Here is a 53,797-nt window from a genome sequence, read left to right on the forward strand (position 1 = left end):
CGGCGTCCATGATCGCGTTCACGGCGTCCTCGGCGAGGCGCCTTACGAGCTCCCTCAGGTTCACCGACCCGTCCTCGAACCTCGGCATCGCCGGCTGCTCCCGCACGCTTTCTGCTAGACTCTCCATTGCGGTCTTCGTCCTTTCCAAGAATCCGTTATGTCGCAATTCCGGATTCTAGGGCGAAGGCCGTTTCCCTTCAAAGCCATCTCGATCCGCTTCGCTTACACCAACTTTTCCGACACGATCGTCACTTCGCATCGTAAAAAATCGATATCGCCATAAAGATGCGTCTTCGATGCGATTAATCATGAGATTCCAAAAACCATCATTCATAGCAAACGAAAAGCACCCGGATGGGTGCTTTTCGTTTTAGCGTCTAGTTTGCGCGGGTCGGTCCACGCTACTCAGTTTTCTTGGCCGCAGCCTTCTTCGCGGTCGTCTTCTTCGCCGCAGGCTTCTTGGCAGCCGTCTTCTTCGCCGGAGCCTTCTTGCCGGCCGCCTTGGCTTCCTTGGCCGCGGCCTTCTTCTCGGCTTCGATCTCCTTGCCCGGGCAGCTGAAGTTCGGGCACAGCTTCCATGGGCCGCGCGCGGTCGTGACGATGACCATGGACGCGCCGCAGTGCTCGCAAACCTCGTCGGTGGCCGTGATGGCGCCGTACTGCGGAAGCGGGTAACCCACGCCGCACTCGTCATAGTTCTCGCAGCGGATGAAGCGCTTCAGGGTACGCGGGTTCTTCTGCGCAATGAGCTTGGCCGTCTTGCCGGCCTCGGCGCACTTCGGGCACTCGCCCACCACCACGTCGGGTTCCTTGTTCGTCTCGCAGTTAGGATCGATGCACAGCGTGCGCGGTTTGGAACGGAACGCCGTCACCTTCACCTGGGGCATGCCGCACGTCGGGCACGGGTCGGGCAGAGACTCCACCTTGCCCTTCGGCAGCGGATAGGTGACGTCGCAATCCGGCCAGCCGGCGCAGCCGATGAACATGCCGCGCGTCTTCTGCGAAACGCGGATCTGCAGGTCCTTGCCGCATTTGGGGCATTTACCCACATAGGCGTCGGCCGCCACGGCATCGGCCAGAGCGTCTTTGACCTCTTCGGAATGCGGCAGCAGGTTGGCAAGCTGCTCGGAGAGCAGATTGCGGCTGTTGGTGACCACCGCGTCTTTGGTGTTGCGGCCCTCGGCGATGTTGTCCATCTCCTCTTCCAGCTCTGCCGTCATCTGCGGATGCGTGATGTGCGGGGCGAACTTGTCAAGGGCGTCGCAAACCGCCATGCCCAGCTGGCTGGGCTCGATGGGGTCGTTCTGGATGTACTTCACCGTGTACAGGCGCTCGATGATGCTGTGGCGCGTGGACTTCGTGCCCAGGCCCAGCTTCTCCATCTCCTGGATCAGCTTGCCCTGGCTGTAGCGCGCCGGCGGCTCGGTCTGCTTCTTCGTGCACTCGGCGCCGTTGAAGGCGATCTTCTGGCCCTCGGTCATAGCGGGCAGCTGCTCGTCCTTCTTCATGCCGTACGGGTAGATGGCGCGATAGCCCGGCGTCACCAGCACGTCGCCCTTAGCCGCAAAATGCTCGCCGCCTACTTCGAGCGTGACCTTCGTGCCCTCCACCACGGCCGCATCCGACAGCGTTGCCAGGAATCGGCGCGCGATGAGGTTGTACAGCTTGTAATCGGCCGGAGCCAGGTCGTCGGGCGTGGCCTTGGCCGTGGGATAGATAGGCGGATGGTCGGTGGTCTCCTTCTTGCCGCGCGTGGCGTGCAGCTCGCCAGCGGAGAGCAGCTGCTGGCAATACGGGGCGTACGCCGGGTTGCCCGAGATGGTCTTCACCACTTCAGCCAGGTCGAGCGAGCTGGGATACACCGTGTTATCGACACGCGGGTAGGAAATGTAGCCGTCCATGTACAAGCTCTCGGCAATGCGCATGGTGCGCGCAGGCGAAAGACCTTCTGCCGATGCCGCGGCCATGAGGCTGGTGGTATTGAACGGCACGGGCGGTTGCTGCTTGCGCGTGCGCTTCTCCACCGCCGCCACCGTGGCGCTTGCCGCGCCGGTCACAGCGGCCATAACCGCCTTCGCCGCCGCCTCGTCCTTGAAGCGGGCCGTGGAATGCGACGCCGTGAAGGCAAATTCGCCGTCGCCGGCAGTGGAGCCGGAGGTCGCACCGGCGTCGAAGGCGCCCTTGATCACCCAATAGTCCTCGGGGATGAACGCCAGGCGCTCGCGTTCGCGCGCCACGATCAGCGCCAGCGTGGGCGTCTGCACGCGGCCGGAGCTGCGCACGTTGCCATAGCCGGCGAACTTCACGAGCGTAAGGTAGCGCGTGAGCACCGCGCCCCAGATCAAGTCGATGTCCTGACGGGATGCGCCAGCCGATGCTAGGTTCGTGTCAAGCTCCACCAGGTTGGAGAACGCGTGCGTGATCTCCTCTTTCGTGAAGGCGCTGTAACGGGCGCGGGAAACCGGTGCCGTGGGATTGACCTCCTGGATGCACGACAGCGCATCCGAGCCGATCAGCTCGCCCTCACGGTCGAAGTCGGTCGCGATGACGATGGAGTCCGCCTTCTTCGCCAGGTTCTTCAGGCTGCGGATGATCTCCTTCTCCTTCGGGAGCTTCTCGATAGGCGCGTAAATCAGATACGGCAAGGCGTCCATCTTCCACGCCTTCAGCTCAACGCCGTCCTCGATGAAGGGCTTTTTCTTTTTGAACGGCGGGCGCGCCAAACTTGCGGGCAGCTGCGCCGGGATGGCCTCGCCCTCCGCGGTGACGCCTCGCCAGCCGCCGCGCTTCTTATATATAAGAGTAGGCGTGAAATCGGGCTCTAAGATATGGCCGCGCAGGCCGATAGTCACCCATTCCTCGCCGTCCACCTCGAACCGGTACACCGGCGTGGAATACACCTTGTCAGCCTTGGGCTTTTTCACGCCCAGCAACGCCGCGATCTTCGTCGCCGCGTCGTTCTTCTCGGTCACCACCAGCTTCATGCGGCACCCTCCTTGCCTGCTCCGGCCGCCCTTGCAGCCTTATCGTTCACACGGTTGCCCCATTCGTAGTTTTACGTGTGCGGGGATAATAGCGCCGCGCGGCGGAACGTCGCGGGCGGCGCAGGGGGTACTATACACGATTGACGGCGAGGATGAGCTTGCGATTCTGCGCGAGCCGCCCGCAGGCGCCCCGAACGACGCAAAACAGGCCGCCTTATACACGACGATACCGCGAAATTGCAGAATGCGTGTTGATTTCGTCGGCGGAGCGCGAAGGAACCGCGATGGTTTCGAGAACCTTGGTCCCCGCTGCCCGCCTTCGCGTAACCTTAGCATCAAGGAGCCGTCGAACCGCCGCATCTTCGCAGCGCAATCGCCGTATCACAGCATCACCGACGGCATCCTGCCCGTACGTAGCAACATGGAGGCCGCCCATCGGACGGAAAGGGAGCGTCGCATGGTACGAAAAGCACTGGGAGTTTGCCTTGGGAGCATTCTGGTCGTTTGCGTGGGCATAGGCTGCGCAAGCGCGTTATTGCCCGCCACGTCCACCGCAGCCCCGGTTGCAAACGCCGCAAGCAGCGTGAAAACCACCGCCATGAACTCCGCTATCGACGCATCGGGCGTCAAAGACGCCGTTTCCGATGCGCTTCTGGCCCACACCTGGGACATCGCCAACGCCACGGGCATCTCATCCTCTCAGGTGCAAACCTGCATCGAGAACCTCGACATCAAGGATTGGCAGGTGGCAGACCTTCCCGCCAACGCCGTGCCCGCCAACACCGTATCCGGTTCCGCCGCGGGCGTCCTCGCCACGCTCACCACCTACAACACCCCCGGTTACGTCACGGTAAGCGCTTACGGCCAAAGCATCGACCTTGCCGTCCCGGCCGCCGCACAGCAATACCTCCCACTCATCGCCTGCGCGAACCGATAAGCGCAACGCAAATGGCGCAAAGCCCTTTCCAACCGAAAGCTCGAAAGCCTGCCCAAGCATCGCCTTGGGCAGGCTTTCTCTTTGCACGCATCGCGATCCCGTTCAGACTCCGAAGCCTAGGCTTCTAGGGCAAGCCCATGTCCCGATACGGTGCATTAACGCAGCGAAAAGGGAGGGCGGCTTGCAATCCCCTCGCAAGCCGCCCTCCCTTTTGCTTATAAAAACCTGTCCCGCCTACGCCTGAGCGCCCCTAGCAGCGGCAGCGGCTTTCGCCGCTTCAAGCTCCTCGCGCTCAAGCACCTGCTGCATTGCGGCGATGGCGCACTCGAGCATGCCGTCGTCGGGCTCGTTGGTGGTCAGATACTGCATCTGCATGCCCGGCCACAGCACCACCTTCACCAGCGGGTTTTCCGGATGGCTGCCCGCCCAGCGCACGGTGATCTCGTAGCTGATGCCCGCGATAACCGGCATCAGCGCTATACGCGCCGCAATGACGAGCGCCAGCTTCGGGGCGCCGTCGGGCACGCCCCACGCCGAGATGAGCGCGTTGAGCGGCGTGACGGTGTACACCAAAATGGCGATGATCATCACCATGATCAGAAACGCCGTGCCGCAGCGCACGTGCAGCCGCGGGAACTGCCGCGCGTTTTCCGGGGTGAGCGGCAGCCCATGCTCGTAGCAGTGGATGGTCTTATGCTCGGCGCCGTGATAGCCGAACATGCGCTTGATGTCGCTCATGCGCCCGATCAGCCAAATGTAGAACACGAACACGGCCACGCGCAAAAGGCCGTCCACGATGTTCCAGGCCAACGTGTGCGCATCGTACTCGCCCACCAGCAGGTTCGTGATGAACGCCGGCGCCACGATGAACAGCACCACGCCCATCAGCAGGCCCAGCACCATGGAGAATGCCATTTCCTTCTTGCCGAATACCGCATCTCCGTCGGACTTCGCCGCAGGCTCGCTTGCGGCCGCGGCGGAAGCAACAGGCGCGGGGACCGGCTTGGAAACCACCTCTAGCGAACGCTGCGCGCCCAGGGCGTCGATCATGGTGTCGGGGCGGCCGAAATCGTCCTTCCAGGAGAACGCTGCGTCGGCAGGCCCGGGCACGGGCGCTTCGCCGTCAGGATCGCAAGCGTTCGGGTGCACGGCCGAACAGGCATCGGCATCGCCAGCAAGCGGATGCAGCGAAGCGGCGCCCACGCCCGCCATGGCGCCCTCGGCTCCCGAAGGCTCGCAAGCCGCAGCCTTCGCAGCCATTCGGTCAGAGCCGGTCGCCTTCGCTCGCTGCGTAGAAGTTGAATCGGCATCGCGTTCCTCGTCCTCGTTGAACGCATGGAGCGCGGCGATCTCAAGCGCCTTGTAGCCCAGCACCAGCGATTCCACCATGGCACGGCAGCCGCAAACGCATGGCCAATACATCCAGCCGTTCTTCTCTTGGCCGCTGGCAAGATCATGAGACTCCTCGTACACGCCGCCATCCGGCTCGCGCACCCCTACGGCCCAGTTGTACTTGCCACGCATCATCACGCCTTCGAGCAGCGCCTGACCGCCCACGTGCGTCTTGCGCGCGCCATCCTCGGAAAACGCTCGGGAAAGATCGCTCTTAGATTTCGCCACGTTACTCACGCGTGACTTTCGGATACGGGTTCCCGCAGGTCATCTTGCCCTCCGGGCACGTACCGCGCACGCACGGCGCGCCGGCGTCGGCGAAGATGAACGGAGCTGTGGGGCGCGCCAGCTCCAGCATGCGATGCGCCATGTCGCGGATCTCCCATTGAGCGCGGTTGCAGCATCGCAGGCTGAAGAAGTGCAGCAGCTCGCGAACGTTCATGGTAATGACGATCTTGCTCTCCGCGGCGTTGGGCAGCAGATAGCGCGCGTCTTCGGCGGGCACGCCCGCCTCGAGCAGCGCATGGTAGGCGTCCACCGCAGCCTGGATTGCCTTGTCGAACGCCTCGGATGCCTCGGCATTGCTCGCGATGCTCTCAGGCTTGACCACCGCCACATCGCCCGTGAACTTCACATAACGCTGGCTTTGCTGGTTGAAGCTGGCGATGCGATGGCGCACGAGCTGATGCGTGAGCGCTCGCGACACGCCGTCGACGGCGAACGTGTAGCTTGCATGCTCAAGGGTGCTGAAATGCCCCGAGGACATGATGGTGGTAAGCACGCTCTTGATACGCTCGGGCGGCATGGTCTCCATCAGCTCGGCAGCGCCCACGGGCGCATAACACAGGCGCGCGGCCGTGGCGATGGCGCGCTCCGGATCAGGGGTGTGGTAGAGCAGCTCTACGTGCATGGTATGCTCCTTATCTGAGAACGATTGCCCGGCCCTCGCATAGCAAGCCCCGCAATCGGATACTATGGAAATACACGCTAACGAATATATCGGCCGCCAGGCCGTTTCATGAAGGGGATGCTCAAAATGGCTGGAAAGAACACGTCCGAACCCGCCTCTTCCTTCGAGCAGGCGGAGCGCTCCCACCGCGACCTCACGGGCACATCCGCCGACCAAACGGGCAGCAGCCGGCTCGACCAGGCCCCGGCATCCACCGGGCCATTCGGCGAGAGCGATCCAGCCAATGAAATCGGCACCGAACCCGCCATCAACGTGCAGCCGTTTAACCCGAAGCTCACCACCACCGATTGGAACGCGGAATGGATGGCTCTGCAACAGGCGCGCCGCAAGGCTGACGACCCCTCCTACTGGGATTCCCGTTCCCATACCTTCCCCACCAGCACCGAGCCCAGCGCTTATGCACGACGTTTCATCGAGCTGGCGGATATCCACCCTAGGGAAACCGTGTTCGACATGGGATGCGGCACCGGAGCCCTTGCCGTGCCGCTCGGGCTGGCCGGCCACAAAGTGGTCGCTGCCGATTTTTCGCGCGGCATGCTCGACCGTATGTCGGAAGCGCTTAAGCAGACCGAAGTCCACACGGTCTTCCCCATGCAGCTGAGCTGGGAGGAAGATTGGGCGGCTAAAGGCGTGCGCCCGGGCATGGTGGATGTATGCACCGCATCCCGCAGCATCGCCACCGCCAACCTGCGCGACAGTCTGCTGCGCCTCACCGACATCGCGCGCCGGCGCGTGTGCATCACGCTGGCCACCGGTTCGAGCCCCCGCACCGACGAGCGCATCATGGCAGACCTCGGGCTCAAGGACGCGCTGTGCCCCGATTACCTGTACGCCATCAACATCTTGGCCGCAGAAGGAATCCTCCCCCAGGTCGACTTCATCCGCTCCGAGCGCAACGACTCCTTCGACACCCCCGAGCAGGCTGCGGAAAGCCTGCGCCGCATGATCGACGGGGCAGCCGGCGCCGTCGTCGGCGAGCAGCAGCGCCAAGCCGCCTACGCGCGCTTGCACGCCTGGCTCAACGATAACCTCGTGCCCAACGAGCACGCCGGATCGCCAGACGGCCACGGCGGCGTGCAAAAGGCGCTGCGTCTGCGCAACCCCCGCGTGATCACCTGGGCCTTCATCGCCTGGGACAAGTAGCCCTTCTCAAACGTGCGCCGGCCTCTAAGCAATGTGGTGCGACCCTCGCAGCAACGCACGAATCGCGCTTTCGCGTTCGACCAACCTCAACCGACTCATGCAAAACAAACGGCCGCGGAAATATCAGCGGCCGTTTCTCGTTTCGCTATGCAAAGGCAAATGCGCTCACGCAAATCCATCATGCCATGTCGGACGCATTAGGGACGTAACGCTATCTGTCCGCTCCCAACAGCGAACCCACACGTCCTCGCGCCAGCATGCTCGCGCCCAAGCCCGTTTACGCCACTTGCGTCTTCGGAGCGTACTGCTTCGACGTCTCGCCGAAGAACACCTCGTACCAGCACAGGAAGCAGTACACGTTCCAGATGCGCATCATCTTGAGCTTGGAACGGCCCTCCTGCGTGCTGAAATCGGCGCTGCGATGGTCGTCGAGCATCTTCATCAGGTAGTCAACGTTGAAGAACTCGTGCGCAGCGGGGCTGGTGAACGCCTCTTTGATGCGCTCGTAATACAGGTCGGTCTGCAGCCACACGGTCAGCGGCGTGATGAACGGCTGCTTGGGCATGTCCGCCACCTTCTGCGGGAAGCCCAGATGGGCTGCCGCACGGCGCAGCGCGTACTTCGAATGCTCATCGGTGACACGGCAGTCGGTGGGCAGCTGCAGCGCCACATCGAGCACCTTCTTGTCCAGGAAGGGAACGCGCAGCTCAAGGGAGTGCGCCATGGACATGCGGTCGGCCTTCAGGCAGATGTCATAGGGCATGTAGGAGACCATGTCCACGTACTGCGTCTGCGTGATGACGTCGCCGCCGCCCGTCTGCACCGCAGCCTCGTCGAAGTGCGGCTTGCACCATTCCCACGGCTTGCACGGGCCGTTGTAACCCTTCAGCACGTTGGGGATCTCGTCCCACATGTAGTTCATGCACGCGCGCTGATAGCTTTTCTCCGGGCCGCCCGAACCGCGCATGGCGAAGTGACGCCCGTGGAACGGCGGCAGCTTCTGAGCAACCGCGCCGCCGGCCGCGCGCAGCGCACGGGGCACCTTGAAGTACTTGGAGAACTCGTACTGGTCGTGGTAGATCCAGTAGCCGCCGAACAGCTCGTCGGCGCCCTCGCCGGACTGCACCACCTTCACCTCTTTGGAGGCAAGCTGGCTGACGAAGTACAGCGGGATAGCCGACGGCGCACCGAGCGGCTCGTCCATGTGGTACTGCTCGGTGGGAACGATATCCAAGAACTCCTTGGCCGTGACCTGCACGTCCTTGTTGGAAAGCCCCGCCCACTCGGCGAACTCGCGCGCATCTTTCAGCTCGTCCAGCTTGATCTTGAAGCCGGCGTTCTCGGCCTTGTCGCGCTGCTCCTCGCTGCCGGTGATGTCGTAGCCCACGGAGAACGTCTTCACGCCCTCGTCGTGATGCTGGCCCATGCAGTACGCAGCCAGCGAGCTGTCGATGCCGCCGGACAGGAAGCTGCCGATCTCCACGTCGGCGATCTCGTGGGCACGCACGCTCTCGTCGAACGTGTCCTTGATGATGTCGGCCCATTCCTCAAGGCCCTTGGAACGATCGATCTTGTAGGTGATCTTGTAGAAGCACTCGATAGTGGCCTTGCCGTCCTTGAGCACCATGAAATGACCGGGCGTCATTTTATGGACATCCTTGAACATGGTCTGCGAGTCGTTCATATACTCGAAGCACAGGTACTGCGGCAGGGCCTCGCGGTTGAGCTCCTTCTTGAAGCGCGGGTGCGCCAGGAAGGACTTGATCTCGCTACCCCAGATCAGACGACGGCCCTCATGCTGGTAGTACAGCGGCTTGATTCCGAAGATATCGCGCGCAAGCACCAGCTGCTTTTCCTTAGCGTCCCAAATGGCGATGGCGAACATGCCGCGCAGGCGCTCGAACACGCCCGTGCCCCAAGCCTCGTAGCCGTGCACGATGGTCTCGGTGTCGCCGTTGGTCTTGAACTGATAGCCCATGCCCTCAAGCTCGGCGCGCAGCTCCTGGAAGTTGTAGATCTCGCCGTTGAACGTGACGGTCACGCTACCATCGGCGTTCTGCATGGGCTGGTGGCTGCCCTCAAGGTCGATGATGGACAGACGGCGAAAGCCCATAGCCACATCATCGTTTACGAAAAAGCCCTCATCATCAGGGCCGCGATGGATAATGCGATCCGCCATGTCCTTGACGATGGCGCGATTGACGCTCTCGTCGAAATCAACGGCGGTGAATCCCACGAATCCGCACATGCTTTGGAAAGCTCCTTCTCTTACAGGTTCGCCGACCGGCGTTTATGCATTCGCTCATCATACGCCACCGACCCGCCCTATGGGCACTTTCCACGAAACGCGCGTCACGCCTACGCGCAATTGCCGGCGTGTGCGATAATGCAAGGCTGCATACGTTATCGGGTCTCAAAGGAGATTTCATGACCGCAAACGTCGATTCCGCACCTATCACCTGCACCGAGGATGTGGCGCGCTTGCTGCAACCGGTGGTGGTAGGCGGCGATATCCTTGCATACAGCTACGTGCGCGAGCTGCATCGTGCCTTCGGTATCGAACGCACCATCGTGCTCGCCACGCAAAACATCAAGATGCTCTCCGAAAGCCGCTTCACCGACTATCGCCTGGAGCCGCACATCCACGAGCAGGAAGGCCTGTACAACGCGCTTGAGCGTATCGCCCGGGAAGTTCATGGGGCGCACCCGGAGAAGACGCTGCTCATCTTGGGCTGCGACGACTGCCACGCCCGCATGCTCTCGCAGGGCAAGCAACGCCTGCAGGACCTTGGCTACGTGGTCCCGTACATCGATTTCCCCCTGCTCGACAACATCACGCAGAAGCGCCGCTTCTACGAAATTTGCGAGGAGCTCGACATCCCGTTCCCGAAAACCTGGTACTTCGACTGCGGCAACGGCCCCGATGAGCTGCCCGTTGACGAGTTCCCTTACCCGCTTATCGCCAAACCTTCCAACTCGGCCCAGTTCCAAGACGCCGAGCCCACTATCGAAGGCTGGCGAAAGATCTACGAAATCGAAAGCCCCGAAGAACTTGCGCAGGTTTGGCGCAGCATCCGCACGTCGGATTACAACAACTTGCTGGTGCTGCAGGACTTCATTCCTGGCGGAGACGACGCCATCCGCACGCTCACCACGTTCTCGGATGCCTCCGGCGACATGCGCGTGGTCGCAGGCGGCGTGGTATGCCTGCAGGACCACGATCCCACCGCGCTCGGCAATCCGCTGTGCATCATGGGCGAACGCGAGGAGGCCATTATCTCCTGCGCCAAGCGCTTCCTGTCGCATGTGGGCTATCGCGGCTTTGCCAACTTCGACATCAAGTACGACAGCCGCGATGGCAGTTTCCGCTTCTTCGAGGTGAACACGCGCTGCGGGCGCAACACCTACTACATGAGCCTTGGCGGGCAGAACTTCGTCGAGCTGATCGTGCGTGAGTTCGTGATGGGCCAGCCGGTAGAGTATCACGAGGCCTATAACCCGTTCTTGTACTGCTGCGTGCCCGCCTATGTGCTCAAGCGCAGTATGGACAACCAGGAGCGCCTTGCTCAGGCCCTGAAGGCGTTGAAGGCAACCGACGAGCCTTACCCACTGCATTACGCACCCGATTCCTTCAAGCACAACATGTGGGCGAAGATCATGCACCTGAACCAGATTCGCAAGTTCAAGCGGTTCTACTGGGACACGAACGGAAAGCAGCTGAAGTAGAAGGCCTTGCCAATTCTCTTCCCGTAAAGCTAAGGGGTGCAGCGCATATGCACGCTCACCCCTTTACTATGCATACCTTGGGCACTTGCTACAGAGGACGCCTATGGTCTGGTTCGGTGGTGAGAATCACAGGTCCGTCTTCGGTAATGGCGACCATCTTCTCGAAGTGCGCGCTGGGCTTACCATCGCGCGTGCTGACCAGCCACCCATCCTTGCCCTGAAGTACTTTTCTTGTTCCCATATTGATCATAGGCTCGATAGCCAGCACCATGCCAACTTGAAGCTTCATTCCCAAGTGCCTATGTCCATAGTTTGGGACGTTCGGCTCTTCATGCATGTTTCTGCCAACGCCATGGCCAACATACTCACGAACTACGCCGAACCCGGCATTCTCGGCAATTGATTGCACAGCGTGCCCGATATCGCCTAAATGGTTGCCAGCGACAGCGCAATCCAAACCTGCCCACATGCATTCCTCGGTAACCTTGAGGAGCTTTCGTTTTTGCTCGGAGATCTTCCCAACCGCGAACGTCCAGGCGTTATCCCCCACCCAGCCATCAACCGTTGCACCGGTATCGATACTGAGAATATCGCCATCTCGGAGCACAACGCTCTTCGAGGGTATGCCATGAACGATCTGCTCGTTTACCGATGCGCAGATCGTTCCCGGAAATCCACCGTAGCCTTTGAAAGCCGGGATTCCCCCGTGTTCGCGGATATAGGTTTCGGCGAACTCATCAAGCTCCAAAGTAGAAGCACCGGGCTTTACCAACTCCCCTACCTTGCGCAACACTTCGGCGGAAAGCTGCCCTGCAGCCTTCATAGCCTCAATCTCACCCGGAGACTTCAAGATAACCGACATAGCCCATGCTCCTAACCCTGTAGCTTCAAGAACTGCAATCCGCAATCCGCAATCAAGCCAATGGTATCAAACCCATTTGTTATCTAAAGCGCTATGAACCCGCAATCTAGTTTCCGAAAGCCAATTCGCAGCTCCTAAGACAATGTTGGCTCCATCCGCGCACCTTAGGCCCTTCAATGAACCGCAAAGGCTTACTCAAGTCAACACTCTACCGCTCCCCGCTTGCCGTACGCGAATGATAAAGACGTCCTTTAGTCCCACCAGCTCGTAGCCCAAGCATTCAATACATATATGGATTCCTGAAACAGATATCCAATATGACACTCAACCAGCACGATGGATGCTAATGGGCAGCTTTAAACACTGCACATGCGCTAGCCTCATCATTGCTCGAATACTTGCATTTGTCATTTGCGAATCGAAGAACGCATATGCCGCTCTGAAGTATTCGCAGTATATGAAAAGAGCGGCCCCGAAGGACCGCTCTTTATAAGCTGAAATGGCTGAGATGCTTATTCAGCAGCAACCGTGTAGTTCTTGTTCACGGAAGAATCAACAGCAACACCCGGGGTCATGGTGCCGGAAACGCTGACGGACTTGACGTACTTTCCCTTAGCAGCAGCAGGCTTCATGCGCAAGATCTCATCGTAAACAGCACCGTAGTTCTCAGCGAGCTGCTCGGGGGTGAAGCTGGCCTTGCCGATGATGACATGAGCAATACCGTAACGGTCAGCGCGATACTCCACACGGCCGCCCTTGAGCTCCTTGATAGCCTGAGCAACGTTCGGGGTGACGGTGCCGAGCTTCGGGTTCGGCATCAGACCGCGGGGGCCGAGAATCTTGCCCAGACGACCGACCTTGCCCATCTGGTCAGGAGTAGCAACAGCAGCGTCGAAGTTGAACTCACCAGCCTGGATCTGAGCAGTCAGCTCGTCGGTACCGACGATGTCAGCACCAGCCTCACGAGCAGCGTCAGCTGCAGCGCCCTCGGCGAAAACAGCAACACGGACGGTCTTACCAGAGCCGTTCGGCAGGGAGACCGTGCCACGCAGCTGCTGATCAGCCTGACGGGTGTCGATACCCAGGCGGAAGTGAGCCTCGATGGTCTGATCGAACTTGGTAGTGGCGACTTCCTTCACCATTGCAAACGCCTCAAGCGGAGCGTAGATGGCATCGCCGATCTTCTCGACGGCAGCGCGGTAAGCCTTGGAATGCTTTGCCATGATAGTTCCTTTCGTGGTTCGTAGCGAGCTTATGCGGCTTCTAACGCAAAGCCCTTCCACTGTCCAAAATCAAATGCATCAAACGATGCGAAATTCTTAAGCCTCGCCCCTGAGGACAGCGGCCAGCTTCTTAGAAGGCACGTAGGTCTTCTTCATCTCAACGCCCTCGACGCGCACGCCCATGGAACGAGCGGTACCGGCAACGATGCGCATAGCAGCATCGATGTCATTAGCGTTCAGGTCGGGCAGCTTGATCTCAGCGATCTCGCGGAGCTGATCCTGGGTAAGGGTACCCACGAACTTCAGCTGCGGGATGCCGGAAGCAGACTTCAGACCCAGCTTCTCCTTGATCAGCACGGCCGCCGGCGGGGTCTTGCAGACGAAGGTGAAGGACTTGTCCTCGTACACCGTGATCTCAACAGGGATGATGGTGCCCTTCTGCTCCTGCGTCTGAGCATTGAACGCCTGGCAGAACTGCATGATGTTGACACCCTGAGCACCCAGAGCCGGGCCGACGGGCGGGGCCGGATTCGCAGCGCCAGCAGGAATCTGCAGCTTAACGAAGCCGGTAACTTTCTTCTCAGCCATTCTAATTACCTTTCAAAATGCTTTTGCACTATATATCTTCACAGCCTAAGGAATGAGAAGCCCCGGTCCACGCGGGCACGCCTTAAAACTGCAGAGACCATTCTATATGCAGGAAACCTGATCGAACGAAAGCTCCACCGGGGTTTCACGACCGAAGATCGAAACCATAACCTTCACCTTACCGGCATCAGGCATAACCTCTGAAACAACGCCATCAAACTCGGCCAGAGGACCGGAGACGACCTTGACGGCCTGCCCTGTCTCAAGATTAGTAGAGGTCTTCTTCGGGGCTTCGTGACTAGTACGCCTCATAATCTTGTTGTACTCGTCACGAGTAAGCGGCGCGGGCTTGCTATCAGCGCCGACAAAACCGGTAACACCGGGAGTATTGCGAACGGCAGCCCAGCTACGATCATCGAGTTCCATGCGAACCAGCACGTAACCGGGAAATACCTTCTTTTCGCTTTCCTTCCGACGACCGCCCTCTTTAATCTCGGTAACGGTCTCAGTAGGAATCTCAATAGCGAAGACATTGTTCTCAAGACCCATGGTTTCGATGCGGGTTTCAAGGTTCGTCTTCACCTTGTTCTCATAGCCGGAGTAGGTGTGAAGCACATACCACTTCTTCGACATGCCTTAAGCCCCCAATCCGGAAATCAAAAACAACAGCGGCGTGATAATGCCATTGTCAAGAACAGCAACGTAAATACCGAAGAAGAGAAGGGCTGCAACCACCACAACACTCCAGCGAAGAACGTCCTGACGGCTAGGCCAAGTAACGCGCTTCATCTCAGCCTTGACATCCCTGAGGAACTGAAAACGCTTCTTCTTGGGCTTAGCAGCTTTCTTCTCGGCTTTCTTTTCAACAGCCTTGCTCTGCTTAGCGTCTTTTGCGGAATCAGCAGTCTGGGAAGATTTACCGAAAAGCTTCTTCTTAGGAGCTTCGGTATCAGCGCTTTCGCCCTGGGCCTGCTTCAATGCCTCGGCTGCTGCTTCGGCCTGACGAGCTTCCTTACGAGCGGCACGAGCGGCAGACGCCTTCGCACGCTGAGTTTTTGATTTCTTAGCCATCTGATTCCTTTAGGTATCGTTTTACCTCTAAACGCCAAACAAGCAGCCTGGCATCAAGCTGCTGATGAATTTAGCAACCTGACTACAAGCTGCTCGCTATTCGAGCTGGCAGGCCAGGAGGGACTCGAACCCCCAACATGCGGTTTTGGAGACCGCCGCTCTACCAATTGGAGCTACTGGCCTATGCCCGTGCTAACCTCTGAAAACTATCGGGTTTCCTTATGCAGCGTGTGCTTCTGACACCACTTGCAGTACTTCTTCAACTCGATACGATCAGGGTTGTTCTGCTTGTTCTTCTTGGTCGTGTAGTTACGGCGCTTGCACTCCGTACACGCCAAGGTAACCATCGTGCGCATGAACTCTCCTTATAAGCCGTATTCAAACAAGCTTGAACGCATACACATGAATCTTAAGAAAGGGCCCGCCCGAAAGCGGGCCCTTTAAAAGCTGCAGCTTAAACTAAGCGATGATCTTGGTCACTCGACCAGAACCAACGGTGCGGCCACCCTCACGGATAGCGAAGCGGAGGCCTTCCTCCATTGCAACCGGGTGAATCAGCTCAGCGGTGATGGTCACGTTGTCGCCAGGCATAACCATCTCGGTGCCCTCGGGCAGGTGAGCAACACCAGTGATGTCGGTGGTGCGGAAGTAGAACTGCGGACGATAGCCATCGAAGAACGGGGTGTGACGGCCGCCCTCTTCCTTGGTCAGGATGTAGACCTGGCCCTCGAACTTCTGGTGCGGGGTAACGCTACCAGGCTTGCAGAGAACCTGGCCGCGCTCGATGTCCTCGCGCTTGATGCCGCGGAGCAGGCAGCCGATGTTGTCGCCAGCCTGAGCCTCGTCGAGCAGCTTACGGAACATCTCGATGCCGGTGCAGACCGTGTTCTGGGTCTCCTTGATACCGACGATCTCCAGCGGGTCGTTCACATGCAGAACGCCACGCTCGACACGACCGGTAGCAACGGTACCACGGCCGGTGATGGTCATGGTGTCCTCGACAGCCATCAGGAACGGCTTGTCAACGTCGCGCTCCGGCGTGGGGATGTAGGAGTCAACAGCGTCCATGAGCTCCCAAACCTTGTCCTGCCACTCCTTGTCGCCCTCCAGGGCCTTCAGAGCAGAACCACGGATGACCGGGATGTCGTCTCCGGGGAACTCGTACTCGGACAGGAGTTCGCGGGTCTCCATCTCGACGAGCTCGATGAGCTCCTCGTCGTCGACCATATCGCACTTGTTCAGGAACACGACGATGTAGGGAACGCCGACCTGACGGGCGAGCAGGATGTGCTCACGGGTCTGAGCCATGGGGCCGTCGGTAGCAGCGATAACCAGGATAGCGCCGTCCATCTGGGCAGCACCGGTGATCATGTTCTTGACGTAGTCAGCGTGACCAGGGCAGTCAACGTGAGCATAGTGGCGAGCATCGGTCTCGTACTCGATGTGAGCAATGGAGATCGTGATGCCACGCTCGCGCTCCTCGGGAGCCTTGTCGATGTTCTCGAAGGCGGTGAAGTCAGCGTGAGCGGTGCCATGGGAGCCGTCGTTCTCGGACAGCGTCTTGGAAATAGCAGCAGTCAGCGTCGTCTTACCGTGGTCAACGTGACCGATGGTGCCGATGTTAACATGCGGCTTGGAACGCTCGAACTTCTCCTTAGCCATGTTTCATCCTCCTTATAAGGATCGCTTTCGCGAAACGAATCTAAAATAAAGCGCCCGATAAATCGGGCGCAGTGTAAGTATTGGTAGCGGTGACTGGATTCGAACCAGTGACGCCACGGGTATGAACCGTGTGCTCTAACCAACTGAGCTACACCGCCAAAAAGCTGGAGCCTGCGATCGGACTTGAACCGACGACCTCTTCCTTACCAAGGAAGTGCTCTACCGACTGAGCTACACAGGCGAAAGATGGTGGGCGCGCTAGGATTCGAACCTAGGTAGACAGAGTCAACGGGTTTACAGCCCGTCCCCTTTAACCACTCGGGCACACGCCCATGTTTCGCTGCTTAATTCATGTGCATTTATCAAGCTGCCTGCTTGCGGATCGGTGAGAACCCGAACGCGCGAGCAGTGGAATCATACGCTAGCTGAGAAACCGTGTCAACCCTTTACACGGCCCCGGGTGTATCCTCTTCAAAGCTTCACAAACTTTGAATCCTTATCACCCGTTGCTGTAAGCTGTTCGGCTTTCCAGCAGGCGTTCCACTTCGAAGCTCGCTGTCGTGAGCTCCGCAAGCGAAGTAGTATATTACGGGATAGTAGACGTTGTGGCAACCCCTTTTTTCAACTTTTTTTGAAAGATGGGGCCTCTTTGCACGTGCAGGGCTCCTCCATTCGTAAGGCAAGTATTGTTTTCCCTGTTCAGCTTTATGCTAGCACCATTTTGCCGTCAATTGAGCGAATCTCATCCTGTGCCCTGCCCTCCATTACGTTATCGGCAATGAAGCCTCCGCAGCCATTGGACCCATCACTTCCCTCCTACGGTATTGCACGTTGCCTATCGATCACATGCCCAAAAACAAATCGGGGGAAGCCCCATATGCCTCCCCCCGATTACATGCTAATCAGACTATGCTCTCTAGAATCTATTCCGTCTAGAACTGCAGTGCGTTCGTAAAGTTTGACCACGAAAGCGAGTCGGTATTGCGGACGCATGCGCCGAACGTGGGAGCATGCACATAGGGAGTTCCGCCGTAGCCGCCGGCGATTCCCACGTGACCGTAACGCCACAGAACGTCGCCAGGACGTGCCTCGCTGACGGATACCACTCGGGTAGCGCGAGCCATCTGAGACTCGCTTTGGTGCGGCAGCTCGATGCCAAGCTGACGATACGCCCACGTGACCAGACCGGAGCAATCGAAAGCATCAGGCCCCTCGGCACCCCATTCATAGGGACAGCCGATACGTGAACAGGCGTAGGAATATGCGGCGCTGTTGTCGCCGGCAGAGCCGCCGCCGCTGGGATAAACGATGGTGCTGCCGCCGCCCCAGCTGCCGCCACCGCCGCCGTTGCCGCCGCCTTGGTTATCGCTGTAGCCGCCATCATTGCCGCCATCATTGCCACCGCCGTTGTCACCACCGCCGTTACCGCCGGCAGCCGCAGCTGCAGCCTCCGCCTCTGCCTGCGCCTGGGCAGCCGCTGCGGCAGCGGCCGCAGCCTGCTCCTGCTCAAGCAGGGCACGCGCCTCTTCGTCGAGGGAGTTCATAAGGTCGGTGGCGTTTTGCACCTTGACCTGAACCTCGTCGTGAATCTGTTTGCATTCCGCGGCCTTCTGGGCAGCGATCTGCTCTTGGCGGGCAAATTCGTCTTTGGCGGCCTGAAGCTGCTCACGAGCCGATTTGGTCTGGTCAACCAAATCGGCGTCGTTGGCGTTGATCTGGTTCAGCAGCTCCCAGTTCTGCGTGAACTCGGCAAAAGAGGATGCGCCGAGCAGAAAGTCGATGAACGTGGTGGAGCCGGAACGGTACATGCTGCGGGCACGCGTGCTCAGGCGATCTTGCAGTCCCTCGATTTCCTGCGTGGTCTCGTCGATCTTGACCTGCTGCTCATCCATGGAGCGCTGAGCGCGCTCTTGCTCGTCAAGAGCTGCATAGTAATTTTCGCCGGCAGTTTCAAGATCGGCCTGCAAGCCGACAAGCTGGTTGCGAACGGCATCCGCCTCGGCCTGCTTTTCAGCGGCCGTTTCAGCAAACGCGAACTCGGGGATGATAAGCGACGTGGCGCCAAGCGCCGCTGCGCCGCCGATAAATGCTCGCCTGCTGAGATCGATTATAGATTGGCTCATCCAAGAACCTCCTAGATTGAGCTTAGGTACTGTGATTACGGGCAATAGCATCGCATATGATAGCACGGAGAACGGTTGCAGGAAAAACGCTTGTGTGCTTGCGTTCATAAAACCAGTTCACGTGTATGCTTTTACGCAAACCCCCGAAACGCAAAACGGGAAAGGGAGCCCAAGGCCCCTTCCCCGTCGAAATACCTACATATGTATCGCAGTTGCTACGCAGCCGCAGGATTCACATCCTCGTCCATACGCGCCTCAGTGTAGTGGTCGAACTCATCGTAAATCTCCTGCGAGGGCTCTGCCGTGAGCTTCGACACCACGAAGATGCACGCGAGCGAGATGATGAAGGCGGGCAGAAGCTCGTAGATGCCGAACACGCCGCCGAGCGGCTTGATGAGGTTGTGCCAAACCACTACCGTGATAGCTCCGCCGAGCATGCCCGCAAGGGCGCCGGGAAGGTTCGTGCGACGCCAATACAGGCTGCACAACACGAGCGGACCGAACGAAGCGCCGAGGCCGGCCCATGCGTAGGAGACGACGCGGAAGATGACGGAATTCTCGTCGAAGGCGATAAGGATGCCGATGATCATGACCACAGCCAGCGTGATGCGGGAGACGATCATGACCTGACGATCGGTGGCGTCGCGCTTGATGATGCCGCGGAAGATGTTCTCGGCAACCGAGGAGCCGGTGATGAGCAGATACGACGAAGCAGAGGACATGGACGCCGCCAGGATGCCGGACACCACCACGCCGCACATGAAGGCGGGCAGAATCATCTGGGCGATGACGATGAAGATGTTCTCAGCAGCCGCATTGGTGCCGAAATAGGTGGGCAGCATGGCGCGACCGATGAAGCCGATGCACAGGGCGCACACCATGGAGATGACGACCCACACCACGGCGATGATGCGCGATTGACGAACCTCTTCAGCTGAGCGGATGCCCAAGAAGCGCACGAGCACCTGCGGCATACCGAAGTAGCCAAGGCCCCAAGCCAAGGTGGAGATGATGGTGAGGATGCCGAAATCGGTAGGCTCGCCGAACAGCGGCTGATCGCCCTGGACCGCCTGCAAGCCCGTAGCAGCATCCATGATGGGCGTGGTGAGCTGCCCGCCGTTCAAGAAGCCGGGGATGTTCTGCAGGAAGGCCACCGTCACATCGACGCCGCCGACGGAGGCGATAGAGCCGATGAGCACCACGGCAAGCGCGAAGAACATGAGACAGCCCTGGATGAAGTCGGTTGCCACAACCGAAAGATAACCGCCCACCAGCGTGTATGCGAACACCACCACGGCGCCGAAGATCATCATGGCCGCATAGTCGATGCCGAACAGCGTGTGGAACAGCTTGCCGCAGGTGACGAAGCAGCTGCCCGTATATACGCAGAAGAACAGCAAGATGATGACCGCCGCCACCGTGGACAGGATGTTCTTCTTGTCATGGAAGCGGTTGGAGAAGAAGGCCGGAATGGTGATGGCATGCACGCGCTCGGAGTACTGGCGCAGGCGCTTGGCCACGAACAGCCAGTTCAAATACGTGCCGATAGCAAGGCCGATGCAGGTCCACATGGCCTCGGAGGCGCCGAAGAAGTAAGCAAGACCGGGGATGCCCATGAGCAGGTAGCCCGACATATCGGAGGCCTCGGCGGAAAGCGCAGTGAACCACGGGCCCACCTTACGACCGCCGATGAAGTACTCATCGGTAGAGGAGTTCGAGCGCTTGGCGTAGGAGAAGCCCACCGCCAGCACCACGACGAAGTAGATAACCATGGCCAAAACGACCAGCAAATCATTCGATTCCATGTTCTGTGCCCGCCCCTTATGCCGTTTTCAAGCCCATCCCCCAGGCAAACCGCACGGCCCTCCAGCCGGCATCGCCGAAATCCGGGAAACGGACGCATTTAACGACCGGTCGATTGTTTACATTGACGCTGGGATTATACTTGACTTTGCCTACCTCAGGTAGGTGTTTTCGATTGTTCTCACCCCGCAAACGGCGAAAGGATGCACCACGATGCCAGCTTACGCAGAGCTTGCCCACGAAGCGTTGGAATCAACGCGCGATGCGCTCACCCGCGAATACGAGTCTTTCAAGGCGAAGGGGCTGGCTCTGAACATGGCGCGCGGCAAGCCCTCCCGCGCACAGCTTGACCTGAGCATGCCCATGCTCACGTGCATCGTCGATGTCGACGACTGCACCGCCGAAGATGGCACGGACTGCCGAAACTACGGCGTGCTCGATGGCATTCCCGAGGCGAAGCGCCTTATGGCCGCCATGCTCGACGATGACGCCGAGCATGTGATGGTGTTCGGCAACTCCAGCCTGAACATCATGTACGACACCATGGCTCGTTGTTGGATGTTCGGCACGCTGGGCCATACGCCTTGGTGCAAGCTTGACGAGGTGAAATGGCTGTGCCCCTGTCCGGGTTACGATAGGCACTTCGGCGTGACCGAGGCCTTTGGCATCAAGATGATCCCCGTTGCCATGAACGAGGACGGCCCGGATATGAACGAGGTAGAGCGCCTGGTTGCCGAAGATGCTTCGATCAAGGGCATCTGGTGCGTGCCGAAGTATTCCAACCCCAGCGGCGCAACCTATTCCGACAAGGTGGTACGCCGCTTGGCCGGCATGCCTTGCGCGGCCGACGACTTCCGTATCTTCTGGGATAACGCGTACGGCATCCATCACCTGAGCGACGACGCAGCGCAGCAGGACCAGCTGCTCGATATCCGCCGCGCCTGCGATGATGCCGGAAACCCCGACCGCTGCTTCAAGTTCGCCTCAACCAGCAAGGTCACCTTCCCTGGCGCAGGCATCTCGGCCATGGCGGCAAGCAGCGCCAACATCGCGGACATGAAGGCGCATATGAGCCCGCAGATCATCGGCCACGACAAGCTCAATCAGCTGCGTCACGTGAAGTTCCTGCACGATGGGAAGGGCTTGGCGGAGCACATGGCCAAGCACGCCGCCATCCTGCGCCCCAAGTTCGAGCTGGTGGACCGCAAGCTGTCCGAGGGCCTGAGCGAAATCGGCGGCTGCACCTGGAGCAAGCCGCGCGGCGGGTACTTCGTCTCGTTCAACGCCCCCGCCGGATGCGCGAAGCGAATCGTGGAGCTTGCCAAAGACGCCGGCGTCACCATGACAGGCGCAGGCGCCACCTGGCCGTACAAGCAGGACCCGGCGGACAGCAACATCCGCATCGCCCCCAGCCTGCCGCCCGTCGAGGAGCTGGATGCGGCGCTCGACGTGTTCGTTTGCTGCGTGAAGCTGGCGTACGCGGAGAAGCTGCTGCAGGATTAAGCCGAACGCCCTGAGCAGACGGTCGCTTTCGATGGGAGACCCGCCATCGCACCAAGGCAACAGGTTCACTGGCTTTCATGCCTGAACCCGCACGCCCCGCTAACGCGATAAGAGGCATTTCGTTCGCAAGGGGCGCACCGCTCGCCAACATATATATAGGTAAGGCCCGCTCGATTGAGCGGGCCTTCATTGCGTTTGCTTCAGTTCGCGTTAGTTAGCTTGCTTCGCTGCATTCCATTCTTGCACGAGTTCTTGAGCAGCTGCATGCGGGTCGGGCGCGGCGCATACCGCGGATACCACGAAGAAGCCGTCGACGCCGGTTTGCGCAACGGCTGGGATGTCCGCTACCTTCACTCCCCCGCCAACCACGATGGGAACGGGGCTTGCCTGATGAAGCGCCGCCAAGTCTTCGAGGCTTTTCGTGATAATGGTGCCGTCCGCCGCCAAGCCGCAGTCGGTTTTCGTCGGCGTCTCATGCAGCGGGCCGACACCCAGATAATCGACCAACGACATATCGGCGGTTTTCACGTACTCGAGCATCTCGTCCGCGCGAGCGGAAAGACCGACCACCGCATCAGAACCGAGCAGGGCGCGGCACGCCTCGACGGGGATATCGGTCTGGCCAACATGCACGCCATCAACCTTTATTCCCTGCTGACGAGCAGCATATACCGCATCCAGGCGATCATCGATGAGCAGCGCCACGCGGTCTTGCGCACCGGCCTGCCGTATGACCTCGGATGCCTGGGCCGTGTAGGAGATCAGTTCACGAGCCGAGCACTCCTTCGAGCGGACTTGCACGCAGGTGAACCCTGCCGCGATGGCCTGAGCCACCACATCGGCAACGGGTCGGCCCAAGGTGTTTTCCGGACCCAGGACCAGATATGCGGAAATATCCAGATTATCTCGCATGCTCATGCTATTCCCCCTTTTCGGCATCTCCGTCGGCGACGTCGCTTTCAAGGATTGTGTCGACGCTTCGAACCTTCTGCTCCATCATGTTCTCGAACCCAGGGCGCACATCGGCCTTCAGGATAACCTCGGTGCGGATACCCTTCTGAGCCAAGACGAACGTAGCGTTGCGAACCACGGCCATGACCTCGTCCCATTCGCCTTCGATCTCGGTGAACATCGAATAGGTCTTGTTGGGCAGACCCGATTCACGGATGACGCGAACCACCTCTGCCACCTCGGGTGCAAGCTCATCGCCCACGCCGAACGGGGCGATGGCCACGGCAACCAGCGTGTTCACGATGCTATGCCTCCTGGATCTCGATGGAGTTGCCGGCAACCGCCTCGGGAGTTGCACGGAACAGCTCGTCGATGAAGGCCACCTTGAAGCTTGCCGGAGCATCGGCGGCGGCTGCAGCCGCAACACCCGCCAGATTGTAGTGGTTCACCGCGGCAACAGCGGCCGTGAACGGATCGGTTTGCGTAGCGTATACGGCAAGCACGCCGCCCTGCGAACAGCCGAAGCCGGTGACCTTGCCCATAAGCGCGCTGCCGCCATGGCTGATGACGACCGAATGCCCATCGGTGACCAGGTCGGACTCGCCGGAGATGACGACGGCGCCTTCCGTATAGCGAGCCAGCGCGATAGCCGCCGCACGTGCAGCCTCCACCGTATCGGCGGTATCGACGCCGCGGGCGCGCGAAACATCGTCGGCCGTGCCCTCGAGACCCCACAGGCCGGCGAGCGCGATGATCTCGGAGGCGTTGCCGCGCACGATGGCGGGCTTATGCTGCTTGAGCTCGGACAGCAGCTTAGTGCGCAGGCTGCCGATGCCGATTCCCACCGGATCGAGCACCCACGGCTTGCCGGCGGCCTGCGCCGCTGCCGCCGTACGCGGGATAGTTTCCTCGTAAATGGGGAACAACGTGCCCATGTTCAGGTACACGGCGCCGCCTGCGGCAACCAGGGTTTCACCCTCGTCTGGCAGATAAACCATGGCAGCCGAGCCACCGACGGCGAGCTGGGCGTTAGCCACGAAATCGATGGTGACGGTGTTGGTGATGGATCCGGCCAGAGGATTGTTGGCGCGCACGTCGGCGACAGCTTTCGCGATAGATGCTTCGAGCTGTTTCTGTTCGATCATATTCTCTCCTTTGCAACGAAAAACGAGGACGCTACCGTAGAAGATGGCGCCCTCGTCCGTGCACGAGAGATGCTCCCTACGCCAGCGTTACCTGGACAGGTTCAAAGGGTTAGGCTTGCGCCCTCTCAGCGCCGACGTTGCCGCCGGGCACCCCTGCATCGAATCTGTTGTGCATATATTACACCGGCGCGTAAACCGCTCGCCTGTTAAACCGCCGAACGGACAAAGGAATCGCACGAGCCAAGCGACCGGCTTTACCGCGCACGCCCTTTGCACGCTAAACAGCCGAACGGATGCGGAAAACCGAAAACAGCGGAACCTTTCGCCTTACCGTGCGCGGCGGGGCTTGCGGGACAGACGCAACGCCGCGATTTCGGCAGCCACCGCGCAAGCGGTGAAAGCAGCGGAGACGAACGGCATCGCCAGAAGCGGCATGCAGGTGATGAACATGCCCGCGGCGAACGACCCGAGCGCGCTGCCGAGCTGCAACGACGAGTTCGACAAGCTGACGGCAAACGCCGCCTCATCCCCGGCGTTGAGCATGATGAACGAATTCTGCGCCGGCAAGAATCCCCAGGATATGCCCGTCCACATACACGCCGCCGCCAGCGCCGCAAGCCACGATCCCGTGCCAAGCCCCAGCCCCACCAGCGTTATCGCTTGAAGCGCAACGCAGCCGATGACCGCCGAAGCCGAGCCGAAGCGATCGGCTGCCCAGCCGCTTGCCTTCGAGCCGATCATGCTCATGAGCCCGAAGGCGAACAGGGAGCCGCTCACCCACTCCGGCTGGGGAAGCACGCTTTCCATGAACGGCGTGATGTAGGTGTTCATGGAGGCGTACCCCACGAACATGAGCATAGTGCAGATCAGGGGCAACACCACGCAAGGATTGCGGAACACGCGCAGCGCATCGGCGCTGCGACGGCCCTGCGCCGCCGGCGAGCTTGGCGCTTCAGGCACGCGCACGATAAGCGCTATGACCGCGAACGCGACGCATGCCGCAATGACGAGCACCCAATACGCCTGCTGCCAGGTGATGACGTTGCGCAGCATGCGCGCGGCGGGAAGCGCGAAGACGAACGAAGCGCTGAAACCCAGCGCCACATTCGACATGGCCGAGGCGGCGCGCGAAGGGCCGGCGATGCGGCTTGCCGCGATGTAGGCGGTTGCCGCGAAGGTGCCGTTGCCCACGCCCATGACGGCACGGCCCGTCAAAATGACGGGATAGATGGGGGTGGCGGCGCAAATGGCCATACCCACTGCCATAAGCGCGAGGCTGACCAGCAGCAATGTTTTCGGGCCGCGCGAGGTGAGCGCCATAACCAGAAGCGGTGTGCCGACGGCGTTGCACACGCCGTAGACGCCCATCATGAGGCTAACCTGGGAAAGGTCGATGCCCGCGATTTGCGCAACCTGATCGGGCACGCCCAAGATGTACTGGTAGGCGCATCCGAACACGAAGCAGCTGAGCGCCAGCACCAAGATCATGAGGTTGCCGCGAGCGCGGCTGGGAGCCTCCACCGCGGATGCCGTCACCGTCTCGGAACCTCTCATGCCCTCACTTCCTGCGCCCCTTGAGGAGCAGAATCCACGCGAATGCGCAGCAGATCGCCCGGCTGCAATGCGATATCGCTGGTGAACGCATAGGTTTCCATGGTGCGATTCGCCACCGGCACGGGCTCGGGGGACGGGTTGGGACGATCTTCGCTTGGCTGCACCAGCCAGGTGAGGCCCCTCACCTTCGCCGTTTCAATGGCCTTGCGCGGAGAAAGCGCCTCGAGTTCGTCGCCTTCACGGAAGCGGTTATGACACGTGGCCTCGATGCGCCACCCGCCCTCCCCTTCCGGGCTGCATGCGGTGACCGTGGCGGCATGCAGGTAATCCTTGTCGTAGCCGTCGCGCTCCTGGCGTTGGCTTGGCTGGCCGAAATAGAAGCCGGTGCCATAGGGGCGATGCGAAATGGCATGCAGATCGGACATGACCGTGGACGGGTTGGCGCCATCCATGACCGCCCGATAGGCATGCACCGCAGTTGCCACGTAGAACGCGCGCTTGTTGCGGCCTTCAATCTTAAACGAACTGACGCCAGCTTGCGCCAACTCATCGAGATGCTCGATCATGCACAGGTCGTGCGCATTCATGACATAGGTGCCGCGCACATCCTCCTCAATGGGGTAATAGGCACCGGGACGCTTCTCCTCCACCAGCGCATAGCTCCATCGGCACGGCTGCGCGCAATAGCCCTTGTTGCCCGAACGCCCCGTCATAGCGGCAGACAGCATGCAGCGCCCCGAAAAGGCCATGCACATGGCGCCATGTACGAACGCCTCGATCTCAAGATCGCGCGGCGCCTGTGCGCGCAGCTCGGCGATATCCTCCATGCTCATCTCACGCGCGACCACCACGCGCGATGCGCCCAGGTCGTGCCAGGCGCGCGCAGCTTCGGCGTTCATCACGGAAGCCTGCGTACTCACATGCAGCTCCATATGCTGGGCATAGCGTTTCGCCAGGGAAAACGCACCAAGGTCGCTGACGATGAGCGCGTCGGCGCCCGAGGCGTCAAGGGCCTCCAGATATGGCGGCAAGGCGGCGATATCGGCTTGGCTCATAAGCGTGTTCACCGTCACGTACACCTTTACGCCCGCCGCGTGCGCAAAGGCGACGGCGGATGGGATATCGTCAAGCGTGAAGTTCTCGGCACGTTGGCGCATACCGAACCTGTCGGCGGCCAAATATACCGCATCCGCCCCGAAACGAACGGCGGCCTCCAGCTGGCTGCGGCCGCCCGCAGGCGCAAGAAGCTCGATTGTTGAAAAGTCAGTCATCGGCAGCAATCTTCGTAGAAATCAATCCAGCACAAACACGAAAGCCGCCGCGCGGCCTCGAGCCCATCCAACCGGACGCCGCACGGCAAGTCCGGCGCCTTTTGCCCTAGGCCCGGCAAAACGTATCTTGCGCCAGGCCAGACCGGGCGCGGCGTTTCAGCCACGCCCGCAAGGTTGAGAATGGGAACGAAGCGGCGCAGCGGCCCGCAACGTCGGTTTCAGCCTACTTGCCCTCGGAGGGGTCGTAGCTAACGCGAGCGCCCTGAGGGGTGTCCTCGATGGTGAAGCCTAGCCCCGTAAGGCCATCGCGCACGGCATCGGCCACAGCCCAGTTCTTCTCGGCACGCGCGGTGGCACGGGCATCGAGCAGGGCGTCAACAGCCTCATGAGCATCCGAGCCCTCGTAGCCGGCAACCTGTTTCGCCAGGTCGACGACCTCGGCCGGATACGCATCACCCTGCGCGTCCTCCCAATCCTGGGGAGCAACCTCCACGCCGAACACGCGTATGAGCGTGGTGATGGTCTCGCGCAGATCGCGCACGGCGGGAACATCGGAGAGCGAAAGCGTCTTGCCGGCGACCTGGGTGTTCGCGAAACCGACCAGATCGAACACCTCGCCCAGTGCGCGCGGGGCGTTGAAGTCGTCGTCCATGGCCAGGACGAACTCGACGCGCGTGGACTTCGCCTGTTTCAGGATGGCCTGGGTATCAAGCGGGCTAGGCACATCCTGGGCGTTCTTCATCTGCCAATCAAGGTTGCGCACGGCGTTCTCGATGCGGGAAAGCGCGGATGCGGCCTCATCAAGACGCTCGTCGGAGAAATCCAGCGGGCTGCGGTAATGCGTTTGCAGCATAAGGAAGCGCAGCACATCGGGGGACGTGGTCTTGAGGATGTCGCGCAGCAGCAGGAAGTTGCCCAGCGACTTGCTCATCTTCTCGTGGTTGATCTGCAGCATGCCGCTGTGCATCCAGTGATTGGCGAAGGTGCAGCCGCATGCGGCCTCGGACTGGGCGCGCTCGTTCTCGTGATGCGGGAACACCAGGTCGGCGCCGCCGCCGTGGATATCGAAAGGCAGGCCCAGGTACTTGCGCGACATAGCCGAGCACTCGATGTGCCAGCCAGGACGGCCCTGGCCCCACGGGCTTTCCCAAGAAGGCTCGCCGGGTTTGGCGGCCTTCCACAGCGCGAAGTCGAGATGGTCGCGCTTGCGATCTTCCAGGCCCTGGCCGTCGGCGCGCAGCTCGCGATGACCGCCTTCCATCTCGTCGATGTTGCGACCGGACAGCGCACCGTAATCAGCATAGCTGCGCACGCTGAAGTAGACATCGCCCTCGACCTCGTACGCGTGGCCGCCATCGATGAGCTCCTGGATGAGCTGGATCATCTCGGGGATCTCCTCGGTTGCGCGCGGGCGCACATCGGGGTCCTGCACGTTCATGGCGTGCATGTCATCAAGGAAGGCCTGCGAATATTCAGCGGCAACCTCGGCTGCGCTGCGGCCTTCTTCGTTGGCCTTCTTGATGATCTTGTCATCGACGTCGGTGATATTGGAGACGAACTTCACGTCGAAGCCGCGCCAGGAGAGGTAGCGGCGGATGACGTCGAAGCTGACGAACGTACGGGCGTTGCCGATATGGATGTAGTTGTACACGGTGGGACCGCACACGTACATGCCGATCTTCCCGTGCTCGAGCGACTCGAAAGGCACCTTCTCGCGAAGTTTGGTGTCATAGATCTTAAGCATTTGCATTCCTGTTCTATGTGCATGCCGCATGGTGCGGCGGGTTGACGAAGGCTGCGAAGGGACCGGGCGTCGCGAAAACCGCGCCCGAACTAGCTACATCGCGCCAGCAGGGTCACGGCCGTGGCGGAGATGCCCTCCTGACGGCCCTCGAAACCCAGGTGCTCGGTGGTGGTCGCCTTCACGCCGACGTTGTCGACCGCGATGCCCATGGCGGCTGCCAGGTTCTCGCGCATCTGCTGGCGATGCGGTGCCATCTTCGGCGCCTGAGCTGCGATGACGCTATCGACATCGATGATTTGGAAGCCCTCTTCGCGCACCTTGCCCGCAACAGCCGCCAACAGCTTCATGGAATCCGCCCCTTCCCATTCAGGGTCGGTGTCGGGGAAAAGCTTGCCGATGTCGCCGCCGCGGATGGCGCCGAGCAGCGCATCTGCCACGGCATGTGCCAGCACATCGGCGTCGGAGTGGCCGAGCAGCCCCAGGGTGTGCGGGATATCCACCCCGCCGATGATGAGCTTGCGGCCCTCGACCAGCTTATGCACGTCGTAGCCCTGCCCTATGCGCAGGGCGCTGAATCCCAGGCTCATTGCTCCTGCTCGCCTTTCTGCTTGAGATAGCGCTCGCGCACGGCGGCCACGAGCATGAGGTAATCCTCCGGTACGGTGAGCTTGATGTTGTCGCGCTTGCCCTCTACCACAAGGACGCGGCCGCCGAGACGCTCGATCAAGGAGCTGTCATCGGTGCCGACGAAGCCGTCGGAGAGCGCCGAGGCGTGCGCGCGGCGGTAGATGCCCGCACGGAACACCTGCGGGGTTTGCGCGTTCCAGAACACGCTGCGGTCGGGCGTGCCGACGATGACGCCGTTTTCCACGACTTTCAGCGTATCGATAGCGGGATGGGCTACCACGGCGCCATCGGCGTCGATGTTGCCCTTGAGGGTGGCGATGGTATGGGCGATCAGGTCTGCCGAGATGAGCGGACGGGCGCCGTCGTGCATGACCACGTACTCGAACTCCTCGGGCACCAGCTCAAGGCCGGAAAACGCTGATTCCTGACGCGTGGAGCCCGCCGCGGCGACCACGATGGGCGTAGCGAACGAGAAGGGGTCGACGGCCTTGCTCAGGTACTCGCCCTGGCGTTCGGCCGGACAGACGATGACGATGAGGCCGATGTCGCCTACGGCGTCGAAGGCCTCGACCGACCAGGTGAGGATCGGCTTGCCGCCGATTTCCACCAGCTGCTTGCCGCCTTCTTTGCCGAAACGCTCGCCCGTGCCGCCGGCCAAGATGATGGCCGCCGTCTTCGGGTTCTTGTCGACCTTGCCCTCAAGGCCGGCCAAGGATTGCGTGAGCGCATCGATGTCGAGCGCCGTGGCCAGATCGGCCGCGGCGAGCACCGAGGACGAGAACACCGGGTCAACGGTCTTGGGCATGGTTTCCTCTTTCCGTCGAAAACAAATGAGGCGGCCCCTTTCGGGACCGCCTTACATTCTAAAGCAACTGCCGCGTTTTCGCAGGCACGCTACGCGCTGTATGGAAAAAGTGCGCGTGGCAGGCTTTCCCCAGCCGGCCCAAGCGGAGCGCAGCGGGAGCAACCAGAACTTTAATCCGCAGCGCCGCCGCTTGCCGACCCGCCCGATCCGGAGACGCCGGCGTGGCCCAGATCGAAGTTCGTGAGCAGAAGCTCGGCGTCGCGCGCGATGTTATCGTGCTTGCGCGGCGCAGGGATGGAGCCCGTGCCGGGGACGAACGCAAGGCTCTCGCCGTCCTCGGAAACGTTTGCCTGGATGACCGAGCCCGACGTCCACTTGCCCTCGAGCAGCTCTTCGGACAGCGGGTCTTCCAGCAGGCGCTGGATGGCGCGGCGCAACGGACGAGCACCATAGGCGGCATCGGTGCCTTCCTTCGCGATGAGCTTGTAGGCATCATCGGTAAGGTTGATGGTCATGTTCTGGGCGATCAGGCGCTCGCGCAGGTCGGCCACCATGAGCTTGGCGATTTCGACGATCTGCTCCTGCATCAAGGACTTGAACACGATGATCTCATCGATACGGTTCAAGAACTCTGGCCTGAACAGCTTCTTCACCTCGCCCATGACGCGGGACTTGATCTCCTTGTCGGAAAGGCCGGCCTTGCCCTCGGGGCTGAAGCCGAGCGTGGTGGGCGCGGAGATCTCGCGTGCGCCGACGTTGGACGTCATGATGATGACCGTGTTGCGGAAATCGACCGTGCGGCCCTGGGCGTCGGTCAGACGGCCTTCCTCCAGGATCTGCAGCAGGATGTTGAACACGTCGGGGTGCGCCTTCTCGATCTCGTCGAACAGCACCACCGAATACGGACGCTGACGCACGGCCTTCGTGAGCTGGCCGCCCTCGTCGAATCCCACATAGCCCGGAGGCGAGCCGACCAGACGGCTGACGGAGTGCTTCTCCATGTACTCGGACATGTCGAAGCTGATGAGCGCGTCCTCGGAGCTGAACAGGAACTCGGCGAGCGCCTTGGACAGCTCGGTCTTGCCCACGCCCGACGGGCCCAGGAAGATGAAGCTGCCGGCGGGGCGCTTGGGATCCTTCAAACCGGCGCGGCTGCGGCGGATGGCCTTCGACAGCGCAGTCACGGCCTCTTCCTGGCCGATGACGCGCTCGTGCAGCACGCCCTCCATGCGCAGCAGCTTCTCGGTTTCGGCCTCGGTGAGGTTGGACACGGGCACGCCGGTGGTCATGGAGACGACGTCGGCGATGTCCTGCGCCGTTACCTGATGCACCGATTTCTGGGAATCTTCGGCCCACTTCTTCTCGGCCGCGGCGCGCTCGTCTTTCACAGCGGACTCCTGGTCGCGCAGCTTGGCGGCGCGCTCGAAATCCTGCTCGGCGATGGCCTTGTCCTTATCGGAGCGGATCTGGCGCAGCTTGTCGTCCATCTCGCGCAGCTCGTCGGGCAAGGTCATGTTGCGGATGCGCATGCGGGCGCCCGCCTCGTCCATGACGTCGATGGCCTTGTCGGGCAGGAAACGGTCCTGGATATAGCGGTCCGACAGCGTGACGGCGGCCTGAAGCGCCTCGTCGGTGAAATGCACCTGATGATGCGCCTCATAGCGGTCGCGCAGCCCCTCCATGATGCGCAGGGCCTGCTCCTCGTTGGGCTCACCGACCGTGATGGGCTGGAAACGGCGCTCGAGGGCGCTGTCCTTTTCCAGGTGCTTGCGATATTCGTCGACGGTGGTAGCGCCGATGACCTGGATCTCGCCACGCGACAGCGGCGGCTTGAGGATGGCGGCGGCATCAATGGAGCCCTCGGCAGAACCCGCGCCGATAAGCGTGTGCATCTCATCGATGAACAAGATGATGTCGCCGGCGTCCTTGACCTCCTTGATGCACTTCTTCAAGCGGTCCTCGAACTCGCCGCGGTACTTGCTGCCGGCCACAAGGGCAGACACGTCGAGCGTGAGCAGGCGCTTGCCGCGCAGGATATCGGGAACCTGGTTGGACACGATGAGCTGCGCCAGACCCTCGGCCACGGCGGTCTTGCCGACGCCGGGCTCGCCGATGAGCAGCGGGTTGTTCTTCTGGCGGCGGGAGAGGATCTGCATGACGCGCTCGATCTCGCCGGCGCGGCCGATGACCGGGTCGAGCTTGCCGTCGCGCGCCTTCTGCGTAAGGTCGGTGCCGAACTCCTTCAGGGCGCTGTCGGGCACGGTGCCGGCCGCCTCGAAGGGGTTGCGGCCCGCGTACACGGGGCTTTGGCCCACCAAATCGTTGAGCGCGGTGCGGATGTCGTCGCCCTTCACGCCCAAGCGCGAGAGCACGTCGAGCGCCGTGCCCTCGTTCTCGCGCACGATGCCGAGCAGCAGATGCTCGGTGGAGATGTAGCTCTGCCCCATCTGCATGGCCTCGCGCAAGCTATTCTCGAGCACGCGCTTGACGCGCGGCGTGAACGAAAGATGGCCGGACACGTCGGCGCCCTCGTCGATGGAGGCCACCTCGCGGATGCCCTTCACCACGGCGTCATAGGCCACGCCCAGGCGCTCGAGGGCCTGGGCGGCAAGGCCATCCTTTTCCTGGATGAGGCCCAGCAGGATATGCTCGGTGCCCACATAGGGCTGATGCAGAGCGCGTGCCTCGTCCTGGGCCAAGACGAGCACCTTGCGCGCCTTGTCCGTGAACTTCTCAAATGACATGAAGCCTCGATTCTCGCGGCATATGATTATGGTCTCGGTTGTTCATGTTAGCACTCCCGTCAATGGACTGCTAAGCCGTTTACGTATCGTATACATAATAAAGTAGCCCGGAGCCGCACAACGCCCGTTGCCCCCGCTACGTGCAATCCGCACACACCGGAAGCGCTTTTAGACCCCTTTTGCCCCTTTTCACCCGGATTCCGCAAGCGGTTCTTCACGAAAGGTCGACAAGCGCGCAAACACGGCGCCTTGACCGATGCACACGCTTATACTGGTTGCGAAACGCGCAGCAGCGCGGCCCATCCCCCTTCAACCGACAGGATCGCATGAACAGGCACACCATACGCTACGCCCTTATCCTTGTTGCCGCCCTTGCCGTGGCGGCGCTGGCAGTCGCCCGATTCGACGACCTATGTTCCATCCTATCAACCGTCTGGTCCGCCCTTGAGCCCCTGGCCATCGGCGCGGTGCTGGCATATCTGCTGAACTTCATAGCGGCGGCGCTTGAATCGCGCTGGTTCCCCCATACCAACAACACGCTCGCAATCAAGACGCGCCGCCCCATCTGCGTCATCCTGGCGATCACCGCCGTCACCTTGGCGCTTGCGGCGCTGACCTCGTTCGTGGGCGGCGAGTTCAAATCCGCGGGCGCCGCCATCATCACCGGCATATCGGAAGCTGCGGCCATGGCGTCGCAGGCCATCGCGAACCTTCCCGGTGCGCAGGCCATCCCGATCTTGGACAACGCCACCTGGAACTCCATCGGGCAAAAGGCCCTGGACGCCATGGGCGGCACCGACCAGGCGCTGCGCATCGTGGCGCAGACCAGCGGCGAGGTGGCCCATCTGACGCTTTCGATCCTACTGGGCATGGTGTTCGCGCTGTACCTGCTGCTCGACAAGGACCGCGTGCACGCCGGCGCCATGCGCGCGGCCAGCTTCATCCCCGGCGAGGACCTGCGCCGCCGCGTGCTGCACGCATGCAGCATCACCAACGACTGCTTCTCGCGCTTCATCCGCGGGCAATGCATCGAGGCGGTCATCTTGGGTGCCCTGTGCGCCATCGGCGGCACCATCCTGCAGTTCCCCTATGCGGCTTCCATCGGCCTTATCGTGGGCGTGTCGTCGCTCATCCCGTTCGCCGGCGCATGGATAGGCGGCATCATGGGTGCGGCGATGATCCTGTCGCAAGACCCCGTTCAAGCCCTGCAGTTCATCGTGTTCTTGGTGATCCTCCAGCAAATCGAGGGACATCTCATCTACCCGAACGTGGTGGGACAGTCGGTGGGCCTGCCGAGCATCTGGGTGTTCGTGGCCGTGATCGCGGGCGGGTCGCTGTTCGGCCTTCTAGGCGTGCTTCTGGGCGTGCCCGTCATCTCCACGCTTCGAACGCTTGCCATGGAGCATTTCGCGCAACAGGACGCGGAAAACGAATTGGGGCCTGAAGACGGGGCCGTATCGCAACAGACGCATTCGGCGTAGCGACGTTGAGCGGGGCAAGGAGCAGGGCGCATCGGGTACCCCGTGCCCTGTTCCGTCTTGCCCTTCACGATAACCGGGTAGGCGCGATTCCCAAGAGACCCTTCGTAGACCGTAGGCCTTAACGCTTTCCCATCCGCTAAGCTCGGATCGTCCGAGCACCACCCCTCCCCAACCGATCTGCCGCCAAACAACGAAGGCCCGCCCGGGATCACCCAGGCGGGCCTTCGTGTGTTTATGCGACGATGCGCAGCTTAGTACAGCTTAGCGCCGGCCGGGATGCGGCCGGAGACCATAAGCAGGTTCAGACGCTCCTCGGTGGTATCGTCGTCGACCTTCTCCTCGTGCACGGCGGACAGCAGCATGCCGCAGGAGGCGATGCCCATCATCTTGCGCGGCGGCAGGTTGGTGATCGCCACGAGCGTGCGACCCACCAGCTCCTCCGGCTCGTAGTATGCATGGATACCGGACAGGATGGTGCGATCTTCGCCTGTACCGTCGTCAAGCGTGAACTGCAGCAGCTTCTTGCTCTTCGGCACAGCCACGCAATCCTTGACCTTCACGGCGCGGAAGTCGGACTTGCTGAACGTGTCGAAGTCCACCTCGTCGGCGAACAGCGGCTCGACGACCACCTTGGAGAAGTCGATGGGCTCCTCGGCGGACTGCTCTGCCGGAGCAGCCGGACGTGCGGCGGGCTTGGCGCCGGCAGGGGCCTCATCGCGCATGTGCGGGAACAGCAACACGTCGCGGATGGTCGGAGAATCGGTGAGCAGCATGGTCAGCCGGTCGATGCCGATGCCCACGCCGCCTGCCGGAGGCATGCCATACTCGAGCGCGCGGATGTAGTCGGCGTCGTAGCCCATGGCCTCGTCGTCGCCCATGTCCTTGGCCTCGACCTGCGCACGGAAGCGCTCGGCCTGGTCGACCGGGTCGTTGAGCTCGTTGAAGGCGTTGGCGTACTCGTGGCCGCAGATGAACAGCTCGAAGCGCTCGGTGAGCTCGGGGTTGTTCGGCAGCTTCTTGGCCAGCGGGGAGATCTCCAGCGGATGCTCGGTGACGAACACGGGCTGGATGAGCTTCTCCTCGGCCACGGCCTCGAAGATCTCGGAGATGAGCTTGCCCTTGCCCCAGGCGTCCTCGGCGCGACCGCCGTTCTTCTCCAGGATGGCCACCAGGTCCTCACGGCTGCGGTCGAAGGAAACCTCTTCGCCGGCGTAGCGCGTTGCCAGGCCGCACATGGTCTCGCGCGGCCACTGGCCGGACAGGTCGATGTCGACGCCCTGGTAGCTGACCTTGAGCGTGCCGCAAGCAGCCTCAGCTGCCGCCTTGATGAAGCCCTCGGTGAGGTCCATCATGCCGTTGAGGTCGGAGAAGGCCTGGTATGCCTCCATGGTGGTGAACTCAGGGTTGTGGTACGGGTCCATGCCCTCGTTGCGGAACTGGCGACCGATTTCGAACACCTTCTCGAAGCCACCTACGAGCAGACGCTTGAGCGGCAGCTCGGTGGCGATGCGCAGAAAGTAGTCGCGATCGAGCGCGTTGAAATGCGTGACGAACGGCTTTGCGTTCGCGCCGCCCAGGATGGGGTGCAGAAACGGGGTTTCCACCTCGTAGAAGCCCTGGTCCTCCATGTAGCGGCGGATGGCGGCGACGATCTTGAAGCGCTTCTCGAAGACCTGCTTGACCTCGGGGTTCATGACCAGGTCGACGTAGCGCTGGCGATAACGCGTCTCCTTGTCCGCCAGGCCGTGGAACTTCTCGGGCAGCGGGCGAATGGACTTGCTGAGCAGCTCGAAGGACGACACGGCAACGGACAGCTGACCACGGCGCGTGCGCATCATAGCGCCCTCGACGCCGATCCAGTCGCCCACATCAAGGTCTTTCAGGCGGCCGAAGGCCTCTTCGCCCAGCTCATTGATGCGGCAGAACAGCTGCATGTCGCCCGTGGCGTCGCGCAGGCCCAGAAAAGCGATCTTGCCCTGAACGCGCTTGGACATGATACGGCCGGCAACCTTGACCAGGTCCTCGGTGGAATCCCCGTCCTCAAGGTGCGCGTAGAGCTGCTCGAGCTCGGCCAGATGGTGGCTGTAGTCGAACGCATGGCCATAGGGGTTCTGGCCCGCATCGAGCATGGCCTGGCGCTTGGCCTTGCGCACCTCGATGGGATCGTCTTCGATAACTTCAGGGGTATTGCTCATGGGAAAGCCCTTCTAAGTACAGGGATTTGGTTGAGTAAGCGAGAGCGGCTGCGGTGCGCGGGGTTCGGCCGAAGCGAGCGGGCATAGGCATGCGGCCTTGTCCGTGAAACCGAATGCGCAAGCGACGCGGCGCAGCCAGCCACGACATCGAGAAGTTCCGCTTACCCGCAGGCAAGCGGAACTTGCAAATCTGCTAGTGCTCGATGTTGACGATCTTCATCTTGATGACGCGGCCGGTCGGGCCGGTGGTCTCGATCTCGTCGCCCTTCTTGTGGGCCAGCAGCGCAGCGCCCACCGGGGACTCGTTGGAGATCTTGCCGGCGTGGCTGTCGGCCTCGGCGGCGCCAACGATGGTGAACACGCGCTCACGGCCGCCCATGTCGACGGTGACGGTGGAGCCGATGTGCACGGAGTTGGAGCGCTTCGGGGTTGCCACGACGGTGGCCTCGCCCAGGATGCGGGTGATCTCGGCGATACGCGCCTCGAGCATGCCCTGCTCGTTTTTCGCATCGTCGTACTCGGAGTTCTCGGAGATGTCGCCGAACTCGCGCGCCACCTTGATGCGTTCGCCTACCTCGGCGCGCTTCTCGGTTTCCAGATAGTGCAGCTCCTCTTCGAGCTGCTGCTTGCCCTCGGGGGTAAGGATGTAGTTGTCAGCCATGTTGTTCACCTATCTATACGAAAAAAGCGGTATGCGCCGGACCGCAGCCCGTTGCGCATACCGCGTACCAACCTTGTGAAGCTACGATCTACTCGCTCTTCTTGCGGGCAGCGGTGGTCTTCTTCTTGGCGGCGTCCTCGTCGTCTTCCTCAGCCTCGACCTCGTCGGCCTCTTCCTCGGCCTTCTTGGAATCGCCCATGCCCTCGCGCAGGTTCTTCACGGTCTTGCCCAGAGCGCTACCGAGTTTTGGCAGATTCTTCGGGCCGAAGATAAGCAGAATCACCACGAGGATGATCAGAAGCTCAGGCACGCCCATTCCCAGAAATTTCATGTGTCCTCCAAGTACTCGTCCCAGCCCGGGCATCGGGCCGTGATATGCAACGCCGCGTACTTTAACATAACCGCAGCTTGCCGACGCACCTTCGATGAAAAGCACACGCGCTTGCGCAGCACTCCAACGGATATGCACGGTTGCACGAAAAAGGCTCGGTGCGAACACCGAGCCTTGACCATGCAATGGTCGGGATGACAGGATTTGAACCTGCGGCCTCTGCGTCCCGAACGCAGCGCTCTACCAAGCTGAGCCACATCCCGATTGCCGCTTTCGCAGCGGAGAATATATTAGCATAACCATCCGGCATCGGCGACGACTTTTTTCAAAATTTGCCGCCGAATGCGCGCCTACCGCTTGAAATTCGACAAGATTCCCGGTCTGGCCTGGGGTTTCGGCAGATAAATAAAACGCGGCTCGAAGTCGAACAGCTCGGCGGTGCGCACCTGCGGTCTTACCGTGATGCACTTCTTCATGCACGCATCCACGCACAGGCCGCACTGCACGCACTCAGCGCAGGAGAACTCGAGGAAGCTGCCGCCATCGGGCGTGCCGTCTGCGTTGGGGCTGGGCTCGATAGGACTTTTGCTGAGCGCGCCCGTAGGGCAGAACACCGCGCACATGCCGCACGAGTTGCATAGGGAAGCATCGATCTCAACCCTGCCGAACAGGCGCGTCTCGAACTGCTCGACCGCAGGCTCGCCCAAGCGGTCCATAGCGTCGAGCACCTGGCTGCGGCGACGTTCCTGGAACTGGGGCAACGTGCCCGAAGCGCCCGCCCCCAGCTGCTCGTGCAGCGTGGCGTCCTTGGCCTTCATGCCGAGGTTTTTGCGGATGACCATCTCGGCGGTCTTGCCGGCCGCGCTGGCCGTCCATGAGGTTGCGCTGGTGAAGAAGCCACGGCGCGCCTCGCCGAGCAAGCTGTTCGCGTTCTTGAGCGCCATCCCTTGGGGGAACTCCGACGCGCGGGAGACCATTGCCGGCGCCCCCTGGGCCTGCATCAGGTTATTAGCAGAAGCGATGGTTTCGTCCACGCCGGGCGAGGTCTTCCTGAACCTGCACGTCTTGCAGCAGCCGTCCACCAACACGATGTCCTTGGCGCCGACCGCCGCCAAACCGAGCAGCAGACTCTCATCGACGCGCGCCAGGCAGGGCACCTCAGCGAACTTATGCGGGGCGGCCAGGCCCTTCGAGGCGATGCGGGCGCAGGCGATGACCGCGCGCCCATCGAGGGCGGCCATGGCCTCTGCCGCCGCCTGTTCAAGCGCCTCATCGGCAGGGCGCACGGGAATCAAGGCCTCGGTGGGGCAAACCACCGCGCAGGCGCCGCACCCCACGCAGGCCTTATGGTCGACGTTGAGCACGTTGTTGTGCACGCTGATGGCGTCGGCCGGGCAGGCATCGATGCACTTGCGGCACGAGGCGTTGCGGTTGCGCACGGCCACGCAGCGCTTCGAAGCCGGCACGACGGCCTTGTCCTCAAGCTCCTCGGCCACTTCTATGATGTCTGCGATGTTCGGCATTCGCCTTCCCCCTCGTTTACTCCCGCGCATATATGCCGCGGCGAAGATTAGCGCATGACCGTCGCACACATCGGTTTCGCTTCATAATCTGCGCGAAATCGGCGCGGGTCGGTCACGCGCTTCGCATGGCGCTACTCGCACTCGATGCGATCTTGTATGATGCGCTCGAGCGCTGCCAGCTCGTCGGGCGTGTTCGCGTTCATGAAGCACCCGCCCATAGGCTCGGTCTCAAGCACCTTCTTTTGCGGGAACTCGCACACGTTGACCTGGTTGAAGAACACCTGGGCGCGCTTCTCCCCCTCATTGAGCGCCTCTCGCACTGCCGGCAAGCAGCCCGAGCGGCGGTAGATCGCGTGAAACGGCTCGAAGCCGTGCTTGTTGACGGGCACGACCACGTCTGCCCCCGTCCTGGTCATCTCGAGCGCTTCGGCGACCACGAGCGACGGCGATGCGAGCACCATGTCGCAAGCCACAACCGCCACATAGGGGTTGCGGGCGCAGCGAAGGGCCGTGTAAAGGCCCGGCAGCGCACCACGCTCGTTGATGACGTCGGACTCGAAGCGGATGCCAAGTTCGGGATACTGCTCTTGCAGAAATGCAAGCTCTTTCGGCTCGTTGGTGGTGACGATGAGCTCGTCGGCCACCGGCGAGAGCCGCTCGACCAAACGGCAGATGAGCGGCCGGCCGCAGAACGGGACCGTTGCCTTGCTGCGACCCATGCGGCGGCTCTCGCCGCCAGCCTGGATGACCATGGACACGCGCGGGCGCGCGAAGGTCGCTTGCAGAAAATCTGCCAGCCCTGCCACATCGTTGATATCGAACGCCGGGATGCCGTACACGCCGGCGGCTTCGGCAGCCAGCGGGATATCGGTGACCACCGCGACCGTTGCGGCCGTTGGCATCTTGTTGGAGATATCGGCATGGTCGGGATAGCTGCGCGCGAGGCGGTCCTCCTCGGCCTGGTCTAAAGGCTGCGCCACGGGGCGATCATCGGGATGGACCTCTGCCGCATGGGGCATGGAGCCGCGCCCGAACTGGGTGAAATCCGTGCCGAGCGCCCAGCCCTTGCGAGCACCCTCGGCGAACACCTCGGCGGTTCGGGCATCGGCCTTGTTGCCGGCGCGCATGATCTCGATGGTGGGCAGGCCGCTTTTGCGATAACCTTCGACGATCACCACGTCGTGGCCGGGCATGCTCGCCACGATGTCGGCGCATTCCGCTTCCCCATCGGTGGTTTGGATACGCGCCATCTGGCCCGGTGCCGCGATAACCGTCTCGCTGGCGCCGGCGTGGCGATGCCGCCACGAGTCTTTCCCGGGGATGTCGATATCGAATCCGACATGGCTGTGGTGCTTGACGCTGCCCACGTCCAGACCGCGACCGACCAGCTCGGCGATGAGCTTCTCGATAAGGGTTGTCTTGCCGGAATTATGACGCCCGACGATGGAGACCGCGGGGCTGGGAAATTTGATCATACGCATATCCTTTCGTGCGAAAAAGTATAGCACGAGGGCTCAATACGGAAACGAGGTCTTTCCAAGCACCGGGACATTGCGCGAAGCCGTTATGCTTCACGCTGTTGCCCGCGGGCATACTCAACCACTTCCTGCACAAGATCAAGCATTTCTTGGCGTTTGTGAATACCCAGCTTCGTATAGATATGCTTCGTGTGCGTGCGAACCGTGTTCTCGGAGATTACAAGGGTTTCGGCAATGCTTGAGACGCTGTTGCCGCGCATGATAAGCTCCGCCACCTCTGTTTCCCGATTAGACAGCTTGAACTGCTCCTGCAAAAGCAGGCAATCCTTGGAAACCCTATCCCGCAAGCGCTCCGACCGATCGCGTTCCTGAGCCTTCGAACGACGCCCCGGGCCGCGCGGCGCGGAAACGCGCGCATCGGGCAATGTAGCATCCGCCTCCGGCTTTTCATCAACCTGCCGCAAGGAGCTTTCAGGGGCATGCCTCTCCGAAATCGAAGGCACCTCATGCGGCTCCTCGGCCTCATGGGACACAAACTCAACGCTATCTGGAACGCCGCGGCGCGAAAGCACAACCGTGCCGCCCATGTACTGCAGCGCAAACGCCATGGCCAAAACGTATCCGCCCATCAAGGCAACAACGGCAAGCTGCACAAATGCGCCATCTAGGAAAGAATCCGCCCAGAACCCGAACACGAAGCCCGCATCCTGCATCAAATACACGATTCCCCCGCAGAAACCGAAGATGAACGCCGGGTTAATGCCGCGGTCGCGCGATGCCTGCGCGCACTGCAACAGCATGATAAGGCTTACAACGCTAAACGCCAGATACAGCAAACCGGCGATAAACGACAATTTCCCCGCCAGCAGCGGGAGCAAAACCAAGCACGTCAAGCTTGCGGGAAACAGGACTTTAAGCGCAGAAAGCAAGTCGAACTGAAACGACCGACGGCGCCAAACCATCAGCAAGATGCCCGCAGCAGCCAGCGAACCGATCATGGAGAAGATATTGGTTGCATCACCCGCCGCGGGGTCGGCAAGCGCAACGGCTCGAACCGCGCCCGACGCAAACCCGATTGCGCCGATGCCCACCGCGCTTTTCCAGTAATCGCGCACCGCCAGCGCATACACCTTCGGGTTGCACGCGGGCACGTCCGCAAACTGCGGAAGGCTAAAATCGATGGTGCGCGTTGCCAAAATGGCGCACAGACCGCATACGGGAATAAGGATAACGGGGCTTAAATACACCGTTACCGCACTAGGGACCAAATACAGCGCGAAGAAAACAGGCGCGCCCAGCATGGTACCTGCAAGCAGGTAGAAGATGCCGGACGTCGAGGCCATAGCGCTGAAATATCGCTGCCAGGCCATGGCAAAGCCCCCGCATCCCATGCCAAGGCACACGCCGCCGCAAACCACAAGCGAGATAGTAAGCCACTTCAAGTACATAGCGGCAATAAGGCTTATCGCGCCGGCAATGGCCAGCGCCATGGCGATAAGCACCAACGTTTTGTGCACGAACTCAGGCCTGCGATACGCCACCAACATAGTAAGAAAGAACGTGGCGCAATACGCCAGGGCCTGCGAGAGGAAGAACAGGATGGTGACTTCCGGCGTGTGGAATTCCATCGGGAAAAACGGGAACACGCCGCCCCACAACGACGTTGCGTTAATGGTAACGAACAACGCATATCCCAGCACGGCGATGTTCGGCTTCGGCATAATGGCACTCCTTTCCCCGCTCTTTAGAACCCCACCGTCATATGCAAGCAGTAAAACGCAAAGCGAACCGTGAACACCCCTGCAAACATCAAAGCACACGCCGCACACGCCCGCACAGGGTCAATAGAGCCGCGCATGCGCAGCCCGCGCGCATCCACCGCAATAGCCCAACCCGCAAGAATCGCCGAGACGGCGATACCCGCAGGATACCAGGGCGCCAAATCCCGTGCGAGCGTCATGACGTTGCGCATGGCGCCAAGCTCCGCGAACTGAAGCGATTGCGACACCGCCGCAGCCGCGGCGCTTACGCCTGCAATTGCCAAAAGAGCCCCGAACAAGCGGCGCGGCGCCCTATACCCCGACAACGAAAGCGAGCAAATTGCCAGCAAGGCCCCGCCCATAAGCGCTGCTAGCACTAAATTAGCCTGCACGCTAGGCGTGCTCCACGTGCCGATGGTGCGAATGGTGTAGGCATTCGCGATTTCCCACACCTGCCACGCACCCGCAGCGCATGCTAGCAGCATGCCCGGGCGCACAAGACGCTGCGCCCAACGTTGCCGGCTAAAGCCCACGTACCACGACATCCCGCTTAGGGCGAAAAACGTCACGGAAGCTATAACCTCGTTCGAAAGCGGGGAGCGCCCAATGCCCGCCAACACATACAGGGCATTGCTCGGCTTACCCAAATGCGTAGCCGAGCCGATAAACCCAACAACCGCAACGGCAAGCGGCACCACAAGGAAATGGGACATGCGCTCCCACTGCTTTTCAGATAGCTTCCCGAAAAGCAGCACGCATGCCATGACGCAAAACGCAACCATGCCCGCTGGCGCCAGCGTGGTGAACAGCGCCAGCGTAACCTGCGCAAGGCCCTGGGAAAAACCTACACCCATGCCATCTCCCCACCTTCACGCGCGCGCACGACATCGGCAGCTTCAACCACGGCAAGCCCAACTTCGCGAAAACGCTCCTTGCCGCCTTCCACGGACTCGACAACCGCCGAAGCGCACAAAAGCACTCCGCGCTTGACCAAGCCGTCAACTAAGTCCGCATCAAGGCGCGCAAGCCATTTCGGGTCGAACGCAACTACCGCCTGCGAGGCATCGTCGAACGGATTGCCGTCAGCTTGAGCGCCTATGCGCTCGAGCTCTTCGGCCACGTGCGCCGCATCCGCACCGAAGACGCGCAATACTTTGTAAAAGAAGTCGCGCTGGGAGAAGCGATAAGGCGCCATATCAAGCGAGCCGGCGTGGTTTTGGCTGAAAATCTGCGCCGTGTTCTTATTCTCCAAAGAGCAATAATGCATCCCCAAACGCAGCCCCTGCCGTATCCCCCATTCCATAAGCTCATAGGCTGCCTGCTCGCTACCGAAAACCGGCAGCGCGCCGGCATACCGATAATCGTAGGGGATTCGATACGGGTCAGACCGCAGCGCAAAACCGCGCGTGGCATAACTTGCCGCATTGTGCAGCGGAAAGCAGAACTCCAGCAAGTTAATGCCGAACGCCCCCATGTCATCAAGGCGCCGCATGACCGTGCGCAGCGTATCCTGCTCACCAGGAACAACCGGCATCTCAACCATAACCGACGGGACAACGCCAACAGCAAGGCTTATGCGGCTGACTTGGCGCTCAAGCGATTCGGCCTGCGGCGCCTCCCGATTTGTTGATGTTTCCGCATCAATTTTCACGCTGAAGCGAATCTCGTCCAGCCCGCTTTCGGCAAGCCGCTCAAACAAACCGCGGCCTGCGCCCCATCCGCTTGTGTACAAGCGGCAATGCGCCTGCGGATTAAGCCGCTTTGCGTAAGCGAAGAACGCGCACGCCTCGTCGGGATAAAGCAAAGGCTCGCCACCGGTTAGGGCAACGTAATCGAGTTTGCCCATGCTTTGAGCATAGGCATCCATTTCGACGCGCCAATCCTTTCGGTTCGACCGATACTCATTATAGTCAAACTGATTCGCGTTGAAGCAAAACCAGCAGTTACGCGGGCACGCAAGCGAGATAAACTGCGACACGCTTCGCTCGCCGGTGCGGCACCGCTCGCACGCCGGGGACAGCGCGCCGTACACGATGCTCTTGCCGTCATTGCGCAAATGTGCACCCGCCTGCACAAGTCGTTTCCTCGCCGCAGCAAGCTCATGCGCGTCATCCTGCGCAAGCGGCAAGCCAAACTGCTCCATGGTGCGGCGAAGCTGCGCAGACACCTCCGCAAACCTGCGCGCATACCCTTGGTACGCCGGCGGCAGCACAGCCGTGTCGCGCTGATCAACTCGTCGCATTCTTCCCCCTTGCTACCTCAAAGCGGCAATCGTGCGCCTTCTGGCCAAGCGCCGAAAGTCTGCTTCAAGAAAGCCGCAATTTCAAACATCCTCAAATCCATGTGATGGAAAACATAGTCGCATGCAGGCAAAACGGAAAATCACACAAATCATGTGATACCGCAAAATATCTTTTCCATACCATGCACTTCGTCTGGTGCACGCGCCGCGAACGGTTGTTTTCAGCCACCGGGCGGCACCATGTCAAGACGAGAGTGTAGAGGAGGGAATGCATGGACACCATCGAACACGAGGGTTCGGTCACCCGCAGGTCCTTTGTAAAGGGCGCTTCGGTTGCAACGGCCGCCCTTGCTGCAAGCGGTGTCGTTCTCGACGGCATGTTCGAGAAGACCGAGCCGGCTTACGCCGACGAGCAGAACCAGGAAACAAGCGACGAGAAGATCGTCCAAAGCCATTGCTCTTGCAACTGCGCAAGCCGCTGCCCGCTGTGGTTCCACGTTAAAGACGACGAGATCCAATGGGCGCAAAGCGAGCAAGAGGCGTTCGACGACGACCCCAACGGCAAGTTCCGCGCGTGCCTGCGCGGCCGCTCGGTGCGTCGCTGGATCAACGACCCCGACCGCCTGAAATACCCCATGAAACGCGTTGGCAAACGCGGCGAGGGCAAGTTCGAGCGCATCAGCTGGGAAGAGGCCATCGACACCATTGCCACGAAGCTGAAGGAAACCTACAACAACTACGGCCCCGAAGCCGTGTTCATCAACCTGGGTTCGGGCGTATACAGCCTTACCGGCCGCCCCTTCCCCCGCCTGCTGGCGCTGACCGGTGGCTACCTGGGCGCTTACGGCACGTATTCCGCAGCCCAATCCACCGCAGCGGCACCGTACATGTGGGGCGCCAACAGCGCCTCAACCTACGCCGCCATCCAAGATTCCGACCTGGTGGTAATGTTCGGCGACGCAGCATCCGACATGGAAATGGGATGCACCGGCGAGTCCAAGCACGGCTTTAGCTATCAGCACCGTACGAACACGAAGGCGAAGTACATCCACATCGACCCGCGCTACAGCGACACGAACTGCAACAGCAACGACGAGTGGCTGCCCATCCGCCCCGGCACCGACGCAGCGCTTGCCGCGGCAATCGCGCACGTCCTTATCTCCGAGAACCTTGTGGACAAGACCTTCCTGGACACGTATTGCATCGGCTACGACGAGGACACCATGCCCGAGTCCGCCAAGGGTCAGAACAAGTCATACAAGGACTACATCATGGGCACCGGCTACGACAAGGTGGAGAAAACCCCCGAATGGGCCGCGCCTATCACGCTTATCCCCGCCGAGCGCATCAAAAAGCTTGCACACGAAATGGCGGAGGCGAAAGCCCCGTTCATCACGCAATACCTGGGCGTGCAGCGCCACAGCAACGGCGAGATGGCCTACCTTTCCATCTGCATGCTCAACCTGCTTTTGGGCGTTGTAGGCAAAAAGGGCTGCACGACGGGCTGCACGACGGGCGCTTATTCCTTCAGCATCCCGTGGATTACCGCTACCAACCCGTGCAAATCGCAGATTTCCGTGTTCTCTTGGACCGACGCCATCGACCATGGCGAGAAGATGACTGCCGAGCACGACGGCGTCAAAGGCACCGATCAGCTGTCAACCGGCATCAAGTTCTTCGTGGAATACGCCGGCAACTGCATCACAAACCAGCACAGCGACTCCAACCGCACGCATGACCTGCTGCAGGACGAAAGCAAGTGCGAGTTTATCCTGGTATACGAAACGCTCATGACCGACTCCGCCAAATACGCCGATATCCTGCTGCCCGACATCATGCGCGCAGAGCAGAAGGGCATCATCAACGACGGCTACTCCGGCGACGTTGCCACCTGCATTTACGCCAACCCCGCCACCACCGGCGAGAAGTTCGAGCGCCGCAGCAGCTTCGACGTGTGCGCCGACATTGCCGACAAATTCGGCATCAAGGACAAGTTCCTGGACGGCAAGGACCAAGAGGGCTGGACGAAGCAGATCTACGAAGGTGCACGCGCAAAAGACCCGCGCCTGCCCAGCTACGAAGAGGGCTACGAGAAGGGCGTGTTCCACTACCGCAACCCCAAGGGCTACACGCCGGCGCTTGAGTCGTTCATCAAAGACCCCGAGGCGAACAAGCTGAAAACACCTTCCGGCAAAATCGAGATCTACTCCGAAGCGCTGCAGAAGGTCATTGACACGTGGGAATTCGACGACGAGCGCGACGTGCTGACGCCCGTGCCCACGTACGTGCCCGGCGCCGACAGCTACCTGGACTGCACCGACGAGTACCCCTTCACGCTGTGCGGTTTCCATTACAAGGCGCGCACGCACTCCAGCTTCGGCAACATCGAGGTTATCAAGCAGGCAGCGCCTCAGGAAGTGTGGATCAACACCATGGACGCCGAAAAGCTCAACATCGAAAACGGCGAGACCGTTTCGGTGTTCAACGATCATGGCGAAGTGCACATCCAGGCTAAGGTGACCGGGCGCGTTATCCCCGGCACCATCATGATCAGCCAGGGCGGTTGGCGCAACGCCGACATGAACGGCGACCGCATCGACAAGGGCGGCTGCATCAACACGCTGTGCTCATGGCATCCCAGCCCGCTTGCAAAGGGCAACCCGCAACACTCCAACGTCGCCGGCGTTCGCAAGATTTCTTAAGGGAGGTTTAGACGATGACTGATTACGCATTCTATTTCGACGCCTCCCGCTGCACCGGTTGCAAGACGTGCGAACTGGCGTGCAAGGATTATCACGACCTGTCGCCGCACGTGGCGTTCCGCAAGGTGTACGAATACGGCGGAGGCAGCTGGCAGAAAAATGCCGATGGCACGTTCACGCAAGATGTGTTCACGTACTACACGTCCATCAACTGCAACCACTGCAAAAAGGCCGTATGCACCGAAGTGTGCCCCACCGGCGCCATGCATCGTGACGAGCGCGGCTTTGTGTCCGTTGACCACGACAAGTGCGTTGGTTGCAAGTACTGCGAGCTGGCGTGCCCGTACAACGTACCCTCCTTCGATGAAGAGCTGGGGCAAATGCGCAAGTGCGACGGCTGCAGCTCCCGTGTGGCAAAGGGCGAAAACCCTATTTGCGTAGACGCCTGCCCGCTGTACGCGCTCGATTTCGGCCCCGCCGACGAAATGAAGAAGAAGTACGGAGAAAGCGAGTGGCTAGCACCGCTGCCCGATCCTAGTTACACCGAGCCGTCCACCATCATGAAGGGCTGCTCCATTTCCCGCAACGGCGGCACTTACGAAGGCAACGTTATGAACCCGAAGGAGGTCGAATAATGCTTACCGCAGCATCGGCCGAGATGCCTCTGCTTGTTTTCTCCATTCTTGTACCCGCAGGCCTTGTTGCGCTGGGCTTAACCGGCCTTCTGCGCGGGCTGGCCGAAGGCGAAGCGAACGCAAAGAAGCTGGATACGCTTGCCTTGATTCCCGCCGTTGTGGTTTTGGTGGGCCTGGCAGCATCCGTGTTCCACCTAGGCTCCCCTGCTCATATGCTCGGCATGTTCGCTGGCCTGGGATCTTCGCCGCTGTCAAACGAGATCGCCTGCGCCGGCCTGTCCATTGCCGTAGCAGCCGTGTACGTGGTTTTCGCGCTGGTTAAGCACCCTGGCGCCGGTGCCCACAAAGGCTTCGGCATCGCGCTTTTGGTGCTTGGCTTGGCTACTGCCGTTATGACCGGCCTGGCATACGCCATCCGCACCATCCCTACATGGGACGGCGCATTTGGCTGGGCCGGCCAGCTATGCCTTGCCCTGCTGGCAGGCAGCGCCCTTGCTGCGCTTATGCTTGCCGCAGGTAACGCTTTCGGCAAGAAAGCCACGAACGTGCTGGCGGCCTGCGCTGTTGTTGGCGGCATCGGCGTTATTGCCGTAGTGTTTGCGCAAGGCTCTGTCGCAGGTTCCGTAACCAGTTCAGCTGGCGCAACGCTGTCCGCGCTTATGGGCGACTACACCACGTTCGCCGCAATCGGCTCTGTTTTCGCCGCCATTGCCGCCGGGTGCACCGCCGCCTGCGGGCGCGTCAAGGTTAGCCCCACCGTTTTGACAGCCGTAGCCGTTGCGTGCGCTATCGTTGCCGCCGTGCTGGTTCGCATTGACTTCTACGGGATTTACCTGACGGTCGGCCTGGCATAGCACTAAGCTAGTAGCTGCATTTTCGCAAGCCAGCGAGAAGGAAGGCGCCCTGCTGGGCGCCTTCCTCAACGTAAAGGAGACGTTCATGGAAACCACTTTTCGCGAAATCTCGCAATGGGCGGGCATTTTAGGGTCGTTGTTCTATCATGACCCCGCATCCGAAAAAGGCGCTACGGCGTTGCGTTTCGTCTCAGGCCAGGAAGCTGCGCAAGCATGGCCTTTTGGTCAACCCGAAGCGCAAGCCTGCCTTGAAACCATGGCGAAAGCCGCCGAAGACGATGGCCTGCACGAAATCCATCTTGAATACAATCGCCTGTTTATCGGCCCTTCCAAGCTGCCTGCGCCGGCATGGGGGTCGGTGTACCTCGATCCTGAAAACGTGATTTTCGGCATTGAGACGCTTGAGCTTCGCGAATGGATGCGCGCAAGCGGCGTAAACATGACGCTTGCGGAAAAGGAACCGGAAGACCAGTTCGGGTTGATGCTTATGATGGCGGCGTTCTGCACGGTTTCGGACAACTGCAGCGAAGCCGCAGTGCGCAAGTTGCTTGAGCATCACCTGCTGCCTTGGGCGTATCGTTTCCTTGATCAGTTCGAAGAAGGTGCTGGCACGGGCTCGTTCTATGCCAGCCTTGCCCAGCTGACGCGCATAACCCTGCTCGATTGGCAGCAGCGTTTCGAACTGTATCCCGATAAGCGCAAGCTGTTCCGATAGGCAAGGAATCAACCATCATCCGTCAAACATTGGGTAAACCATTAGCCGAAAGAAAATGTTGATATTTCGTGAAGACGATGCTAAAATGAAACTCGCTGTTTTCGGAAGCTACGGCTTCGTTAAAAGAAGGGATTCCGTTTTTTGGAGGGGGCGGAATCCCTAATATGAGCAGAGCATTGTCAAGGGACAAGTTTGGCCAGACCCCGTGTTTTTCGGGGCCTGGCCTTATCATCTGGCCTGCTTCGCTTCCTCGATGGACGTGTCTAGACCGACGCGCGTCTTCGCAGTCTAATATTCGCGGGTTCGCCGGCCGGGCGGCGGCGGCTTCCGATCGGAGAGGCTCGCCGCCACGTGCCCTTTATGTCGCCGGCGTTGCATCGCAGTTCGTTGCTACGGCTGGGGGCGTCACCTTCGGTTTGAAGAGTCTTCCGGCGGGCGTGCCGCGCGAGCAGCGCCCAAGGGAGTGATCAGGAATCGCCCTCAACGGCCAGTCGGATTCGGAGCGCCCGCAGGCTCGGATGGCTATGGGTCGGCAGGGCGCCGGCTACGCGTCGGCCCCCTCGGCCATGCGGCCTATCGCCCAGCACCGGCACGCAAGCTCGCGCGCCGTGGCGCAGTTGGCGACCGAAGGCCGCTTGCCGCGCGCGGACATCTCCCGCCGCCTGGCCACGAGCCTCTTCACGGCCTTGGCGGCATGGTTCTCTATACGCAGGGGCACGTCGGGGCTCGGGGCGGGCTTGCGCGCGGCGGTCGCCCTGGCGTAGTACCACGACGCCTCCACCAGCAGCCTGCGGACGTTGGAGTTGCCCGTCTTGGTTATGCCGCCGGTGCGTCGTCGCGGGCCGCTGGAGTGCTCGGAGGGCACGAGCCCGGCCCACGTCGAGAAGGCCCTCGCGCTGTCGAACCTGGAGAACACGCCCGCCTCTGCGACCAGGGCGAACGCCGTTATCTCCTCGATGCCCTTCAGGCAGCGCAGGGCATCGACCCGCCCGCGCCAGCGCGGCTCGCGCGCGTGGGCGCGGATGAACTTTTCGAGCTCGCGCTTCTGGCCCTCCATGTGGCGGACCTGCGCGATGTAGAACGCCGGGGCCCCCTCGTCGGCCTCGTCGGGGAACGAGATCTGCCTTATCCAGGCCCAGTGGGCCTTCGTCCAGCTGCCGACGGGCGCGCCGGTCGGCCCCTTCTCGCAGAACACGTGCCCGTGCCTCATGAGGAACAGGTTGAGGCGCTGCCTGGCGCGGGTGAGGTCGGCGCGGGCGTCGGCGTGCGCGCGGACGAGGTCGCGCGCGGCCTCGGTCTCGGCGTCGGGCACGAACACCTCGGTCACGTTGTGCGTGGCCAGCAGCCTGGCCAGGAACTGGGCGTCGGAGAGGTCGTTCTTGCGCTTGACGTCGGCCGGCGGCCGCTGCATCTTGGACGACGCGCCCACGGCGCACTCGAGCCCCAGCGCATTGAGCTCGCGGCAAAGGTGGAAGCCCGTGACGCCGGACTCGTAGACGGCTTTGGGCGAGTCGAATCCCAGCGCCCAGGACGCGACCTCGCCGGGCGAGTATGCGAACGTCTTGGTAACGACCTCCCCGGTGAGCGGGTCGAGCGCCGCGGCGGCGATGGACCTTGCGTGGACGTCCAGCCCGATGGATGTGGTATGGTTCATGGTGAGCCCCTTCCATGCTTGTGGCAACCCGGCTGGCTGCCGGCTTCCGAGACGAGGTCATTATCAGCCCTGACCCACGGATTTGCATGCAGAGGGGCTCACAATGCTCTGCTCATATCGTCTTTCTTTTGCTCCGGTACGTAAGACCACCCCGAATGCCGTGCCGTATATGCAAAGCGCCTGCGAACCCATACGCCTCGCAGGCGCTTTCTTTTCCTGGCCGCATTTAGCCCGCACCCCCCCCTGTTCGTCATTTTCCCGACATATTGGAAAAAGGTCTGAGCACTCGATTGGAGCTTCGATTAAAAAACTGCTCCGACAGTATATGCAAACTATATCTTGCATTTTGCTTGACAGCGCTCTTATATGCAATATATATTTGTCATGTTGCAACATATAGTTGGTCTTCACTATAAGGAGTTGAAGTGCCTGGGCAGAAGAACCTTCGGATGAAAGCTGCGCGCGCTGCCGTTGGGCTTTCGCAAGCCGAACTGGCGAAAGCGGTTGGCGTTACAAGGCAGACCATCGGCCTTATTGAATCAGGGGGATACAACCCTACCCTGGGCTTATGCGTGGCAATCTGCAAAACGCTGCACGTTACGTTGAACGACCTGTTTTGGGATGACGAAGAGCATCCCTTCTCACGATAGGAGCATCTTATGCAATGGGACAACCTTACTTTGGTTCGAAAATGGCATGAATATGTTGGCCCAAAAGACGAGCGTTTGGAAGTTGAAGAAGCAAAGGTATACAAAACCGGTTTCATGCTGCTGTCAATCGGAACGCTTGTGCTTCTCATCTACCAGCTAATGGCGCAGCAGGTTGCCTGGATTCACAAAGATGATGGAGCCTCTTATGACATGTTTGCCAACCCTGTAGAAGCCGCAATGTACATTTGGTTTGTCGTTGTTATGGTCGCGTGCGCGATTATGCAGGCCCGTAAAGGGTACGTTGACACAAACCGGTTTGATCAAACCGAAAAGTTCCCTGCGCAATCTTTTGCGCTCATCTCAGGGCTGTCAGGATTGGTAAGCGCTGTCGCCATCTTTGTTATGCGCACTGTTGCCGAAATACAGTTTGTGCCTTTTGAACAGGTGTTTCTTGTTCAAAACCTTGTGATGGGCGCAGCGTTCGGCGTGCTGCTTTTCTTTGTAACGTATGGCGCCTTTTACCTGCAGTACCGGTCGGCGAAAAGCGCCCGTGACAAAATGGATTTAGCTGCAGACAACACGGAAGAATAGTTTAGCGCACCGACGTGCAAGGATGCCCCAAATACGCAAGACACCCGCGAGTCCAAATGAATCACCCTTCATTCCTTGGTATCCAAGAAAAGGAAAGCGATTCAGGATTCGCAGGCGTCTTTTCAGTCCTCTGTCTTGCGCCATTACAACACGCGGCGTGCTTCTAGGGCGCGACCGAGCGTTACTTCGTCGGCGAACTCCAAGTCACCGCCTACGGGCAGGCCGCTGGCCAGGCGCGTTACCTTAATGCCGAGCGGCTTGATAAGGCGCGCCAAGTAAGCCGCCGTGGTTTCGCCTTCCACGTTGGGGTTGGTGGCAAGCACCACTTCCTGGACGTCCTCAGTTGCTAAGCGCTGCATAAGCTGCGCGATATGCAGGTCGTCCGGGCCGATGCCGTCCATGGGCGACAGCGCACCGCCCAACACGTGGTACAGGCCCTGGTATACTGCCGTGCGCTCGATGGGCGGGATATCGCGCGGCTCGCTGACCACGCACAGCAGCTGCTGGTTGCGGCTGGTCGAGCGGCAGATCTCGCACAGGTCGTCCTCGGCGTAGTTGAAGCAACGGCTGCAGAAATGCACCGCGTCCTTCACCTCCACGATGGCCTGCGCCAAGCGCAGCGCCATGGCGCGATCGGAGTTCAAGATCCAATACGCCATACGTTGCGCCGATTTCGGGCCCACGCCGGGAAGGCGTTCGAGCTCATCAAGCAGTTTTTGGATTGCGGGAGCCGATTGCACGGAACCGCTTCCCTACATCAGGCCGGGGATGCTCATGCCGCCGGTTGCGGCGTTGATGCGCTGGGCGCCCAGCTCGGCCACGCCGCGCAGCGCCTCGTTGACGGCCGCGGTGATCATGTCCTGCAGCATCTCCACGTCCTCGGGGTCCACCGCCTCGGGGTCGATGGTCAGGCTGACCAGGCTGTTGTCGCCCTGGGCGACCGCCTTGACCATGCCGCCGCCGGCGGAGGCCTCGAAGGTCATGTCCTTGATCTCCTCCTGCGCGCGGGCAAGCTCGACCTGCATCTTCTGAGCCTGTTTCATCATAGCGCCCATGTTGCCCATGCCGCCGCCGGGGAATCCGCCTTTACGTCCCATATCGTTTCCTGTTCTAATCGCGAATGTACGGGTTTCAAACCATTGCATTGTACCGGGCGCGGGCCCGGATGTGCGCTATTCCTTGACTTCTTCGAACGTCACGCCGCCGCCGAAGCCCGCCTGCAGCACGGCCCGCAGCTCGTCGGGGGTTTGCGGAGCACCCTCGCAGGAAGGCGCCGGCTGAGCCGCGAACGCCTGAGGGCGCGACGCAGGAGCCGGCTGGGCCGAGAAAGGCGCAGCAGGCTGCGCGGAGGCCATGGGGCGCTGCGCAGCCTGAGGCTGCGGCATACCGACCTGAGGAGGCGCCGGGCGTTGCGCTGTTACCGGTGCCGCCTGCGGGCGCGCCGCCGGACGGGGAGCCCCCGCCGGATGCGGCTGCGCGGAGCGCGCGGGGCCGGCC

General features: G+C 61.0%; 44 protein-coding genes, 5 tRNA genes, 1 pseudogene and 1 riboswitch. Of the genes and pseudogenes, 11 read left to right on the forward strand and 39 right to left on the reverse strand.

Annotation, left to right across the window (positions count from 1 at the left end; genetic code table 11):
- Positions 1 to 401: 401 nt before the first annotated feature.
- Positions 402 to 2,984 carry a DNA topoisomerase I gene (locus DW178_RS07815; RefSeq protein WP_118350442.1) on the reverse strand — a complete coding sequence of 861 codons (2,583 nt, stop codon included), beginning with the start codon at positions 2,982 to 2,984 and terminating at the stop codon, positions 402 to 404.
- Between the two features lie 457 nt (positions 2,985 to 3,441).
- On the opposite strand from DW178_RS07815, the gene DW178_RS07820 reads away from it, so the two are divergent.
- Positions 3,442 to 3,921 (forward strand): hypothetical protein, encoded by a 480-nt coding sequence (locus tag DW178_RS07820; protein WP_147363835.1) that lies wholly within the window; start codon positions 3,442 to 3,444, stop codon positions 3,919 to 3,921.
- 234 nt (positions 3,922 to 4,155) lie between these two features.
- Here DW178_RS07820 and DW178_RS07825 read toward each other — a convergent pair whose 3' ends face one another.
- Both DW178_RS07825 and thyX read right to left on the reverse strand, forming a co-directional pair.
- Positions 4,156 to 5,541 (reverse strand): DUF1385 domain-containing protein, encoded by a 1,386-nt coding sequence (locus DW178_RS07825; RefSeq protein WP_118350444.1) that lies wholly within the window; start codon positions 5,539 to 5,541, stop codon positions 4,156 to 4,158.
- 1 nt (position 5,542) lies between these two features.
- The gene (thyX, locus tag DW178_RS07830; RefSeq protein ID WP_118350445.1) at positions 5,543 to 6,223 is read right to left on the reverse strand and encodes an FAD-dependent thymidylate synthase; all 681 of its coding nucleotides are present in this window, start codon (positions 6,221 to 6,223) and stop codon (positions 5,543 to 5,545) included.
- A gap of 126 nt (positions 6,224 to 6,349) precedes the next feature.
- Between thyX and DW178_RS07835 the strand changes: the two genes are divergently transcribed.
- Positions 6,350 to 7,426: a methyltransferase domain-containing protein gene (locus DW178_RS07835; RefSeq protein ID WP_286168601.1), complete on the forward strand. Its 1,077-nt coding sequence runs from the start codon at positions 6,350 to 6,352 to the stop codon at positions 7,424 to 7,426.
- 277 nt (positions 7,427 to 7,703) lie between these two features.
- On the opposite strand, the gene asnB is transcribed toward DW178_RS07835, so the two are convergent.
- A complete protein-coding gene (asnB, locus tag DW178_RS07840; RefSeq protein WP_118350446.1) occupies positions 7,704 to 9,674 on the reverse strand; it encodes an asparagine synthase (glutamine-hydrolyzing) in 1,971 nt (656 codons plus the stop codon).
- A gap of 179 nt (positions 9,675 to 9,853) precedes the next feature.
- On the opposite strand from asnB, the gene DW178_RS07845 reads away from it, so the two are divergent.
- Positions 9,854 to 11,152 (forward strand): carboxylate--amine ligase, encoded by a 1,299-nt coding sequence (locus DW178_RS07845; protein WP_118350447.1) that lies wholly within the window; start codon positions 9,854 to 9,856, stop codon positions 11,150 to 11,152.
- Between the two features lie 88 nt (positions 11,153 to 11,240).
- Here DW178_RS07845 and map read toward each other — a convergent pair whose 3' ends face one another.
- The 13 genes from map to DW178_RS07910 all read right to left on the reverse strand — a co-directional run bounded on the left by map (position 11,241) and on the right by DW178_RS07910 (position 20,486).
- Positions 11,241 to 12,014, reverse strand: coding sequence for a type I methionyl aminopeptidase (map, locus tag DW178_RS07850; RefSeq protein WP_118350448.1), 774 nt, complete (start codon positions 12,012 to 12,014; stop codon positions 11,241 to 11,243).
- A gap of 512 nt (positions 12,015 to 12,526) precedes the next feature.
- Entirely contained in the window at positions 12,527 to 13,237 is a 711-nt protein-coding gene (gene rplA / locus DW178_RS07855) for a 50S ribosomal protein L1 (protein WP_118350449.1), read from the reverse strand.
- Between the two features lie 96 nt (positions 13,238 to 13,333).
- Positions 13,334 to 13,825: a 50S ribosomal protein L11 gene (gene rplK / locus DW178_RS07860; protein ID WP_118350450.1), complete on the reverse strand. Its 492-nt coding sequence runs from the start codon at positions 13,823 to 13,825 to the stop codon at positions 13,334 to 13,336.
- A 102-nt stretch (positions 13,826 to 13,927) separates the two neighbouring features.
- Positions 13,928 to 14,458, reverse strand: coding sequence for a transcription termination/antitermination protein NusG (gene nusG / locus DW178_RS07865; RefSeq protein ID WP_118350451.1), 531 nt, complete (start codon positions 14,456 to 14,458; stop codon positions 13,928 to 13,930).
- 3 nt (positions 14,459 to 14,461) lie between these two features.
- Positions 14,462 to 14,896: a preprotein translocase subunit SecE gene (gene secE / locus DW178_RS07870; RefSeq protein WP_118350452.1), complete on the reverse strand. Its 435-nt coding sequence runs from the start codon at positions 14,894 to 14,896 to the stop codon at positions 14,462 to 14,464.
- A 106-nt stretch (positions 14,897 to 15,002) separates the two neighbouring features.
- Positions 15,003 to 15,079, reverse strand: a tRNA-Trp gene (locus tag DW178_RS07875).
- Positions 15,080 to 15,102: 23 nt separating this feature from the next.
- Positions 15,103 to 15,252 (reverse strand): 50S ribosomal protein L33, encoded by a 150-nt coding sequence (gene rpmG, locus DW178_RS07880; protein ID WP_042434722.1) that lies wholly within the window; start codon positions 15,250 to 15,252, stop codon positions 15,103 to 15,105.
- Positions 15,253 to 15,355: 103 nt separating this feature from the next.
- Positions 15,356 to 16,558, reverse strand: coding sequence for an elongation factor Tu (gene tuf, locus DW178_RS07885; protein WP_118350453.1), 1,203 nt, complete (start codon positions 16,556 to 16,558; stop codon positions 15,356 to 15,358).
- Positions 16,559 to 16,639: 81 nt separating this feature from the next.
- Positions 16,640 to 16,716, reverse strand: a tRNA-Met gene (locus DW178_RS07890).
- A 7-nt stretch (positions 16,717 to 16,723) separates the two neighbouring features.
- Positions 16,724 to 16,799 (reverse strand) — tRNA-Thr (locus DW178_RS07895).
- Between the two features lie 6 nt (positions 16,800 to 16,805).
- Positions 16,806 to 16,890: transfer RNA gene (locus tag DW178_RS07900), tRNA-Tyr, on the reverse strand.
- Positions 16,891 to 17,490: 600 nt separating this feature from the next.
- On the reverse strand, positions 17,491 to 18,681 hold the full coding sequence (locus DW178_RS07905; RefSeq protein ID WP_118350454.1) for a coiled-coil domain-containing protein: 1,191 nt from the start codon (positions 18,679 to 18,681) through the stop codon (positions 17,491 to 17,493).
- Between the two features lie 215 nt (positions 18,682 to 18,896).
- Entirely contained in the window at positions 18,897 to 20,486 is a 1,590-nt protein-coding gene (locus tag DW178_RS07910) for a sodium/proline symporter (RefSeq protein ID WP_118350455.1), read from the reverse strand.
- A 211-nt stretch (positions 20,487 to 20,697) separates the two neighbouring features.
- Here DW178_RS07910 and DW178_RS07915 point away from each other — a divergent pair, with 211 nt between their 5' ends.
- On the forward strand, positions 20,698 to 21,987 hold the full coding sequence (locus tag DW178_RS07915; RefSeq protein WP_118350456.1) for an aspartate aminotransferase type Ic: 1,290 nt from the start codon (positions 20,698 to 20,700) through the stop codon (positions 21,985 to 21,987).
- Positions 21,988 to 22,197: 210 nt separating this feature from the next.
- On the opposite strand, the gene DW178_RS07920 is transcribed toward DW178_RS07915, so the two are convergent.
- The 9 genes from DW178_RS07920 to DW178_RS07960 form a co-directional block, all read right to left on the reverse strand.
- Complete coding sequence (locus DW178_RS07920; protein WP_118350457.1) at positions 22,198 to 22,905, reverse strand: thiamine phosphate synthase; 708 nt, start codon at positions 22,903 to 22,905, stop codon at positions 22,198 to 22,200.
- Between the two features lies 1 nt (position 22,906).
- Positions 22,907 to 23,239 (reverse strand): thiamine-binding protein, encoded by a 333-nt coding sequence (locus DW178_RS07925; RefSeq protein ID WP_118350458.1) that lies wholly within the window; start codon positions 23,237 to 23,239, stop codon positions 22,907 to 22,909.
- Positions 23,240 to 23,243: 4 nt separating this feature from the next.
- Positions 23,244 to 24,083, reverse strand: coding sequence for a hydroxyethylthiazole kinase (gene thiM / locus DW178_RS07930; RefSeq protein WP_118350459.1), 840 nt, complete (start codon positions 24,081 to 24,083; stop codon positions 23,244 to 23,246).
- A 56-nt stretch (positions 24,084 to 24,139) separates the two neighbouring features.
- A riboswitch (TPP riboswitch) is annotated at positions 24,140 to 24,248 on the reverse strand.
- 162 nt (positions 24,249 to 24,410) lie between these two features.
- Positions 24,411 to 25,637, reverse strand: a complete 1,227-nt coding sequence (locus tag DW178_RS07935; protein ID WP_118350460.1) for an MFS transporter — start codon at positions 25,635 to 25,637, stop codon at positions 24,411 to 24,413.
- Positions 25,634 to 26,908, reverse strand: coding sequence for a peptidase U32 family protein (locus DW178_RS07940; RefSeq protein WP_118350461.1), 1,275 nt, complete (start codon positions 26,906 to 26,908; stop codon positions 25,634 to 25,636). Before DW178_RS07940 ends, DW178_RS07935 begins: the two co-directional genes overlap by 4 nt.
- Positions 26,909 to 27,131: 223 nt before the next feature.
- Positions 27,132 to 28,652 (reverse strand): cysteine--tRNA ligase, encoded by a 1,521-nt coding sequence (gene cysS / locus DW178_RS07945; RefSeq protein WP_118350462.1) that lies wholly within the window; start codon positions 28,650 to 28,652, stop codon positions 27,132 to 27,134.
- 89 nt (positions 28,653 to 28,741) lie between these two features.
- The gene (gene ispF, locus DW178_RS07950) at positions 28,742 to 29,239 is read right to left on the reverse strand and encodes a 2-C-methyl-D-erythritol 2,4-cyclodiphosphate synthase (RefSeq protein ID WP_118350463.1); all 498 of its coding nucleotides are present in this window, start codon (positions 29,237 to 29,239) and stop codon (positions 28,742 to 28,744) included.
- Entirely contained in the window at positions 29,236 to 30,084 is an 849-nt protein-coding gene (ispD, locus tag DW178_RS07955; protein ID WP_042434753.1) for a 2-C-methyl-D-erythritol 4-phosphate cytidylyltransferase, read from the reverse strand. Before ispD ends, ispF begins: the two co-directional genes overlap by 4 nt.
- A 170-nt stretch (positions 30,085 to 30,254) precedes the next feature.
- Positions 30,255 to 32,828, reverse strand: coding sequence for an ATP-dependent Clp protease ATP-binding subunit (locus DW178_RS07960; protein ID WP_118350464.1), 2,574 nt, complete (start codon positions 32,826 to 32,828; stop codon positions 30,255 to 30,257).
- 326 nt (positions 32,829 to 33,154) lie between these two features.
- On the opposite strand from DW178_RS07960, the gene DW178_RS07965 reads away from it, so the two are divergent.
- Positions 33,155 to 34,309 (forward strand): AI-2E family transporter, encoded by a 1,155-nt coding sequence (locus DW178_RS07965; RefSeq protein ID WP_118350465.1) that lies wholly within the window; start codon positions 33,155 to 33,157, stop codon positions 34,307 to 34,309.
- Positions 34,310 to 34,560: 251 nt separating this feature from the next.
- Here the strand turns inward: DW178_RS07965 and lysS are convergent, their stop codons facing one another.
- From lysS to DW178_RS08010, 9 genes are all read right to left on the reverse strand, one after another.
- Positions 34,561 to 36,504, reverse strand: a complete 1,944-nt coding sequence (lysS, locus tag DW178_RS07970; RefSeq protein ID WP_118350466.1) for a lysine--tRNA ligase — start codon at positions 36,502 to 36,504, stop codon at positions 34,561 to 34,563.
- 193 nt (positions 36,505 to 36,697) lie between these two features.
- The gene (greA, locus tag DW178_RS07975; protein WP_042434763.1) at positions 36,698 to 37,165 is read right to left on the reverse strand and encodes a transcription elongation factor GreA; all 468 of its coding nucleotides are present in this window, start codon (positions 37,163 to 37,165) and stop codon (positions 36,698 to 36,700) included.
- Positions 37,166 to 37,253: 88 nt separating this feature from the next.
- Entirely contained in the window at positions 37,254 to 37,496 is a 243-nt protein-coding gene (gene tatA / locus DW178_RS07980; protein WP_118350467.1) for a twin-arginine translocase TatA/TatE family subunit, read from the reverse strand.
- A 186-nt stretch (positions 37,497 to 37,682) separates the two neighbouring features.
- A tRNA-Pro gene (locus DW178_RS07985) sits at positions 37,683 to 37,759 on the reverse strand.
- 87 nt (positions 37,760 to 37,846) lie between these two features.
- Positions 37,847 to 39,019, reverse strand: coding sequence for a 4Fe-4S binding protein (locus DW178_RS07990; protein WP_118350468.1), 1,173 nt, complete (start codon positions 39,017 to 39,019; stop codon positions 37,847 to 37,849).
- A 131-nt stretch (positions 39,020 to 39,150) separates the two neighbouring features.
- On the reverse strand, positions 39,151 to 40,494 hold the full coding sequence (mobB, locus tag DW178_RS07995; protein ID WP_118350469.1) for a molybdopterin-guanine dinucleotide biosynthesis protein B: 1,344 nt from the start codon (positions 40,492 to 40,494) through the stop codon (positions 39,151 to 39,153).
- A gap of 89 nt (positions 40,495 to 40,583) precedes the next feature.
- Positions 40,584 to 42,218, reverse strand: a complete 1,635-nt coding sequence (locus DW178_RS08000; RefSeq protein WP_286168605.1) for a response regulator transcription factor — start codon at positions 42,216 to 42,218, stop codon at positions 40,584 to 40,586.
- A gap of 23 nt (positions 42,219 to 42,241) precedes the next feature.
- Positions 42,242 to 43,111: a dimethyl sulfoxide reductase anchor subunit family protein gene (locus DW178_RS08005; RefSeq protein WP_118350470.1), complete on the reverse strand. Its 870-nt coding sequence runs from the start codon at positions 43,109 to 43,111 to the stop codon at positions 42,242 to 42,244.
- Positions 43,102 to 44,499: a radical SAM protein gene (locus DW178_RS08010; RefSeq protein WP_118350471.1), complete on the reverse strand. Its 1,398-nt coding sequence runs from the start codon at positions 44,497 to 44,499 to the stop codon at positions 43,102 to 43,104. Before DW178_RS08010 ends, DW178_RS08005 begins: the two co-directional genes overlap by 10 nt.
- 272 nt (positions 44,500 to 44,771) lie before the next feature.
- Between DW178_RS08010 and DW178_RS08015 the strand changes: the two genes are divergently transcribed.
- The 4 genes from DW178_RS08015 (at position 44,772) to dmsD (ending at position 49,405) form a co-directional block, all read left to right on the forward strand.
- Positions 44,772 to 47,201, forward strand: coding sequence for a DMSO/selenate family reductase complex A subunit (locus tag DW178_RS08015; protein WP_118350472.1), 2,430 nt, complete (start codon positions 44,772 to 44,774; stop codon positions 47,199 to 47,201).
- 14 nt (positions 47,202 to 47,215) lie between these two features.
- Positions 47,216 to 47,836: a DMSO/selenate family reductase complex B subunit gene (locus DW178_RS08020; RefSeq protein WP_118350473.1), complete on the forward strand. Its 621-nt coding sequence runs from the start codon at positions 47,216 to 47,218 to the stop codon at positions 47,834 to 47,836.
- A complete protein-coding gene (locus tag DW178_RS08025; RefSeq protein WP_118350474.1) occupies positions 47,836 to 48,690 on the forward strand; it encodes a DmsC/YnfH family molybdoenzyme membrane anchor subunit in 855 nt (284 codons plus the stop codon). Before DW178_RS08020 ends, DW178_RS08025 begins: the two co-directional genes overlap by 1 nt.
- An 85-nt stretch (positions 48,691 to 48,775) precedes the next feature.
- Positions 48,776 to 49,405 (forward strand): Tat proofreading chaperone DmsD, encoded by a 630-nt coding sequence (dmsD, locus tag DW178_RS08030; RefSeq protein WP_118350475.1) that lies wholly within the window; start codon positions 48,776 to 48,778, stop codon positions 49,403 to 49,405.
- A gap of 544 nt (positions 49,406 to 49,949) precedes the next feature.
- Here dmsD and DW178_RS08035 read toward each other — a convergent pair.
- A complete protein-coding gene (locus DW178_RS08035) occupies positions 49,950 to 51,059 on the reverse strand; it encodes an IS110 family RNA-guided transposase (protein ID WP_118350476.1) in 1,110 nt (369 codons plus the stop codon).
- Positions 51,060 to 51,484: 425 nt separating this feature from the next.
- On the opposite strand from DW178_RS08035, the gene DW178_RS08040 reads away from it, so the two are divergent.
- On the forward strand, positions 51,485 to 51,709 hold the full coding sequence (locus DW178_RS08040; protein ID WP_118350477.1) for a helix-turn-helix transcriptional regulator: 225 nt from the start codon (positions 51,485 to 51,487) through the stop codon (positions 51,707 to 51,709).
- 9 nt (positions 51,710 to 51,718) lie between these two features.
- Positions 51,719 to 52,300 carry a hypothetical protein gene (locus DW178_RS08045; RefSeq protein WP_118350478.1) on the forward strand — a complete coding sequence of 194 codons (582 nt, stop codon included), beginning with the start codon at positions 51,719 to 51,721 and terminating at the stop codon, positions 52,298 to 52,300.
- 143 nt (positions 52,301 to 52,443) lie between these two features.
- Here the strand turns inward: DW178_RS08045 and recR are convergent, their stop codons facing one another.
- From recR to DW178_RS08060, 3 genes and pseudogenes are all read right to left on the reverse strand, one after another.
- On the reverse strand, positions 52,444 to 53,040 hold the full coding sequence (gene recR / locus DW178_RS08050) for a recombination mediator RecR (protein ID WP_118350479.1): 597 nt from the start codon (positions 53,038 to 53,040) through the stop codon (positions 52,444 to 52,446).
- Positions 53,041 to 53,052: 12 nt separating this feature from the next.
- Positions 53,053 to 53,397 carry a YbaB/EbfC family nucleoid-associated protein gene (locus DW178_RS08055; RefSeq protein WP_042434781.1) on the reverse strand — a complete coding sequence of 115 codons (345 nt, stop codon included), beginning with the start codon at positions 53,395 to 53,397 and terminating at the stop codon, positions 53,053 to 53,055.
- Positions 53,398 to 53,472: 75 nt separating this feature from the next.
- Positions 53,473 to 53,797, reverse strand: a pseudogene (locus tag DW178_RS08060) (hypothetical protein); the annotation flags it as partial.

The sequence above is a fragment of the Eggerthella sp. AM16-19 genome, assembly GCF_003474385.1.
Lineage (GTDB): Bacteria > Actinomycetota > Coriobacteriia > Coriobacteriales > Eggerthellaceae > Senegalimassilia.

What these genes read in the sequence shown, in the direction of transcription:
- DW178_RS07815 (WP_118350442.1), bottom strand. Translation starts at nt 2,984, where the DNA reads ATGAAGCTGGTGGTGACCGAGAAGAACGACGCGGCGACGAAGATCGCG.
- DW178_RS07820 (WP_147363835.1), top strand. Translation starts at nt 3,442, where the DNA reads ATGGTACGAAAAGCACTGGGAGTTTGCCTTGGGAGCATTCTGGTCGTT.
- thyX (WP_118350445.1), bottom strand. Translation starts at nt 6,223, where the DNA reads ATGCACGTAGAGCTGCTCTACCACACCCCTGATCCGGAGCGCGCCATC.
- DW178_RS07835 (WP_286168601.1), top strand. Translation starts at nt 6,350, where the DNA reads ATGGCTGGAAAGAACACGTCCGAACCCGCCTCTTCCTTCGAGCAGGCG.
- asnB (WP_118350446.1), bottom strand. Translation starts at nt 9,674, where the DNA reads ATGTGCGGATTCGTGGGATTCACCGCCGTTGATTTCGACGAGAGCGTC.
- DW178_RS07845 (WP_118350447.1), top strand. Translation starts at nt 9,854, where the DNA reads ATGACCGCAAACGTCGATTCCGCACCTATCACCTGCACCGAGGATGTG.
- map (WP_118350448.1), bottom strand. Translation starts at nt 12,014, where the DNA reads ATGTCGGTTATCTTGAAGTCTCCGGGTGAGATTGAGGCTATGAAGGCT.
- rplA (WP_118350449.1), bottom strand. Translation starts at nt 13,237, where the DNA reads ATGGCAAAGCATTCCAAGGCTTACCGCGCTGCCGTCGAGAAGATCGGC.
- rplK (WP_118350450.1), bottom strand. Translation starts at nt 13,825, where the DNA reads ATGGCTGAGAAGAAAGTTACCGGCTTCGTTAAGCTGCAGATTCCTGCT.
- nusG (WP_118350451.1), bottom strand. Translation starts at nt 14,458, where the DNA reads ATGTCGAAGAAGTGGTATGTGCTTCACACCTACTCCGGCTATGAGAAC.
- secE (WP_118350452.1), bottom strand. Translation starts at nt 14,896, where the DNA reads ATGGCTAAGAAATCAAAAACTCAGCGTGCGAAGGCGTCTGCCGCTCGT.
- rpmG (WP_042434722.1), bottom strand. Translation starts at nt 15,252, where the DNA reads ATGCGCACGATGGTTACCTTGGCGTGTACGGAGTGCAAGCGCCGTAAC.
- tuf (WP_118350453.1), bottom strand. Translation starts at nt 16,558, where the DNA reads ATGGCTAAGGAGAAGTTCGAGCGTTCCAAGCCGCATGTTAACATCGGC.
- DW178_RS07905 (WP_118350454.1), bottom strand. Translation starts at nt 18,681, where the DNA reads ATGAGCCAATCTATAATCGATCTCAGCAGGCGAGCATTTATCGGCGGC.
- DW178_RS07910 (WP_118350455.1), bottom strand. Translation starts at nt 20,486, where the DNA reads ATGGAATCGAATGATTTGCTGGTCGTTTTGGCCATGGTTATCTACTTC.
- DW178_RS07915 (WP_118350456.1), top strand. Translation starts at nt 20,698, where the DNA reads ATGCCAGCTTACGCAGAGCTTGCCCACGAAGCGTTGGAATCAACGCGC.
- DW178_RS07920 (WP_118350457.1), bottom strand. Translation starts at nt 22,905, where the DNA reads ATGAGCATGCGAGATAATCTGGATATTTCCGCATATCTGGTCCTGGGT.
- thiM (WP_118350459.1), bottom strand. Translation starts at nt 24,083, where the DNA reads ATGATCGAACAGAAACAGCTCGAAGCATCTATCGCGAAAGCTGTCGCC.
- DW178_RS07935 (WP_118350460.1), bottom strand. Translation starts at nt 25,637, where the DNA reads ATGAGAGGTTCCGAGACGGTGACGGCATCCGCGGTGGAGGCTCCCAGC.
- DW178_RS07940 (WP_118350461.1), bottom strand. Translation starts at nt 26,908, where the DNA reads ATGACTGACTTTTCAACAATCGAGCTTCTTGCGCCTGCGGGCGGCCGC.
- cysS (WP_118350462.1), bottom strand. Translation starts at nt 28,652, where the DNA reads ATGCTTAAGATCTATGACACCAAACTTCGCGAGAAGGTGCCTTTCGAG.
- ispF (WP_118350463.1), bottom strand. Translation starts at nt 29,239, where the DNA reads ATGAGCCTGGGATTCAGCGCCCTGCGCATAGGGCAGGGCTACGACGTG.
- ispD (WP_042434753.1), bottom strand. Translation starts at nt 30,084, where the DNA reads ATGCCCAAGACCGTTGACCCGGTGTTCTCGTCCTCGGTGCTCGCCGCG.
- DW178_RS07960 (WP_118350464.1), bottom strand. Translation starts at nt 32,828, where the DNA reads ATGTCATTTGAGAAGTTCACGGACAAGGCGCGCAAGGTGCTCGTCTTG.
- DW178_RS07965 (WP_118350465.1), top strand. Translation starts at nt 33,155, where the DNA reads ATGAACAGGCACACCATACGCTACGCCCTTATCCTTGTTGCCGCCCTT.
- lysS (WP_118350466.1), bottom strand. Translation starts at nt 36,504, where the DNA reads ATGAGCAATACCCCTGAAGTTATCGAAGACGATCCCATCGAGGTGCGC.
- greA (WP_042434763.1), bottom strand. Translation starts at nt 37,165, where the DNA reads ATGGCTGACAACTACATCCTTACCCCCGAGGGCAAGCAGCAGCTCGAA.
- tatA (WP_118350467.1), bottom strand. Translation starts at nt 37,496, where the DNA reads ATGAAATTTCTGGGAATGGGCGTGCCTGAGCTTCTGATCATCCTCGTG.
- DW178_RS07990 (WP_118350468.1), bottom strand. Translation starts at nt 39,019, where the DNA reads ATGCCGAACATCGCAGACATCATAGAAGTGGCCGAGGAGCTTGAGGAC.
- mobB (WP_118350469.1), bottom strand. Translation starts at nt 40,494, where the DNA reads ATGATCAAATTTCCCAGCCCCGCGGTCTCCATCGTCGGGCGTCATAAT.
- DW178_RS08000 (WP_286168605.1), bottom strand. Translation starts at nt 42,218, where the DNA reads ATGCCGAAGCCGAACATCGCCGTGCTGGGATATGCGTTGTTCGTTACC.
- DW178_RS08005 (WP_118350470.1), bottom strand. Translation starts at nt 43,111, where the DNA reads ATGGGTGTAGGTTTTTCCCAGGGCCTTGCGCAGGTTACGCTGGCGCTG.
- DW178_RS08010 (WP_118350471.1), bottom strand. Translation starts at nt 44,499, where the DNA reads ATGCGACGAGTTGATCAGCGCGACACGGCTGTGCTGCCGCCGGCGTAC.
- DW178_RS08015 (WP_118350472.1), top strand. Translation starts at nt 44,772, where the DNA reads ATGGACACCATCGAACACGAGGGTTCGGTCACCCGCAGGTCCTTTGTA.
- DW178_RS08020 (WP_118350473.1), top strand. Translation starts at nt 47,216, where the DNA reads ATGACTGATTACGCATTCTATTTCGACGCCTCCCGCTGCACCGGTTGC.
- DW178_RS08025 (WP_118350474.1), top strand. Translation starts at nt 47,836, where the DNA reads ATGCTTACCGCAGCATCGGCCGAGATGCCTCTGCTTGTTTTCTCCATT.
- dmsD (WP_118350475.1), top strand. Translation starts at nt 48,776, where the DNA reads ATGGAAACCACTTTTCGCGAAATCTCGCAATGGGCGGGCATTTTAGGG.
- DW178_RS08035 (WP_118350476.1), bottom strand. Translation starts at nt 51,059, where the DNA reads ATGAACCATACCACATCCATCGGGCTGGACGTCCACGCAAGGTCCATC.
- DW178_RS08045 (WP_118350478.1), top strand. Translation starts at nt 51,719, where the DNA reads ATGCAATGGGACAACCTTACTTTGGTTCGAAAATGGCATGAATATGTT.
- DW178_RS08055 (WP_042434781.1), bottom strand. Translation starts at nt 53,397, where the DNA reads ATGGGACGTAAAGGCGGATTCCCCGGCGGCGGCATGGGCAACATGGGC.